The organism is Streptomyces sp. NPDC020597 (genome assembly GCF_044335095.1).
Lineage (GTDB): Bacteria > Actinomycetota > Actinomycetes > Streptomycetales > Streptomycetaceae > Streptomyces.
In genome coordinates, this window is the sequence record NZ_JBIRUL010000003.1 from 1 (window position 1) to 55,297 (window position 55,297).

A 55,297-nucleotide genomic window follows, 5' to 3' on the forward strand; every position below is an offset into this window, starting at 1 on the left:
AAACGCCCGGTTACATTCCGAACCCGGAAGCTAAGCCTCACAGCGCCGATGGTACTGCAGGGGGGACCCTGTGGGAGAGTAGGACACCGCCGAACAATCATTGCGAAAACCCCCGTGCCATTCGGCACGGGGGTTTTCTGCGTTCAGGGCCGAAAAGGAATTTCCGAGTCGGAGCCCAGGCGCTACTGTGCTTTGCATGTACACGTATACGGTTCGGGTGGTGCGGCCGGAAGAGTGGGCTTCGGTCAAGGCGTTGCGGCTGCTCGCGCTCGAGGATCCGGCGGCGCCGCTCGCCTTTCTGGAGACGTACGAGACGGCCGCGGCCCGGCCGGACTCGTTCTGGCAGGAGCGGGCCGCCGGGGCGGCCGAGGGATCCCTCGCGGCTCGGCAGTACGTAGCCGAGGCGGAGGACGGGCAGTGGGCGGGTACGGTCACCCTGCTCGTGGAGGAGGCGGGCAGCGTCGACTGGGCCGGCGACCCCGTCGAGCGATCGCAGGGGCATGTCGTCGGGGTGTTCGTGCGGAAGGAGTGGCGGGGAAGCGGCATGACGCGGGCGCTCCTCGACGCCGCCGCGGACTGGGCCTGGGAGCTGGGGCTGGAGCGGGTGCGCCTGATCGTGCACGAGCGGAACCTGCGGGCGCAGGGGGCGTATCGCAAGGCCGGGTTCGTGCCGACCGGGCGAACCGTGCTGTTGGGCGAGGACTCGCAGGAGAACGAGTACGAGTTCGCCCTCGAGCGTCCCGTGGGATCAGACCGGTAGCTCGTGGTGCGGCCAGCGGGCCCTGGCCTGTTCGCGGGAGCGGAGCAGCGCCAAGGTGGGCAGGCCCCGGTCCGGGCCGGCGGCCAGGAGCTCCGGAAGCTGGGGGATCGGGGCCACGGCCGCCACGTCGTCGAGGACGAGGGTCAGTGGTGGGTCGAGGCGACCGGAGGATGACCGTTCGGCCATGCGCCGGCCGCGCTCGACCACGCTGGAGACGAGGGCCGTCAGGAGCGGCATCGCGCCGGGGCTGGTCCTGGGGTCCTCGAGAGATTCACCGAGCACATAAAGAGTGCCCCCTTCGTCCACGAAGGAATCCAAGGCGAGGGCATCAGTTCGGTTGGGAGTACACGCCTCACGGATGTTCACCGTGGAGAGCGCGGAGAGGGCACGGGCCGTCAGTTCCTGGGCGATGTCCCGGCGTTCGGGATGGGCGGTCAGAGCGGCTTCGAGCTCGCCTGCCGCACCCGGAGCGGCCTTGGGGCTGGTGCGCAGGGTGCGGACCGCTTCCTGGACGCCGGCCCCCTGGGACCAGCGGTGGACGTGGCGGACCGTGCGGCCGTCGACGGCGGCGGCGTGAAGATAACTGCGGAGCAGAATCTCGGCCGTCTCGGCCACCGCCTGGTCCAGCCGGGCCGTGGGGCGCACGGGCGTGAGGAGCGCCGCCGCGCGGGAGCCGGCGGTCGTCCGGTCCTCGCAGCCGGCGATGGGGGACCAGTGGAGGCGGGCCGGGGTGTCGCAGTGGTGCGCCGGGTCGTAGAGGTGGACCGGGCCCAGCTTGGCCCGGCCGTCCTTGGTGTCCTGCCAGAGTGCGGGGTCGGACGTGAGGACGAGGGCCGGACCCGCCGCGTCCCGGACGGCCTGGGAGGCGAGCGCGAACCGGGTGGCGGGGGGCGCGTAGTGGACCGTCCCGCCCTCGGAGCGGGAGGTCTCCCAGGCGTGGGGCGGCGCGGCGACGGCGACCGCGTCGGGCTGCCGCGGCCCGTCCGGGTGTGACGGAGACGGGGGTAGGGGCGGGGAGGACGGGGGTGCTGTCACGGCCTGCCGGTCCGCGGGCGGGGCGGCCGGGGAGACGGATGGACTCTGTGGGGCCGGGTCGGTCGCTGTCGCCTCCGTTCGCGGGGTGGGCACCTCGTGGTGCTGGGGCTCCGGAAGGTGCACAGGGGCCGACCGGTCCGCCCTTCGGTGTGCGCGCACCGCCCGCCAGCGGGCCAGCGTGCCCATGACGAACACCGTGAGGACGAGCAGGATCATCAGCTGGCCGATGAGCAGGCCCCAGAAGAGGCCGTAGCCGGAGAACCCCGTGGGGTCCGCGTCGGGCCAGGCCCCGGGGACGTCGTGGGGCTGGGCGATGAGGTGCCGCATGGCGAGTGGGGTGCGGGTGAAGGTGACCCCGGACGGCCAGGAACCGTGGGCGAGGAGGGCCGAGAGTCCGGTGGCCGTCCAGACGAGGAGCGTCATGCCGAGCAGGAAGGCCAGTATGCCGACGAGCAGGCCGTCGGGAACGCCTCCCTGCCCGGAGCCCCGGCCCGAGCCGTGGCTGTCGTGGCGATGCTCGTCACCCGGTCTCATGGCCATCCCGCCCCCTACGCCACCGTCGACTCGGAGGAGCCGTCCAGGTCGGCGATGTGCTGTTCCATGAAGGTCGCCGCCCGTCGTTCCTGTTCCAGCTCGGCGGCGAGCAGCGCGTCGTCGTCGGCGATGCGGTCGGCGGAGGACTCCGTCATCGCGCGGTCGGTGAAGACCAGCGGGCGTTCCGTCTCGGTGACCAGGTGTTTGACGACCTGGACGTTGCCGTTGACGTCCCACACGGCGATGCCCGGGGTGAGGGTCGGGATGATCTCCACGGCCCAGCGGGGCAGGCCCAGCACTCGGCCGGTCGCTCTCGCCTCGTCCGTCTTCTGGGCGTAGATCGTCCTGGTGGAGGCCATCTTGAGGATGGCGGAGGCCTCTTTCGCCGCCGCTCCGTCCACCACGTCGGACAGGTGGTGGACGACGGCGACGAAGGACAGGCCGAGTCGGCGGCCGAACTTCAGCAGCCGCTGGAAGAGCTGGGCCACGAAGGGGCTGCTGATGATGTGCCAGGCCTCCTCGACCAGGAAGATGCGCTTCTTCCGGTCGGGGCGGATCCAGGTGTGCTCCAGCCAGACCCCGACGATCGCCATCAGGATCGGCATGGCGATCGAGTTGCGGTCGATGTGGGACAGGTCGAACACGATCAGCGGGGCGTCCAGGTCGATGCCGACGGTCGTCGGGCCGTCGAACATGCCGCGCAGGTCGCCGTCGACCAGGCGGTCCAGGACCAGGGCGACGTCCAGGCCCCAGGCCCGTACGTCGTCTATGGCGACGTTCATCGCCTCCGCGGACTCCGGTTCGGGGTGGCGCAGCTGCTCGACGATGTCGGTGAGGACCGGCTGGCGGTCGACGATCGTCTCGTTGACGTAGGCGTGGGCGACCTTGAGGGCGAAGCCGGAGCGCTCGTCGAGGCCGTGGCCCATCGCCACCTCGATGATCGTGCGCAGCAGCGCGAGCTGGCCCGTCGTGGTGATCGACGGGTCCAGCGGGTTGAGGCGGATCCCCATGTCCAGGGCGGCCATCGGGTCCAGGCGGATGGGGGTTATTCCCAGCGCCTGCGCGATGAGGTTCCATTCGCCGACGCCGTCCTCGCCCTGGGCGTCCAGGACGACGACCTGCCGGTCGCGGAAGCGGAGCTGGCGCAGGACATAGGTCTTCTCCAGGGCCGACTTGCCGTTGCCGGACTCGCCGAGGACGAGCCAGTGCGGGGCGGGCAGCTGCTGGCCGTACAGCTGGAAGGGGTCGTAGATGTAGCCCTTCCCGGAGTAGACCTCGCGGCCGATGATGACGCCGGAGTCGCCGAGGCCGGGCGCTGCCGTGGGGAGGTAGACCGCCTGGGCCTGGCCGGTGGAGGTGCGGACCGGAAGGCGGGTCGTCTCCACCTTGCCGAACAGGAAGGACGTGAAGGCGTCGGTGAGGACGGACATCGGGTCCCGCATGTGAAGCCCCTACCTTCGGATTCCGGTGGCGAACGGGAGGGTGTTCACGAACGCACGGTGGTGCTCCCGGTCGCACCACTCCAGCTTCAGGTACGACTTGCCGGCCGACGCCCTGATCGTCCGCTTGTCGCGGGCGAGGGCCTCGGGGTTGCGGGAGGAGACCGTGATGTAGCCGACCAGGTTCACGCCGGCCGCGCCGGACGCCAGGTCCTCGCCGCGCTGGTCGAGACGGGAGTGCGCGGCGACGTCGCGCGGGTCGACGGTCCGGTTCATCTTGGCGGCGCGGCTGGCCTCCGCCTCGTCGTTCGTCTTCTCCGTGAGCATGCGCTCGATGGCGACCTCGGTGGGTTCGAGGTCCATCGTGACGGCGACGGTGCGGATGACGTCCGGGGTGTGGACCAGCAGGGGGGCCAGGAAGTTGACGCCGACCGGGGTCATCGGCCACTCCTTCACCCAGGCCGTGGCGTGGCACCAGGGGGCGCGGGTGGACGACTCGCGGGTCTTGGCCTGGAGGTACGTCGGCTCCATGGCGTCCAGCTCGGCGGGCCAGGCGTTGCGCCTGGTCATCGCCTGGATGTGGTCGATGGGGTGGTCCGGGTCGTACATGGAGTGGACGAGGGAGGACAGCCGGCCCTGGCCGAGCGGCTGGCGGACGCGGATGTCCGCCTCCTGGAGGCGTGAGCAGATGTCCGTGAGCTCGCGGGCCATGACGACGGCGAGGCCGGCGTCGCGGTCCAGCTTGCGGCCCGACCGGGGGTGGGCGGCGCGGGCCATGGCGTGGGCCTCGGCGGCCAGTTCGCGGGTGTAGTGCATGCACGCGACGAGGTAGGCGCGGTGCTGCTCGCTGCTGGTGGACACCATGGACTGGAGCTGGTCGTAGGAGCGGGCCAGCCAGTCGGGGGACTTCTCGTCCCCGCGGACGGCGACGTCCTTGGCGTGGGCGTCGGGGTCGGCGGGCAGGGTGCGGGCGAGTATCTGCAGCCGGGTGACGAAGCCGTCGCCGTTGGCCACGTGCTTGAGCAGGGTGCCGAAGCGGTCGACGAGGGCCTCCTGGTCCTCGCTGTCGCGCAGGCCGACGCCCGGGCCCTCGATCTCGATGGCGGCGGTCACCGTGCGCCGGTCCGCGTGCAGGAGGACGGCGATCTCGTCGGGGCCGAAGGGTGCGGCCAGCCAGCTGATGCGGCCGATGCCCGGCGGGGGGCCGACCTCGATCTCCCGGCCGTCCAGGCGGGTGCCGGCCTCCGAGGCCGTGGAGCGGTAGGCGGTGCCCCGGCGGAGGGTGCGCTTGTAGCTGCGGTTGATCTCGAACCACTTGTAGAAGGTGCGGTGCTTGTACGGCACGTACACCGCGGCCAGCGCGAGCATGGGGAAGCCGCTCAGCAGGACGATCCGCAGGGCGAGGACGGGGACGAGGAGGCCGCACATCATGCCGAGGAACGCGCCGATGACGATGAGCGCGATCTCGCCGGTCTCGCGGTTGCGGCCGACGATCGCGTTCGGCCGGGCGCGGCCGATCAGATATGTACGGCGGGGCGTGATCGCGTGGGACACGTGGGAATCGGTCGTCAACGCCCTTCACCTCCCGTGCGGTTGTTGCTGCTGTTTCGGGTGTTGCCGGCGTGCGGGGTGTTGACGGGGCTGCTCGCGCGGGGTGCGGGTGCGGCGGAGGGGACAGATCCGCCGCCCCCGCTCGAGGTGCGCGAGCTGTGCGCGGCGACCCCGCCGGACACCGGGTTGGAGGGGCGGCCGCCGGCGGCCCCGGACGAGCCGCCGCTGTCCGCGCGGGTGCTGTGGGTCTTGATGCCCTGGGCGACCAGGTTGGCCGGCGAGCTGATGACGGCGGCCGCCTTGCCCTCGGCTCCCTGCATGATGCGGTTGTTGCGGCCGTTCGCGATCTCGTCGCCGAAGCCGGGGACGAAGCGGTAGATCATCGCGCTGGCGAAGATGGCGAGCAGGATGATGGAGAGGCCGGAGACGACGGCGGAGAAGGAGTCCGGGCCGTCGCCGGAGGACAGCGCTCCGGCCAGGCCGAGCACTATCACGATGACCGGTTTGACGAGGATGACGGCGATCATGATGCCGGCCCAGCGGCGGACGTGGCTCCACAGGTTCTTGTCGACCAGGCCCGCGTAGACGACCGTGCCGAGCAGCGCGCCGACGTACAGCAGGGCGGCCCGGATGACGAGTTCCAGCCACAGCACTCCGGCCGCGAGGATCGACACGAGGGACACGACGATCAGCATGATCGGCCCGCCGCCGATGTTCTCGCCCTTGGCGAGGGCGCCGGAGAAGGTGCCGAAGAACGTGTCGGTCTGGTTGCCGGTCGTCTTGGCGAGAACGTCCGTGATGCCGTCCGTGGCGGAGACGACGGTGTAGAGGACGAGGGGGGTGAAGGCGGAGGCCAGGACGGTCAGCCAGAGGAACCCGACGGCCTCGCCGATGGCGGTGGTCAGGGGCACTCCGCGCACCGCCCGCTTGGCGACGGCCAGCAGCCACAGCAGGAGCGTCAGGACGGTCGAGGCGGCGAACACGACGGCGTACTGCTTGAGGAACCGCTCGTTGGTGAAGTCGACGTTCGCCGTGTCCTTCACGGCCGCGCTGAGCTTGTCGATGGTCCAGGAGGCGGCGTCGGCGCAGCCCTTGGCGAGAGAGGAGAGCGGGTCGAGGGTGTCGGAGACGCCGGGGTTGGTGGTGGACGAGGGGTTCTCGCCCTTCTCGCAGTAGTCCCGGGCGGGGCCTCGGATGAGCTCGCTGCAGGCGCTGCTCGCGGAGGTCGAGGGAGTGGGGGTCGGCGACGGGGCGGCGACGGCACGTGTGGCCAACAGCACGGTTGTGGCCTGAAGGGCGGCCAGAGCAGCCGTCACCTTGAGGGAGAGGTGCTTAGCGCGCATACGTGAACCCTCCGAACTCCTCGACGGCCTTCGTCATGTCGTCGGCGGTGGAGGCCTGCTGGTCGCGCCCGACGGGAACGGGACCGTCCTTCTGCTGGAAGTCGGTGATCTTCCAGTCATTGTCGACCCACGAGAGCTGGTAGGTGGTGGTGAACCAACTCTCGGAGACGGGGTTGGTCGAGGCCGCGCCCGAGAGGCCGAAGAGCGACGTGTACCAGACCTCGACGGTCGCCTTGCTGGTCGTGGCGGCGGTGGCCTTGGTGCCGACGGGAATGACCCGTGAGACGAAGGTCTGGCCGTCGGGGGCGGTGCCGTCCTTGGCGAGTCCGATGTTGCTCAGGAACTTCTCGCTCGTGTAGGCGGTGTCCAGAGCGGCCTGTTTGGCTGCGGCGGCATCGGGTGTGTAGACGGTGTCGACGATCTCGTGCCGGAGATCGGTGACGAACATGTCCGCCGACCCCAGCGCCACGGCGTAGTTGGCCGCGGCGCTCTGAGCGCCCTGGGCGCTGTGTGCGTACCCGATCGGGATGCCGCCCGTCTTCGAGCGGACCGGCTTCGTGCCGGTGGGGGCCGTGCTGGTGGCGTTCGGCTTGCCGCCGCCCGTCGAAGGGGACGACGTGGAAGAGGAATCGTCTCCTCCACGGTTCGCGAAGGCGATCGCCGCGATCAGTACGACGACGACCCCGACCACCGTCACCATGCCGCGCGACGGGCCGCGGGCTCCTCTGCGGGCTCCGCCGTAGAGGTCGTCCTCCGGCAGTCGCAGGCGTGTTCCGCCGTAGCGGTGGCCCTCGTCGGTGCGTGCGGGTTCGCCGTAGTCGTGTTCGTCGCCGGGAGTCATGCCGGGTACGCCCCCTCGTTGCCGTACCGGAACGCATAGCAGTACGACGGTAGCCGTGCTGGTTCCCGCGCGGGCGCGGTGTGGTGACTCGACATCAGGGACATCAGGGAAACGCAACCTCAGCCGGTGGGCACGACAGGTGGGTGGGGACGGGGGGCCGGGCGTGCCCGGACGGGACTGGGGGTGGTGCGGTGGCCGCAGCTACACGGCCATGCCGTACACGATCGTGAACAGTGTCCCCAGGGAACCGATGATGAAGACGCCTGTCAGACCGGCGATGATGAGGCCCTTGCCCTGTTCCGCGCTGAAGGTGTCCCGCAGGGCCGTAGCGCCGATGCGCTGTTTGGCCGCGCCCCAGATGGCGATGCCGAGGCAGAGGAGGATGGCGACCGCCATCACGACCTCGATCATCACCTTGGCCTCGTTGCCCAGGCTGCCGAAGGGCCCCCAGTCGGGAGCGATCCCGCCGATGATGGTGTTGATGTCGCCCTTGTCGGCCGCGAACAGCATGTAAGTCACCGCCCCTGGTGGGTAGTTCCGCCGCCCTCTGCCGGTGTGCAGAGGTCACGTCTCATTCTCGCCGACAAAGTCGCCGTCGTATGTCGACTTGGCGTCATTGTCGGGCCGGATTCGTACGAATAGCTCGTATGGTCACTCTGTGTATCACGGCAGGTCACGCCGGGCAACGAGGCCGGAGCGGAACCTGTGGTGTGGTTCCGTCGTTAGCCCACTTCACGGCCCTGTGCGGTTTCTGACGGCCGGTCGGGTGAGCCTACGTTTCGATGTTCTCACGAGGAAGGGCGAACGGGCCGCGGCTGGGTGCCGCGGCCCGTTCGCCCTTCGCCACGGGTGGCCCCCACGGCCCACTGTGGCTGATCGGTGTGACGGAAGGTCAGGTCACGAGGTCAGGTCATCCGGTGAAGGCGGCCGTCCCCTCGGGCGTGCCGAGGCCGGTGGGGCCGTCGTAGCCGGAGCGGGCGGTGCAGAGGTAGGAGGCGCCGGTGGAGCAGGTGCCGTTGCTGCCGCTGGTGACGTCGTTCAGGGCGGAGGAGCCGGCGGCCGCGTAGGGGTACGAGGCCGGGTAGTCGCTGCCGGCGGGGGTGCCGGCGAGGGCGTAGACGGCGGCGATGATGGGTGAGGAGGCGCTGGTGCCGCCGAAGGTGTACCAGCCTGCGGTGACGCCGTAGGAGTCGTAGACGGAGACGCCGGTCGCCGGGTCGGCCACGGCCGAGACGTCGGAGATCGTGCGCTTGGCGCAGCCGGTGTCGGTCTGCCAGGTCGGCTTGGCGTCGTAGGCGGAGCAGCCCGATCCGGTGCCCTCGGTGGAGCTGGTGTTCCAGACCTTCTCGGTCCAGCCGCGGGAGTTCGAGGACGTGGACAGGGCGGTGCCGCCGACGGACGTCACGTACCTGGAGGCGGCCGGGTACTCGGCCCCGTAGCCCTCGTCGCCCGCGCTGACGGTGATGGCGACGCCGGCGTGCTTGAAGTACGAGGTGTCGTACGAGGTGTCCGAGGAGGACTCGGAGCCGCCGTAGCTGTTGGACACGAACTTCGCGCCCAGCGTGACGGCCTCGTTCACGGCCTTGCCGAGGTTGGTCATGGAGGCGGAGGTCGCCTCGACGAGCAGGATCTTGCAGTTCGGGCAGACCGCGCTGGCCATGTCGAGGTCGAGGGACTCCTCCTCGGCCCAGCCGCTGTCGGCGGAGGGCAGCGAGGTCGTCGAGCCGGTCTGGCTCACCTTCTTGAAGCAGCCGCTCGCCACCGTGCAGGCGGGGAGGCCGTAGTAGGAGCGGTACTTGGCGAGGTCGGCGGCTGCGTTCGGGTCGTCGTACGCGTCGACGATGGCGATGGTCTCGCCGGAGCCGTTGCTGGAGGCGGCGTCGGCCAGTCCGTAGGCGTCCTGGAGGTCGGACGGCCCGTAGCCGGTGGGGGACGCGGCGGCCGCCTTCGGGGTGACGGCGGCGGTCCGGCCGGTGTCGGCGGCGCGTTCCTTCTGGAAGGCGGTGGTGCCGCCGGTGACGCGGAAGGAGTTGCAGGTCAGATCACCCTTGTGCTTGGGGGTGGCACAGGGGGTCGCCGCCCAGGTGACCTTCGAGGGCGTCGTCTTGGCGGTGGTGGCGGTGGTGGTGGCGGGTGCCGCGCTCGCCTGGGCCGCGGTGCCGAGTCCGGCGAGCACGAGGGCGGCGGCGCCGAGGATCGAGGCGCCGGTGCGGCGCCGTCGGCCGGATCTGGCGGGGGAGGCGGGGGAAGTCGTCGTACGCAACGGACAGCTCCTGATGACGGGGTGACAGGGGCGGTGCGGGTGGGGGTGATGCGTGCCACCGGTGCGTGGTCCCCGGAGGCGGGCGGCGGCCCACGACGACTGTTCCTTTGTTGAGTACGCGACAACAAGACACCCGGCGGAATACTGACTTCCGCCTTACTGAAGGGGGTTGTGTGATTGCTGACCGATGGCGGGGGGATGGTGCGGCGATGGCCGCCACTTGACCTGGGGGCCGTCAGCGGGCGGTCGAGCCGAGGGGCGGGGGAGGCGGGCGGAGGCGGCGTGGGGTGTAGGAGGGCGGGGGCCGGGTACCGGACATCGGTGCCTCGGGGCCCGGGCCTCGGGGCCGGGGCGAGGTCGGGAAGGTAAGGACCGGGAGGTTGTGTGAGCCCGGTGCGGGTAGCGTCGGAAGTGCCGTCTGTCGCTTCTCTCACCTTGGTGGGACACAGTGGATCCGATGAACCGAAACGCACTGCTCGGTGCGGTCGTGCTGCTGGCCGTCACCTCCGCCTCAGAGGCGGCCGCCGACGGGGGGCCCGGACCCCTCGGGGTGACGGCCGTCGCCGCGGCGACGACGCAGTCCGCGAAGGTGGGCGCACTGCTCGCCGCGGACGACGCGGACGCCGGCAGGCTGGCCGGCGCGCACGTCTGCACGGCGTCCGTGGTGCACAGCCCGCACCGTGATCTCGTCGTCACGGCCGCGCACTGCCTGATCGACGCGGGTGACGTGGCCTTCGTGCCCGGATACCGGGACGGCGAGGCCCCCTACGGGGTCTGGAAGGTCGCAAAGGTCTTCCTGCCCGACGGGTGGACGCAGGGGCGGGACGAGGACAGCGACGTGGCCTTCGCCGCGCTCGAGGAGCAGGACGGCGCGGGCGTCGAGGACGTGGTCGGCGGCAACCGGTTCGCCCCGGGCACCACCACCGGGGCCACGCCCGTGACCGTCACGGGGTACCCGAATGCCGGTGAGGCCCCGATACGGTGCGTGAACAGGCCCACCGCCCACACCGCCACCCAGCAGCGCATAGCCTGCCCCGGCTTCTCCGGGGGGACCAGCGGCAGCCCGTGGGTGAACGGCTACGGCGAGGTCGTCGGCATACTGGGCGGCCACGAGCAGGGCGGATCCACGGACGACGTCTCGTACAGCGTGGTCCTCGGACCGGAGGCCGCGGAGCTGTACCGGGAGGCGGCCTCCGATTCCTAGGGGGTCCTACGCGACGGGGTGCACGAGCTGGGTGGTCAGCTCGTAGCGGGCGCCGACGACGGCCAGCTCGCCGGCGGCGATCTTCGCGGCCAGGTCGGGCTCGGCGGCGAGATGCGAGCGGACGGCCCGTATGTTGGCGTCGATGGTCGAGTCGACGCGGGCGTCGCCGGTCTTGGTGCGGTCGATGGCCGGGGATATCCGGTCCGCCAGATACTGGATGTGGGCGGGCAGCCGCTCACCGGTCAGATCCGCCTGCACCGCGGCCTTCACCGCGCCGCACGACTGGTGCCCGAGCACCACGACCAGCGGTATCCCCAGTTCCAGCACCCCGTAGGCGACGCTGCCTAGCACGGCCTCGTCGAGGACCTCGCCCGCGCTGCGGACGGTCATCAGGTCGCCGAGGCCCTGATCGAACACCAGCTCGGGCGGCACGCGCGAGTCGATGCAGCCGAGGACCACGGCGAAGGGGTGTTGCCCGGCCGTCAGATTCGCCCGGACGGCGGGCGTCTCGTCCGGGTGGCGCTCGCAGTAGGTGCGCCAGCGCCGGTTGCCCGCGGCGAGTTCCCGCAGCGCCCCGTCGGCGGTGGTGGGCCGCGGCGCGGTACCGCGCGAAGCGGTCGCACGGGCGGCGGCGGAGGAGGCCGGGGCCGCCGCGAGGGCGAGGCCGCTCAGGGTCGCCGTGCCGGCGAGGCCGCGCAGCAGCGCGCGGCGGGCGGTGCCGGCCGGAGGGCGCTCGGCGGAGCGGTGGGGGGTGTCTTCAGGGTTCACGGGGTGGAACGTATGTCCGAGCCCGAAGGTGATCGCGCATGTTGCCGAATCATGGTCCTGCGTGACGATCAGGGGGGCGAACGCTGGGCGATGCTTGACGCCGGCCCGGGCCGCCCTTTACCCGAACGGACGCCGGCTCGCCCGGGTGCGCGGGGCATCGGCGCGGGCGGGTGGGCCGTGGGCCGTGTCCATGGCCAACTGGGCCATGTGGCATGGTCGGTTCGGTGGACGTACTGAAGGCTCAGGACCCCGCGCGGATAGGCGCGCACACGCTGCTCGCGAGGCTCGGCGCAGGTGGCATGGGGCAGGTCTACCTCGGGCGCTCGCCCGGCGGACGGCTCGTGGCGATCAAGGTCATCCGGGACGAGATCGTCGACCATCCGGAAGCGCTGGCCCGGTTCCGGCGCGAGGTCGAGACGGTGCGGGCGGTCCGCAGCGCGTACACCGCCAACCTCATCGACGCCTCGCTGGACACGGCGCCTTATTGGCTGGCGACGGAGTATGTGCCGGGGCCGACGTTGAGCAAGGCTGTGGCGGCCCGAGGGCCGCTGCCGGTGGAGACGTGCCGGGGGTTGCTCGCGGCGCTGGCCGAGGGGCTTGCAGCCGTGCACGCGCAGCGGGTCACCCACCGGGACCTCAAGCCGCAGAACGTCATCCTGGCCGCTCAGGGCCCGCAGCTCATCGACTTCGGCATCGCCCGCAGCGCAGCGCAGACGGCGCTCACCGAGGCGGGGTTCGCCCCGGGCACGCCTGGCTACACCGCTCCCGAGGTGCTGCTGCGCAACGAGGTGGGACCCGCCGCGGACGTCTTCGCGCTCGGCGCGACGCTCGCCTACGCGGCCACCGGCCGACCGCCGTTCGGCCCCGGGGAGTCCGCCGGGGTGAGCTATCGCACCGTCCACGACCCCGTGGATCTCCAAGGCGTGGAAGCGGGGCTGGCCGCGCTCATCGGTTCGTGTGTGGCCAAGGAGCCGGCGGGCCGGCCCGGTCTGGGAGAGCTGATCGCGTGGTGCGGGGTGCGGTCGGCACTCGTCGAGGACCCGTTCTACGCGGGGCTCGGGGAGCTGGCGGAGATGGTGCCGTCCACTCCTGCCGACTCGTTCGCCACCCCCGCCGCATCACCCGGGCCGGTGCCCCCTCCCGCGCACCCGCCCCTCAGCCCGCACGATCTGCCGACGGCTCCGCCTGCGTACGGCTACGGGTACACCCCCACTCAGCAGGCCCGTCCTGCCCCTGGTGCCGGGCGGCGGAGGAAGCCGTGGCTGATCGCGGGAGCGACGGGGCTGGCCGTGGCGGCGGGGGCGGTCGCGGCGCTCACCCTGCTCCCGAGCAGGGGGGACGGCGCGAACAAGGAGGCTGACGGGGCGTCAGGCGTCGGAGCCACTTCGGTGGCGCCCACGACTGCGGGCGGCGACGAGTCGAAGCTGCAGCCGCCGGCCTATGTCGAGCAGACGAACCCCTCCCGCGACCTCTGGAAGGCTGATCCGCAGTCACAGGACGGGCAGGGAACGTGCAATCTGCCCGTGGAGGAGCGCAGCGAGCACTTCCAGGCGTCGGTCGCCGATGCGGACTCCGACGCTCCCTACACCTCGGGGAAGGGTCGGATCGGATTGCGGCTCACGTCCGCCGTCTCGACGCCCTACTACGTGACGGTGGCCGTGAAGTCCCCCCATGCGATCGACTCGGACACGGGCAAGCCCTTCGAAGGGGGACTGCAGGACAACCTGGACCTCGGATACACGAGCAGGCCCGTCGCGCTGGGAACCGAATGGGTGTACCTGACCTACCCGGACGACTTCCGGCAGATCGTGCGGGGCAAGAAGGCCGGCGACGCGATCCCTGTCGCGAACGACCCCGGTGACTGGACCGTGTTGTTCCTCCATGTCCGCGAGCCGCGGAAGTACGTCACCATCGACTGCCGCGGGTTCGTCTCGAAGTAGCGCACACGACACGGACAGGTTCGGAAAAGACCCGTAAACAGGGTTGCGGTGGGGGAGGGTTGAAGCGTGCGAAAAGTTTGGGTGGTCGGCGGAGCCGCGGTCGGGCTCGGGCTGAGCTTTGTGATGCTCCTCGTCATAGGGGTGTACGTCGTCGCAGGCAACCTCGTCAACGGCGTCGGCGCCGGGAGCGTCGGGCTCGCCAAGGGCGCCGTGCCGTCGGCCTATCAGACGCTCGTTCAGAAGTGGGGCAACCTCTGCCCGGCCCTCAACCCCGCCCTGCTGGCAGCCCAGCTGTACCAGGAGAGCGGTTGGGATCCGGACATCGTCAGCCATGCCGACGCCCGCGGCATCGCACAGTTCATCCCCAGCACCTGGGCCACGCACGGCGTCGACGGCGACGGCGACGGGGATCGCGACATCTGGGATCCGAATGACGCGATTCCATCGGCGGCCTCCTACGACTGCGACCTCGCCAAGTACGTCCGGCGAGTACCCGGGGACACCACGAACAACATGCTCGCCGCCTACAACGCGGGCCCTGACCGTGTCATCCGGGCGGGGGGCGTTCCCGCCATCCGCGAGACGCAGAACTACGTCAAGACGATTCGCACGCTCGAGAAGTCCTTTGCCGCTCCCGTTGCCCGGGTGGATCCCAGCAAGCAGGCTGCCGGGGCCATCTACTTTGCGCAGAAGAAGCTCGGCACGCCCTATCTGTGGGGTGGGAACGGCACCGCTGACCAGGGAGGACGGTTCGACTGCTCGGGGCTGACGAAGGCCGCCTACGAGAGCGTCGGGATCACCCTGCCCCGGGTCGCCAACGATCAGTACAACGCCGGGCCGCATCCGAAGCGGAGCGAGCTGCTGCCGGGGGACCTGGTGTTCTTCTCCACCGACCTCGGCAACTCGCGGGCCATCCACCACGTGGGGATCTACGTCGGCGGCGGGTACATGATCGACGCGCCCTACACCGGCGCCGTCATCCGCTTCGACCCCATCGACACCGCTGAGTACTTCGGTGCCACCCGGGTCACCGAAGATGGCGCGAAAGCGCTCCCGACGAGGGTGTGAGGAGGGCCGGAACCCCGGCTCTGAGCTGCGCGGATCTGTCTCTCTTCGATAACGTCTGAGTGATCATTCAGTGGAGAGTGGAACGTATCAACCGGGGCCGTGCGTTCCTGTTGAAGCGGGCGCATGCGAGGCGCGCCGAGCAGAACACGATGAAGGGGCCGCAGCACCATGGCTGGACTCGCCGAATCCGGGTCGAACCCCGACGTCGACCTGCTCTACGACATCAACGGGCTGGCCAAGGACGCCCCGCACTGGTTCGACCGCATCGTCGAATTCGTCGGTGAGTACGGGCTGTTGCTCGTCATGGTCCTGCTGATCGTGGGGTGCTGGTGGGGAGTGCGCCGCCGGCCGGGCGGAGCCGAGGAGGCCGCCTCCTCCGTGGCCGCGCTGGTGTGGGCGCCGCTCGCCGCCGCCGTCGCCGTGCTGGTGAACGTGCCGATAAGAGGGTTCGTCGAGCGGCCGCGGCCCTTCCGCGATCACCAGGGTCTCGAGGTGCTCGTCTCCGGCAAGACCGACTACTCGTTCGTGAGCGACCACGCCACGCTCACCATGGCCATGGCCGTGGGACTCTTCGTCGCCAACCGGAAGTTCGGGCTCGTCGGGATAGGGGTCGCCCTGCTCGAGGGGTTCTGCCGGGTCTACATGGGCGTGCACTACCCGACCGACGTGATCGGCGGGTTCGCGCTCGGCACCGCCGTGGCGCTGCTGCTGTCGCCGGTCGCCTCCATGCTGCTCACCCCGGTGCTGAGGGCTGTCGACCGGTCGCCCCGGATGGGCTGGCTGGTGCGCAGCCGGTCGGCCCGGGCGGGCGACCGGGAGGGGTTCGGCCGCGGCGCCCGGCACGAGGTCGCCGCGGAGGAGCGGGACCTCGCCGCCTGACGCCGTGTGCGTCGCCCCGGGCCTCAGAGGGCCTGGGGGTAGGTGAAGAAGCCGTTGGGGTCGTAGTGCTGCTTCAGCCGGGTCAGGCGGGGGAGCGCGTCGCCGTAGTAGGCCTTGCGCCAGTTCGTCAGGGTCGGGTCCGCGTAGTTCTGGTAGGCCGCGCCCGAGGCGTACGGGGCCATCGCCCGGTGGGCGGTGTTCAGCCAGGACTGCGCCGCCGTCCCCGCGGTGCCGGCCCGCCAGGACGCGATGTACTGGGCCAGCATGCGTGAGCGGCGGTGGACGAACGCGGTGGCCATCGGCGAGACCCGGTTGACCGCGCCGCCCAGCGCCGTGAGGGCGATGCTGCCCGAGCCGCCCTGCACTGACGTGATCTGCTTCAGCAGCGTCTGGATGCCCGCCGCCGAGAGCGAGACGTCGAAGAAGTCCGAGCGGGCCGCGTACGTCTCCCGGCCCAGCGCGCCCTGCGGGGAGCGGCCCGGCGTGGAGCCCGGCAGGTGGCACTGGGCGTCCGAGGCGAAGGACGAGCAGCCGGCGTAGATCTCCATCGCCGCCTCGTAGGTGCGCCGCCGCAGGGACACGTTCGTCGCGGGGGCGCCCACCCGGTCGGCGAGGCGGTCGACGGCGTTCTCGAGCTGGCCGTACGTGCCGATGCAGAACGCGGCGACGGAGATGGTGGGGGTGCCGCCGGGGGCGTTCGCCACGTGGAGGGAGGACCAGATCTCGTCGGGCTGGGCCGGGCCCCACTCCTGCCACGCCTTCACCACCGCGGCCGCCTTCGACCAGGGCCAGGTGAGGTATCCGGTCACCGCCTGGGGCGCGGGGTGGGTCTTGAACTCCAGCTCGGTGACGACGCCGAAGTTGCCGTTGCCCGCTCCGCGCAGGGCCCAGAAGAGGGCCGTGTTCCTCGTCGCGTCGGCGGTGAGCTGCTTGCCGTCCGCGGTGATGATCGTGGCGCGGGTGAGGCTGTCGCAGGTCAGGCCGTAGGCGCGGGAGACCACGCCGTGGCCGCCGCCCAGCACGAGGCCGGAGACGCCGACCGTCGGGCAGGAGCCCGCGGGGATCGTCACGCCCTTCGCCGTGAGGGCCCGGTAGACGTCGATCAGTTTGGAGCCCGCGCCGACCACGGCCGAACCGCCGCTCGCCCGGACCCGGTTCAGCTTGGAGACGTCGATGACCAGCCGGCCGTCGCCGGAGGACCAGCCGCCGTAGGAGTGGCCGCCGTTGCGGATCGCGGCCTTGATCCGGTGGGCGCGGGCGTAGGCCATGACCGTACGGATGTCGTCGGCGTGGGCGACGTAGGCCACCGCCGCCGGCTTGAGGCCGTCGAAGCGGGTGTTGTAGAGCTGGCGGGCCGCCGCCCAGGAGGCGTCGCCGGGGCGGACCAGCGTGCCGTCCAGGCCGCGGGCGAGGGCGGCCCAGTTGGCGGGGGCGGAGACGCTGGTGGTCGTGAGGGTCGTCCCGGCGGACCTGTCGCCGCCGGCGGTTTGGGGGGCGGCGCTCGCGCTGCCGTTGTTCGCCCTGCACGCGGTCACTGCCGCCGCGACCGCGGCCGTGCCGCCCGCGATGAACGTACGCCGTTCCATGATTCGTGCGCCTTCCGTCGGCCGCTGTCGGCTTCACAGAGCGAGACGGGGCCATGAGACCACAGGTTCCGCAGGCCGCCGGCGGTGACGGAACGGTGACGTCCGGCGGGTGGCCTTCCCGTCCGGAGGGCGGGGTCGGGGCAGGACCGGCCGAGCCGGCGGCCGGTCAGCCGTGGGCGTGGGTCTCCGCGTCCGACCTGGCCATGCTTCTCGCTCTGCGGGCCGGGCCGCGCCAGCCGCAGATGCAGCGGGCGAGGCAGAAACGGCCCTGTTCGACGGTCGTGGTGCGGTGTTCCCCGTCGGTGCGGGGCGAGGGCGAGCCGTCCTGCTGCGTCACATGGACAACGTTACCCAGCCGCGCGGCGGTCCGTCTTCGGTCCGGCCCGCGTGACGGCGGGCACCCGGCCGTCGTTAAGCGGAGCGACGGGGGGTCCGAGACGGACGTACCGGCTGGGGGTAGGCCATGGCGGAGCGGGGTCGGAGGAAGGCGGGCCGGGCGGTCCTGGCCGGGATCGTGGCCGGTGTCTGCGGCTGCGCCGCGGGGTGTTCCGCCGGCGGGGCCGCCGGCGAGGACGGGCGGGCCGCCGATCCCGTGCAGACGCTGCACCGGGCCGCGGACGCCCTCGTCGCGGCGGGTACGTCGAAGGCCCGTACGTCGATGGAGATGGCCACCGGCGGGACCCTGGTGACCATCCGCGGCCAGGGCGTCTACGACTACCGCAGGCAGCTCGGGCAGTTGAAGGTGCTGCTGCCGCAGGACCCCGCGGGGACCGTCGAGCACCGGCCGATCACCGAACTCCTCGCCCCCGGGGCCCTGTTCATGAAGAACCGGGGTGCCGGGGTGCCGGACGACAAGTGGGTGCGGGTGGCGACGGCGACCCTGTCCGACGGGAACCTGGTGACCGGCGGGGCCACCGACCCGTTCGCCGCGGCCGAGGTGCTGCGCGGGACGCGCACCGCGACGTACGTGGGGCGGACCGAGGTGGCCGGGACCGCGGTGCGGCACTACCGGGGCACCGCCGACCTGACGGCGGCCGCCGAGGACGCGTCGGTGGGCGGCCGGGAGGCGTTGCGGGCGGCGGCGAGGGGGTTCGCCACGGCTCGGGTGCCGTTCGACGTCTACCTCGACGACGAGGGGCGGATCCGCAAGATCCGGCACCGGTTCAGCTTCGTGAACGGACAGCGGAAGGAGGCCGTCGCCGTCGCCTCGACGACCCTGCTGTACGACTTCGGCGCTCCCGTCCAGGTGCGGCTGCCGGCCGCGCACGACATCTACGCCGGGCGGATCGCGGAGTAGCCGGCTCCGCCCGGACGAAGTGTTTTCGGCCACAGGGCGGTCGTAAGGACTAGCCCGTCCGTGCCATGCGCGCCGTGTGGACCGCTCCCTACTCTAGGAAGCCGGTGACGGCAGAGACGAGGTGATGCGCGTGGCTCCGGGCGGCGGCGGCACGGCAGTTCAGGACCTCGTGGCCCTCGCCGAGATCGAACTGTGCGGGGAGCTGATCATCGCGGCCTCGGCCGCCGGGGAGGAACGGCTCAGTCTGGAGAGCATCGACGAGGTGCTGCGGGTGGGCGAGGAGCGGGCCGGGAGGCAGGGCGGCTCGGGCTCAGGTGCGCAGTAGCCGGGCGATCGCCCTCGTCGCCTCTTCCACCTTCTCGTCGATCTCGTCGCCGCCCTTGAGGGCCGCGTCGGCGACGCAGTGCCGCAGGTGTTCCTCCAGGAGCTGCAGGGCGAAGGACTGCAGTGCCTTGGTGGAGGCGGACACCTGGGTGAGTATGTCGATGCAGTAGGTGTCCTCGTCCACCATGCGCTGCAGGCCGCGGATCTGGCCCTCGATGCGGCGCAGGCGCTTGAGGTGTTCGGCCTTCTGCTCGTGGTAGCCGTGGACGACTCCGGCCGGGTGCTCCGCCTGTTCCGGGTGTTCCGGGGCGGCGTGGGTGTGCGGGTCGGGGGCCCCGAGGGCTTCCGCGTCGGCCTCGGTGGTCGTCATCGTGCCCTCCAGCGGTCCGGCTCCAGACATATACCCCTACTGGGTATATCGTACCGAACTTCGGCGGGAGCGGGGTCCGGGCCGGGACGGTCCGGTCGCCCCCCTGCCGGGCGCTCCGGTCGATGGGCGACACTGGGGGGCGGCCCCATTAGCCGTGGCCGGATGATGCGCCTAGCATCAGCCTGACCGAAACCGATGCATCTTGAGGACCCCAACGTGCGCTTTCGTCTGACCCCCAGGGAGACGAGCTTCTACGACATGTTCGCCGCATCCGCGGACAACATCGTCACGGGCTCGAAACTCCTGATGGAACTGCTCGGGGCGGACCCCGCCGGCCGGGCCGAGATCGCAGAGCGCATGCGGGCCGCGGAACACGCAGGCGACGACGCGACGCACGCGATCTTCCACCAGCTGAACTCCTCGTTCATCACGCCGTTCGACCGCGAGGACATCTACAACCTCGCGTCCTCCCTCGACGACATCATGGACTTCATGGAGGAGGCCGTCGACCTGGTCGTCCTCTACAACGTCGAGGAACTGCCCAAGGGCGTCGAGCAGCAGATCGAGGTGCTGGCGCGGGCGGCCGAGCTGACGGCCGAGGCCATGCCGAACCTGCGGACCATGGAGAACCTCACCGAGTACTGGATCGAGGTCAACCGGCTCGAGAACCAGGCCGACCAGATCCACCGCAAGCTGCTCGCGCATCTCTTCAACGGCAAGTACGAGGCCATCGAGGTGCTCAAGCTGAAGCAGATCGTGGATGTGCTGGAGGAGGCCGCCGACGCCTTCGAGCACGTGGCCAACACGGTGGAGACCATCGCGGTCAAGGAGTCCTGAGCCCTTCATGGACACCTTCGCTCTGATCGTGACCATCGGCGTCGCGCTCGGATTCACCTACACCAACGGTTTTCACGACTCCGCGAACGCTATTGCCACGTCCGTTTCGACCCGGGCGCTGACGCCTCGGGCGGCACTGGCCATGGCCGCGGTGATGAACCTCGCCGGCGCGTTCCTCGGCAGCGGTGTCGCGCACACCGTCAGCAAGGGTCTGATCGAGACCCCCTCCGGTTCCACGGGCATGGCGATCCTGTTCTCCGCGCTGGTCGGGGCGATCGTGTGGAACCTCGTCACCTGGTACTTCGGGCTGCCCTCGTCCTCGTCCCACGCGCTGTTCGGCGGGATGGTGGGCGCCGCGCTGGCGGGCGGCACGGCCGTCATCTGGTCCGGGGTGCTCGACAAGGTCGTCATTCCGATGTTCCTCTCGCCGGTGGTGGGACTCGTCGCCGGCTACCTGGTGATGACCGCCATCCTGTGGATGTTCCGGCGGGCCAATCCGCACAAGGCCAAGCGGGGTTTCCGCATAGCCCAGACGGTGTCCGCGGCCGCCATGGCGCTGGGCCACGGTCTGCAGGACGCGCAGAAGACGATGGGCATCGTGGTGATGGCGCTCGTCATCGGCGACGTCCAGAGCGCGGACGCCCCGATCCCGGTGTGGGTCAAGATCGCCTGTGCGGTGATGCTGTCGCTCGGGACGTACGCGGGCGGCTGGCGCATCATGCGCACGCTCGGGCGGAAGATCATCGAGCTGGACCCGCCGCAGGGCTTCGCCGCGGAGACGACCGGGGCGTCGATCATGTTCACCACGGCGTTCCTGTTCAAGGCGCCGATCTCCACCACGCATGTGATCACCTCGGCGATCATGGGCGTGGGGGCGACGAAGCGGATCAACGCCGTGCGCTGGGGAGTCGCCAAGAACATCGTGCTGGGCTGGTTCATCACGATGCCGGCGGCGGCGATCGTCGCCGCGTGCGCCTTCTGGCTCGTGGACCTGGCTTTCCTGTAGGCGCTGTCGCGTTGTCCGCACGGCAGGGAAAGGGCCCGCCCCCGGGAGCAGGGGCGGGCCCTTTCGTGTGCCTCGCGGTGGCACCGCCATGCAGCACCGCGAGGGGTCCGGTCAGCCGAAGCGGCCCGAGATGTAGTCCTCGGTGGCCTGCACCGACGGGTTGGAGAAGATGCGCTCGGTGTCGTCCAGCTCGATCAGCTTGCCGGGCTGGCCGACCGCGGCCAGGTTGAAGAAGGCCGTGCGGTCGGAGACGCGCGCCGCCTGCTGCATGTTGTGCGTCACGATGACGATCGTGAAGCGTTCCTTCAGCTCGCCGATCAGGTCCTCGATGGCGAGCGTCGAGATGGGGTCGAGGGCCGAGCAGGGCTCGTCCATCAGCAGGACCTTCGGCTCCACCGCGATGGCGCGGGCGATGCACAGACGCTGCTGCTGGCCGCCCGACAGGCCCGAGCCCGGCTTGTTCAGGCGGTCCTTGACCTCGTTCCACAGGTTGGCGCCCTGAAGGGACTTCTCGACGATGTCGGCCAGTTCGCTCTTCCTGTACGAGCCGTTCAGCCGCAGGCCGGCCGCCACGTTGTCGAAGATCGACATGGTGGGGAACGGGTTCGGGCGCTGGAAGACCATGCCGACCTCGCGGCGGACCGCGACCGGGTCCACGCCCGCGCCGTACAGGTCCTCGTCGTCCAGCAGCACCTTGCCCTCGACCCGGCCGCCCGACGTCACCTCGTGCATGCGGTTCAGCGTGCGCAGGAACGTGGACTTGCCGCAGCCGGAGGGGCCGATGAAGGCGGTCACCGAGCGCGGCTCCACGGTCATCGAGATGTCGTCGATCGCCTTGTGGGATCCGTAGTAGGCGGTCAGCCCGCTGACGTCGATTCGCTTGGCCATGTCTTCCACTTCACTTCCGGTCGTATGGATCAGTCGCTGTATGGCCGCTTCAGCGACCCGGCAACGCGGCGGCAGCCGCGCGGTGTCAGCGTGGGGCCTTCCAGCGGGCGATGCCGCGGGCCACCAGGTTGAGGATCATCACGAAGGCGATCAGCGTGAGCGACGCCGCCCAGGCGCGGTCGTAGGCCGCGGTCGAACCCGCGCTCTGCGCGTACTGCTGGTAGATGTACAGCGGCAGTGACGCCTGCGCGCCCTCGAAGGGGTTGGCGTTGATGAACGGGTTGCCGAAGACCAGCAGCAGCACGGGGGCCGTCTCGCCCGCGATACGCGCGATCGCCAGCATCACGCCCGTGATGATGCCTCCGATGGACGTCGGGACGACCACCTTGAGGATCGTGCGCCACTTGGGGACGCCCAGGGCCAGCGAGGCCTCGCGCAGCTCGTTCGGGACGAGCTTCAGCATCTCCTCCGTCGAGCGCACGACCACCGGCATCATCAGGATCGCCAGGGCGAGGGAGCCCGCGAAGCCGAAGGGCTGCAGGTCGAGCATCAGCATCAGGCTGAGGATGAACAGGCCCGCCACGATGGAGGGGATGCCGGTCATGACGTCGACGAAGAACGTGACCGCCTTCGCGAGGCCGCCCCGGCCGTACTCGACCAGGTAGATCGCGGTCAGGATGCCGACGGGGGCGCCGATCGCCGTGGCGAGGCCCACCTGCTCCAGGCTGCCGAGGATCGCGTGGTAGATGCCGCCGCCGGGCTCGCTGTCCGCGACGACGCCCATCGAGTGGGTCAGGAAGTAGACGTCCAGGACCTTCACGCCGCGCGCGATCGTCGTCCACAGGAGGGAGACCAGCGGGACCACGGCCAGCAGGAACGCCACCCAGACCAGGCTCGTCGCCACCCGGTCCTTCGCCTGGCGGCGGCCCTCCACCTTCGCGGCGACGCCGTAGGTCGCGAGGACGAAGAGGAGGCCGGCGATCAGGCCCCACTGGACCTTGCTGTCCAGGCCGCCGACGACGCCGACGCCGACGGCGAGGACGAGGGATCCCCCGGCGATGGCCCAGGGCGACCACTTCGGCAGGCTCGCGCCGCGGAGCGTGCCCGGGGACTTGTCGGCTACTGCGCTTGCGTGGCTCATGCGTTGGCCCCCGAGTACTCCTTGCGGCGGGCGATGATCATGCGCGCCGCGCCGTTGACCAGCAGGGTGATGACGAACAGGACCAGGCCGGAGGCGATGAGCGCGTCACGGCCGAACTCCGTCGCCTCGTTGAACTTGCTGGCGATGTTCTGGGCGAAGGTGCCGCCGCCGGGGTTCAGCAGGCTGGCGTGGATGTCGAAGTCGGGGGAGAGGACCGTGGCCACGGCCATCGTCTCGCCGAGCGCGCGGCCGAGGCCGAGCATCGAGGCCGAGATGACTCCGGAGCGGCCGAAGGGGATCACCGCCATGCGGATGACCTCCCAGCGGGTGGCGCCCAGCGCCAGGGCCGCCTCCTCGTGCATCTGCGGGACCTGGCGGAAGACCTCGCGGCTGACGTTGGTGATGACCGGAAGGATCATCACGGCCAGCAGGATGCCCACCGTGAGCATCGAGCGCGGGGCCCCCTGGTCCCAGGAGAAGACTCCGGTCCAGCCCAGGTAGTGGTCCAGCCAGCCGAACAGGCCGTCCATGTGCGGCACGAGGACCAGCGCGCCCCAGAGGCCGTACACGATGGACGGGACGGCGGCGAGCAGGTCGATCACGTACGCGACGGGGCCGCTCATGCGGCGCGGGGCGTAGTGCGTGATGAACAGGGCGATCGCGACGGCGATCGGGACCGCGATGACCATCGCGATGACCGACGAGACCACCGTGCCGAACGCGAGGACCGCGATGCCGAACTTCGGCGGCAGGAGGCTGGTGTTCCACTCGAACGCCGTCAGGAAGTTGGCCTCGTCCTTGCTGATGGCGAGGCTCGCGCGGTAGGCGAGGAACACCGCGATCGCGGCCATGATCGCCAGCAGGAAGATGCCCGAACCGCGCGAGAGGGCCAGGAAGATCCTGTCCCCGGGCCGGGTCGCGCCGCGGGCCGCGCGCTTCTCCTCGGTCGTCGCGGGGGGCGGGCCCGCGGAGTTCGCGGAGAGGGCCGGCGAGTCCTGCGCGGCCGTGGGGCGTGGAGTGTCTTCGGTGTTCGACTTCTGCGTTTCTATGTCCATGGGGGTCTCCGGTCTGCGGAGCCGCCTGCTGGTGTGGGCGGCTCGGGTGGGGCCGGATCGCGGGCGGCGGCCCCTGGCGGCGGTGCACCGGACGGGTGCGGTCCGGACCGGGTCGCCCCCGGCGCCGGACCGCACCGCTCAGATCAGCTCAGGCCCTCGATGGTGGTGCGGACCTTGGCGATGATGGCGTCGGGGATCGGCGCGTAGTCGATGCCCGAGAGGATGCCCTGACCGTCCTGGCTGGCGATGTAGCGCAGGAACGCCTTGGTGGCGGGCAGGGTGTCGGCCTTGTTGCCCTTGTCGCAGGCGATCTCGTACGTCACCAGGGTGAGCGGGTAGGCGCCGTCGGCCTTGGTGTTGTAGTCCAGCTTCAGCGACAGGTCGCTGCCGGTGCCGACGACCTGCGCGGCGGCGACGGCCTTGGTGGCGCCGTCCGAGGAGGGCTTGACCGGGGCCGCGGCGCCGGTGTTGACGGCGACGGTGCCGAGGCCGTCCTTGGCGTAGGACAGCTCCATGTAGCCGATCGCGCCGTTGGTCTGCTTGACGCCCTGCGCGACACCAGAGGAGCCGGCCGCGGCCTGGCCGCCCTTGGCCTGCCAGGCCTTGCCGCCGGAGTACTTCCAGTCGTTCGGGGCGGCGGCGATCAGGTACTTGGTGAAGTTGTCCGTGGTGCCGGACTCGTCGGAGCGGTGGTACGGCTGGATCTTCAGGTCGGGAAGCTTCGCGCCGGGGTTCAGCTTGGCGATCGCGGCGTCGTTCCAGTTGGTGATCTTGCCGTCGAAGATCTTGGCGATCGTGGAGGCGTCGAGGACCAGGTTGTCCACGCCGGAGACGTTGTAGGCGACGGCGATCGGGCCGGCCACCATCGGCAGGTCGATGCCCTGGCCGCCCTTGCAGACGGACTTGGAGGCGGCGACGGCGTCGGGCTTCAGCGCGGAGTCCGAACCGGCGAAGGCGACCTGGCCCTGGGTGAACGCGGTGACGCCCGCGCCGGAGCCGGAGCCCTTGTAGTTGACCTGGACGCCGGAGCAGGCCTGAGTGAAGTTCTTCACCCAGGCGTCGATCGCGTTCTTCTGCGCGGAGGAGCCGTCGGCGAGCAGCTGGCCCTTGGCGTCGTCGCACTTGATCGAACCGGCGGCCGCGGTCGCGGAGGACTTGCCGCCGTCGGCCTTGGTGCCGGTGTCGTCGGAGCCGCACGCCGTGAGGGCCAGGGCGCCGGAGACGGCGAGAGCACCGAGGGAGAGAGCCCGCCGGTTCATGCGCTGAAGCTTCACTTGAGGAAGGTCCTTCCAGGAGCCGCCGTCCTGAATCCGGCGGCGTGCGGTGGGTGCGAAGTCTGTTTGGTGCGGACGCGTCCCGTTGGTCGCGTGCCGCACCGGGTAAGGCTGAAATTAGGCAGATCAGGTGAAGGCGCTCACGGACGGGAGTGAACGGGGGGTGAACCCCTGGGGACGGTGCGGTGAGGTCACGGAAAGCTCACGCCGAGGACACGGAGCGGTACCGGCGCGGGGTGGGGCGGGAGCGGGGCGTGGGCTGTCCAAACCTCGCGAATCAGCCGTCGGCCGTCGGCCCCCGCACCCTTATGCCAGGTGCAGGACCTGCAGCAGCGCGTCCACGAGGGTGCGGTCCCTCGGCTGGGTGAGCCGCAGGCGGGCGGCGGGCGGCGGCAGCCAGAGGAGACGGTCGACCTCGTCGTTCGGGGTGAAGGCCCCGGAGACGGCCTCCGCCGCCCAGTAGCGGACCCGCTTCGGGCGGCCGTTCGCCTCGTAGTCCACGGTCGGCAGGGGCGCACCGGGGTCGGCCCGGTGGCCGGTCTCCTCCTCGACCTCGCGCAAAGCGCCCGCGAGCGGGTCCTCGTCGCGTTTCAGCTTGCCTTTCGGGTGCGACCAGTCGTCGTACTTGGGGCGATGGACGAGACACACCTCCAGACCGTCGTCCGTCGGCGCGCGACGCCACAGCACGCAGCCGGCCGCCTGGACGGTGGTGGCGTCGAGGGCGTCGAAGGCGTCGAGGGCGTCGGGGGCTTCGTCGGGGTTCCTCGCCGTGCTCACCGGTACTCACCGCCTGTCGGGTAGGGGTGCGTGGTCTGGTCGGTCAGGTCGTCGTGACGGGTGGTCGCTGCCAGCAGCGCTGGAACGCGTACCGTGCCGCCTCCACCTCGTGCCGCTGGTCCGCGTGCAGCACGCCGAGCGCGTACGCCGTCGCGGGCGCGATCCGGGGCGTCCTGGCCGCCTGCGCCGCGGCGGCTGCCGCCTCCGCGGCGTCCCGGTGCCGGTCCAGGGCGGCGCCGGCGGTCACCAGGCGGACGTCGTCCTGTGGAGCGTCCGGGCCTTCCAGGACCTCGCACGCGTACCGGTGCAGACGCAGCAGGAGGCGGACGTGGTGCCAGGGCGCGTCCTGCGGGTGCGGGGCCTCGTCCGCGGAGAGGCCGTGCATCAGGGCCTCCGCGTTGTAGGGGCTGCCCGCGGTGACCAGCGGCAGCGCGGCGACGGCGTCGGCGAGGCGCTGCTCGGCGGCGGCGGCGAAGGGGCGCAGGTCGGCGGCGGAGGCGGCCGGGGTGAGGGGGACCTCGCTGGCGAGGACGGCGGCCCTGTCCGCCACGGCGTGGAAGCGGGAGGAGCCGAGGGCCTGGAGGGCGGTCGAGTGGGCGCGGGTGCGGGCGAGGGTGAGCTGACGGTCCAGAAGGGCGCCGGCCTTCGCCGCACCGACGGTGAGGTGGCCGCGGTCGGGGGCCGCGGCGGCCGACGCGGGCGTGTGGTGCGCGGCGGCGGGACGGGCGGCGGCGCGGGGAGCCGTGCCGGGACGGGAGGCGGTGTCGGCGGCGTCGGCGAGCGAGGCGGTCGCGCTGCGGGAGGCGGTCGCGCTGCGGGCGCCGGCGCCGGCCGGGACGGCGGTGAGGGTCCCGGCCTGCGCGCCTCCCGCACCGCGCGCGGTCCGGGCGCCGGTCGCGGTCCGGGCGTCGGTCGCGCCGGCCGTGGGAGGAGGGGGGTCGGGCAGGGCGGGGGCCACGGGTGCGGCCGGGGTGCCCGGTGTGCCCGGGGCGGCCGGCGCCGGCGCGCCCGGCGTGACGTCGGGACCGGCGATGACCGCGCCGCCGGAGCCGGTGCCGGTACCCGTGCCGGTGCCGGTGCCCGTGCCGGTGCCGGCACCGCCCGTGCCCGCCGCCCGGTGAGCGTTGCGCACCGGTGCGGACGACGCGGGCGGCGGCACCAGCACCGCCGAGGGCTGCGGGGCCGCGCCGGACAGGCGGTTCAGGGCGAGCAGCAGGCGCTCCAGGCGGGCGCCGTAGGCGTGCTCCAGGGCCAACGTGGCGGACAGCCAGGACAGTTCGGACCGGAGCGCCTCCGACCATTCGGCGTCGAGGAGGGGGCGGAAGGTGCGCAGACTGCCGCTGATGCGGCGGGCCGAACGGCGCAGGGCGCGCGCCGCGTCGTCCCGTTCCTCCGCGCCGCTCGCCGGGGAGTGCGACGTGCCGTGCGACGCCGCGCTCCCCGCCTCGCGGTGCTGGCGCAGCGCGCGGAGGAACTCCGTGGCCTGGGCCCGCAGGTAGCCGTCGAGGGCGTCCCCGGTGGTGACGGGCCCGGCCGCGCAGGCCGTCAGATCATGGTGTCGCTGTGCCACGCCGGCGCCTCCGGGCGTCTATGAGCATCTCCTGGACGTTGCGCAGGGGGCCGCCTTCCGCGTCGGTCGCGTGCCGGGTCCACTCGCCGTCGGGACCGAGGTGCCAGGACGCGGTGGCGTCGGACATGCCCGTCTCCAGGAACCGGTTCAAAGTCGCCCGGTGCGCGGGGTCGGTGACCCTGACCAGGGCCTCGATACGGCGGTCGAGGTTGCGGTGCATCATGTCGGCGCTGCCGATCCACACCTCGGGCTCCCCGCCGTTGCCGAAGCCGAAGACGCGGGAGTGCTCGAGGAAGCGGCCGAGGATGGAGCGGACCCGGATGTTGTCCGACAGGCCCGGCACGCCCGGGCGCACCGCGCAGATGCCGCGCACCCAGACGTCGACCGGCACGCCCGCCTGCGACGCCCGGTAGAGGGAGTCGATGAGCGCTTCGTCGACGATGGAGTTGACCTTGATGCGCACGTGCGCGGGCCGTCCGGCGCGGTGGTGCTGGATCTCCTTGTCGACCCGGGAGATCAGTCCGTCGCGCAACGACTTGGGGGCGACGAGCAGGCGGCGGTACGTCTCGCGGCGGGAGTAGCCGGACAGCCGGTTGAAGAGGTCGGAGAGGTCCGCGCCGACCTGCGGGTCGGCGGTGAGCAGGCCGAGGTCCTCGTAGAGCCGGGCCGTCTTCGGGTGGTAGTTGCCCGTGCCGACGTGGCAGTAGCGCCGCAGCGTCTCGCCCTCCTGGCGGACCACCAGCGACAGCTTGCAGTGGGTCTTCAGGCCGACGAGGCCGTAGACGACATGGCAGCCTGCCTCCTCCAGCTTGCGCGCCCACTTGATGTTGGCGTGCTCGTCGAAGCGGGCCTTGATCTCGACCAGGACGAGGACCTGCTTGCCGGACTCGGCGGCCTCGATGAGCGCGTCGACTATCGGGGAGTCGCCCGAGGTCCGGTACAGGGTCTGCTTGATGGCGAGGACCTCCGGGTCCGCCGCCGCCTGCTCCAGGAACGCCTGCACGGACGTCGAGAAGGAGTCGTACGGGTGGTGCAGCAGGACGTCCCGGCTGCGCAGGGCCGCGAAGATGTCCGGCGGGGACGCGGACTCGACCTCGGCGAGGTCGCGGTGGGTGCCGGCGATGAACTTCTTGTACTTCAGCTCGGACCGGTCGAGGCCGCTGATGCGGAAGAGACCCGTGAGGTCGAGCGGGCCCGGCAGCGGGTAGACCTCGGCCTCGCTGATCTTCAGCTCGCGCACCAGCAGGTCGAGCACCTCGCGGTCGATGGACTCCTCGACCTCCAGGCGCACCGGCGGCCCGAAGCGGCGTCGCATGAGCTCCTTCTCCAGGGCCTGGAGCAGGTTCTCGGCGTCGTCCTCCTCGACCTCGAGGTCCTCGTTGCGGGTGAGCCGGAAGGCGTGGTGCTCCAGCACCTCCATGCCCGGGAACAGTTCCTCGAGGTGGGCGCCGATGACGTCCTCGATGGGGACGTACCGGCCCGGCGAGCTCTCCAGGAAGCGGGACAGCAGTGGCGGCACCTTGACGCGCGCGAAGTGCTTGTGGCCGCTGACCGGGTTGCGCACGACGACCGCGAGGTTGAGCGAGAGACCCGAGATGTACGGGAAGGGGTGCGCGGGGTCCACGGCGAGGGGTGTGAGGACCGGGAAGATCTGGTGCCGGAAGAGGGTGAAGAGGCGGGCCTGCTCCTTCTCCGTCAGCTCGTTCCAGCGGACCAGGTGGATGCCCTCCTCCGCGAGGGCGGGGGCGATGTCCTCGTGGTAGGTCGCGGCGTGCCGGGCCATGAGCTCACGCGAGCGGGCCCAGATCATCTCCAGCACCTCGCGGGGCTGGAGGCCGGAGGCGGAGCGGGTGGCGACGCCGGTCGCGATGCGGCGCTTCAGTCCGGCCACCCGGACCATGAAGAACTCGTCCAGGTTGCTGGCGAAGATGGCCAGGAAGTTCGCCCGCTCGAGCAGGGGCGTGTCGGGGTCCTCGGCGAGTTCCAGGACCCGTTCGTTGAACGCGAGCCAGCTGCGCTCCCGGTCGAGGAATCGACCTTGCGGCAGCTGAGGGCCGTCGTACGGGGCCTCCTCGTAGGTGTCGAGGTCGGCGTCGATGTCGGGCTCCAGATCGGAGACGACGGCAGCCACGGTGTGCGGGCGGTGCGCGGCTATGGAGCCCACGGAGGGCTGCGCGTGCTGGACCTCGGCCTGGGTGTCTGACTGGCTCATGGACCCATTCTTCCGCGCGAACAGCGAGACAGGCGCGTCGGAATGTGCGGGTGGGATCGCGGCGGAGCCTCCGTGGGGCTGATTTCCCTCGGGAGGCGGCGAAGGCTCGGGCACGGCGGGCTTCATTCGCAGAGCGTTGCAAGGTCGTCTTAACCGACGGTTACGGCGACATGGCGTGCGGGATATCGGGGGGCGGCCCGCGAGAGTCGAAAGCGTTCGAATGATGTTCGAACGAGTGGGTGGTGAACGGGAGAACGGGAGTGGGGCGTGGTGCACGGAAAATCGTGCGTCGGAACGTGAACCGATCGGCGGGGCCGATCCGATGAGGTGTTGTGAGCGAGACGAGAAGCGACGGGGAGCTGCTGCGGGCCATCGCGGCGGACCGGGACCGTCCTGCCTTCGAGGAGCTGTACCGGCGGTACGCGCCCTGGCTGACCGCGCGCATGCGCGGCCGCTGCGCCGACGCGGGGATAGTCGACGACGTCGTCCAGGAGACGTTCCTCGCGGTGTGGCGCGGCACCGCCCGCCATCGCGAGGAGGGCTTCTCCGGCGACGCCGCCGGCTGGCTGTGGCGCATCGCCGCACGCCGGCTGGTCGACGCCGTGCGCGGCGACGGGGCGCGCGGCAGGCTGCGCCAGGCGCTGTCCCGGCTGCGTCACCGGGACGAGGCCTCGGCGGAGGAACGCGTGCTCGCGGGGGTGGAGCACGGGGACCTCGCCGGGGCCCTCACCCGCCTCTCGCCGGAGCTGAGGGCCGTCCTGCAGGCGACCGTCATCGACGGGCTCACCACCCGGGAGGCGGCCGTTCTGCTCGGCATCCCGCCCGGCACCGTCAAGACGCGGGCCCTGCGCGCCCGCAAGCACCTGCGGGAGGCGCTGGCATGAGGCGGTACGTCCGCGGAAGAGACCCGCGCGCCCGCGTGGGCGACGCACGGCAGCCGAGGGAGGCACGGGCATGACGTGGCACGTGGCAGAAGAGGATCTGCGCGCCTACGCGCAGGGCGAGCTTTCCCCGCCGCTGCTGTGGTCGGCCGACGCCCATCTGACCGGATGCGCCGAGTGCCGGGCCCGGCTGGCGGAGGCCGCCGACCCGGTCGCGCTGGACGCCGCATGGGCACGACTGGACGCCGAGCTGGACGCGCCGCGGCCCAGCCTGCTCGAGCGGATGCTGGTGCGGCTCGGCGTGGCCGACCACACCGCGCGGCTGCTCGCGGCGACCCCGGTGCTGCGCGGCTCCTGGCTGCTGTCGGTGCTGTTCCTGCTCGTCATGACGGTGCTGGCGGTGCGCCTCGCGGACCAGCCCGCACTGTTCCTGGCGCTGGCCCCGCTCCTCCCGCTCGCCGGGGTCGCGCTGTCGTACGGACCGTCCCTCGACCCGACCTACGAGATGGCCGTCGTCGCCCCGACACACGGCTTCCGGCTGCTCATGATCCGTACGGTCGCGGTGCTCACGGCGGGCCTGGCGTGCAACGGCCTGGCCACGCTGGCGCTGCCGGGATACGGGCTGCTGGCCCTGGCGTGGCTGCTGCCCGCGTTCGCCCTCACCGCGACCGGCCTCGCGCTGACCGCCCGGCTGGGGCCGGTTCTCGGGCCCTCCCTGGTCGGCGTGGCCTGGGTGACGGTGCTGGCGGTGGCCGGCGTCCGGACGCCGCCGCACGACACGCTCGCCCCGTTCACCGCGGCGGGCCAGGGCGCCGCGGCCACGGTGGCGGTCCTCGCCGGTCTGCTGCTGCACCGGGCCCGCGACCGCTTCGACACCCGTCCCCTCGGCGGCTTCCCGGCCGACGGCGCCGGATGACCCGGCCCCCGTCCCGCCGAGCCCGCCCCCGACCTCCCACCGGATCTCCAGGAGACCCCGCATGACCACCACGCCCACCCCGGGCCCCGCCTTCGGGCCCGCCACCGTGACGGCCGTCGACCTGTCCCTGCGCTTCGGGGGGACCCGCGCCCTGGACGGCGTCTCGCTGCGGCTGGGCCGTGGCGTCACCGGACTGCTCGGGCCCAACGGGGCGGGGAAGACGACCCTGTTGCGGGTGCTGGCGACGGCGGTGCCGCCGGACGGCGGGCGGTTCACCGCCCTCGGCCACGACCCCGGCACCGCGTCCGGCCGCCTCGCCCTGCGCCGCACGCTCGGCTATCTGCCCCAGAACCCCGGCTTCCACCCGGACTTCACGGCCTTCGACTTCGTCGACTACGTGGCGATCCTGAAGGAGCTCACCGACCGCGCCGCCCGGCTCCGCGAGGTGCGCCGCGTGCTGGACGCCGTCGATCTCTCCGACGTGCGCGGCAGGCGTCTCAAGCGGCTCTCCGGAGGCATGCGGCAGCGCGTCGCCCTGGCCGCCGCACTCCTCGGCGAACCCGGCTTCCTCGTGCTGGACGAACCGACCGTCGGTCTCGACCCCGAACAGCGCATGCGCTTTCGCGAGCTGATCGCCCAGGCCGGAGAGGGCCGCACCGTCCTGCTGTCCACCCATCAGACCGAGGACGTGGCGATGCTCTGCCACCGGGTGATCGTCCTGGCCGGCGGGCGGGTCCGTTTCGAGGGCACCCCGGCCGAGCTGACCGCCCTTGCCGCCGGCCGGGTCTGGAGCGGCGCCCGCCGCGACCCGGGCGCGCTGGCCGGCTGGCGCACCGGCGCCGGCACGTTCCGCAACGTCGGCGAACCACCCGAGGGGGCCGACCTCGTCGAACCCACCCTCGAGGACGGCTACCTGCTCGTCCTCGACGGCGAGAGCGCGGAGGCGACGGCATGAGCGCCACGACCGCGACGCTGGACGACCCCGGCCGTACGCTCGCCGAGCCGCCGCGCGAGGCCCGCCGCACCCGGGCCGTCCTCGGCCTCGCGCGCTTCGAGGCCCGAGAACTGCTCTTCCAGGTCCCAGTGCTGGTGTTCTTCGCCCTGTACGTCGGCCTCGTCGCCCTGCGGCTGATGAGCAGGGACGGCATGGACGCCTACCCGGTCCTCAACGTGGTCGACCGGCGCAGCCAGGGGGCGCCGCTGCTGTTCGCGGTCGCCCTGCTCGTCTGCGTCAACGCGGCCGCGCTGCGCTCGCGCAAGCACGGCACGGTGCAGCAGTTCGGCGTCCTGGCCATGGAGCCGTGGCGGCGTGTCCTCGCGCATCTGCTGTCCGTGGTGCCGTACGCGGCGCTCACCGCGCTCGTCGTCGCGGTCGAGTTCGGATGGGAGGCGCACAAGCCCGGCGCCATCGGGCAGGGTTCGCTCGGAGAGCTCGCCGTCGGCCCGCTGACCGTGCTGTTCGCCGGCGTCGTCGGGGTGCTGCTGGCCCGGCTGCTGCCCTCGTCGTTCGTCCCGCTGCTGTTCGTCATCGCCTTCTACGTCGTCGCGCTCCTCGCCTCGGCGATCGGCGCCGAGGGCAGGCCGGCGGGCTGGCTCTCGCCGGTCGTCTTCCTCGCCGAGACGGGCGGCGATCCGGTTCCCTCCGATCTGCTGGGCCGCCCCGCCGGCTGGCACGCGCTGTACGTGACCGCGCTGTGCGTCCTGCTGGCCTGCGCGGCGCTGCTGCAGTCCGGCGGCCGCACCCGGGCCGTCAAGGCGGCGACGGCACTCGCGCTGGCGGCTGTGGTGACCGCCGCGATCGGCCAGTCCTCGCAGGACACGGCGGCCCTGGCCGCGGCGCGCAGGACGGCCTCCGACGCCCCGCAGAAGGTCCAGTCGTGCGCGACCGTCGAGGGCTCGCGGTACTGCGCGTTCGCCGAGTGGAGCGGGGTGCGGTCCGAGTGGGCCGGCGTCGTCGAGCGGGTCCGCTCGCTCGCGGGGGGCGAAGCGGCGACCGCCTCCCTGACGGTCCGCCAGCACATCGACGCCCGGGACGGAGTGGAGGTCGACGCCGCCCTCACGCCCTCCACCGTGCCCGGCCAGGTCACGATCGGCACCCGCTGGGGCGGCAACCGCGTCCCGGAGTTCGCCGTCGGCGTCGCCACCGTCCTGGTGGCGGGCACCGAGGCGGCGACGGAGAAGGAGATGTGCCGCGACGCCCGTCCGGTCACGATCATGTGGCTGGTCCTGGGCGCCGACCCGACGCCGTCGGACACCTTCCGGCGTGTGCGTCTGAGCGACAGCACGGAGGGCTCGGGCCTGGTCCTCGCGCCGACGAACGGACTGAGCATGACGGCGGCGCAGTCGACGGTGGTCCGCGAACTCCTGGCGCGTCCGCGCGCCGAGGTGACCGCCCGGGTCAAGGCCCACTGGGCGGAACTGACGTCCACGGCGACGTCCCCGGCCGAGGCGGCGAGGCTGCTGGGCGTCGCGGCGCCGCAGGAGACGGAGGGGCAGTCGTGCGAGGAGTGACGATGCGCGCCCTGGCGGTGCCGGTGTGGCGCAGCCTCCCCTGGCGGGCGCTGATCGCGGCGGGCGGGCTGGGCCTGCTGCTGGCGAGCACCGCACGCCTGCCCGACCGGGCGCCGGATCCCGAACTGGGCCGGCTGGTGCTGCGCCTCACGGCGCTCACCGGCGCCCTCGGCCTGGCCTTCCTGCTGGACGACCCGGCCCGGCGCACGACCGCGGCGACGCCGGTGGGCCGGGCCTCCCGGGCCGCCCTGCGCCTGGCGCTGGCCGCTCCCGTCGCGGCCCTGTGGTGGACGGCGGCCGTGCTCCTGGTGCCGGCCCCGACCCGCCCGGACCTGCCCCCAGCCACCGTCGAAGCCGCGGCGACGGCGTGCGCGGCGCTCGCCCTGGCCACCCTCGCCGTCCGTTTCACACAGGCGGCGGAGGTGGGCAGGTCGGCGGCAGTCCGGCTGGGAGCGGCCGCCGGGGTGGCGCTCCTGGTCCCCGACCGCTGGGGTCTGCTGGGCACACCGGCCGACCCCTGGTGGCAGGCGACGCAGCTCCGATGGGCGGCCGTGCTGGCGCTGGCCCTGACGCTGTGCGCGACGGGAACCCGGGAGCCGCTCCGGCGACGGTCCCGAAGACCGGTCCGGCGGCCCGCACCCACCGGCTGAGACGGGACCGGACCGGCACCGAAGCGGCGCCCCGGGGTGGCGGACACCGGGTGCGGACATGCAGGGCGCGTCCCGCTCGGTCTTCGCCCGCGAGCCGGGGAAGGGGTCACGTCTCGGTGCGGTACATCAGGTCCGTCTCATGGGTGAGGAAGCCCAGTCGCTCGTAGACCGACACCGCCGCCTTGTTGTCGGCGTCGACGTACAGCATCGCGGTCGGCAGACCCTGTGCGGCGAGATGCCGCAGGCCGATCGTGGTGAGGGCCTTGCCGAGGCCGCCGCCCTGCGCGCCGGGGGCCACACCGAGGACGTACACCTCGCCGAGCTGCTCCTGGGCGTGGACCTTCGTCCAGTGGAACCCGACGAGCGTGTCGCCGCGGAAGGCGAGGAAGAACCCGGCCGGGTCGAACCAGGGCTCGGCCCGGCGGTCGTCGAGGTCGCGTTGGGTGAGGGAGCCCTGCTCGGGATGGTGGGCGAAGGAGGCGGCGTTGACGGCGAGCCAGGCGGAGTCGTCCCGTCCGGGCACGAAGGCACGGACCGTCACGCCGGCGGGCAGCACCGGGTCGGGCAGCTCCAGGTCGGTCAACGACCGCCGCATCTGACGCAGTTCGCGGAACAGGGTGAGGCCGAGGACCTGGGCGAGGTGGCGGGCCGCGGAGTGGCCGCCGTGGGCCCACACCCGAAGCCGCTTGCCGGAGGCGGCGAGCAGGGCGGAGCCGAGCGCGCGCCCGTGGCCGTGGCCGCGGTGCGAGGGGTGCACGACCAGTTCGGCGGCGGGGGCCTCGACGGGGTCGGTGTCCTCCAGCTGGGCGTAGCCGACGAGTTCGTCCCCGACCGTCAGGAGGAGGTGGGAGACACCCTCGCGAGGTCCTCCGCGCAGCTGCAGCCGTCCCTGTTCGGACACCGCCTGCTGGCCGTCCGACCGGGCGGCCTCGGCGAGCAGGGCGAGGACTGCCTCGGTCTGTCCGGGGGAGAGCGCGGAGTGGGTCTCGATGGATCGGGAGCCGGGGAGCCGTGCGGTGTCGTCGCTGGTCATGCGTCGAGGGTAAAGGGCGGTTGCCGCAAACCGGGGGCAAAGGACAGGGCAAGGGGAAACCAGGTTGTAACCACGAACCCCCTGTCGCGCTACGCGCGTTGACCTTAGGCTGCGCCGGACGGGAGCCACCGCATTCCAGCCGATCCACAGGGGGGCGCATGCCAGCCACTTCCCAGCCGCAGCCGAGCGACAGACGCGGCCGCCGCCGTACGTACCGTCTTGTCGCGGCCTCCGCCGTTCTCGCCACCGCGGGCGCCCTCGCCGCCGCGCTTCCGGCGGACGCTCACGAGGGCAAGCACTCCAAGCCGCGGCCCAGCCGCTACCAGGACGTGCAGCTGCTGTCCTTCAACGACCTGCACGGCAACCTCGAGCCCCCGTCCGGTTCCTCCGGCCGCGTCACCGAGCTGCAGGCGGACGGCACGACGAAGACGATCGACGCGGGCGGCGTGGAGTACCTGGCCACGCATCTGCGCGAGGCCCGCAAGGGCAACGCGTACTCGATCACCGCGGCCGGCGGCGACATGGTCGGCGCCTCCCCGCTGATCTCGGGCCTCTTCCACGACGAGCCCACCATCGAGGCGCTGAACAAGCTCGACCTGGACGTCACGTCCGTCGGCAACCACGAGTTCGACGAGGGCGCCAAGGAGCTGGGCCGGCTGCAGAACGGCGGCTGCCACCCGACGGACGGCTGCTACAACGGCAAGAAGTTCCGGGGCGCCGACTTCCCCTACCTCGCGGCGAACGTCCTGAACGAGAAGTCCGGCAGGCCGATCCTGAAGCCGTACTGGGTGTGGAAGAAGAAGGACGTCAAGATCGGCTTCATCGGCGTGACGCTGGAGGACACTCCGGGCGTGGTGGCCGCCGAGGGCGTCAAGGGCCTCAGGTTCAAGGACGAGGTCGAGACGATCAACAAGTACGCCAGGGTGCTGCAGAAGCAGGGCGTGAAGTCGATCGTGGCGCTGATCCACGAGGGCGGTCTGCCCGCCTCGGGTTCCTACAACTACAACTGTGACTCGCCGGGCGCGGGCGCCGGGATCTCCGGCCCGATCGTCGACATCGCGAAGAACGTCACGCCGGCGGTGGACGCGCTGGTGACGGGCCACACGCACGCGGCCTACGCCTGCACGATCCCGGACCCGTCGGGCAAGCCGCGCACGGTCACCTCGGCCGCGTCCTTCGGCCGTCTGTACACGGACACCACGCTGACGTACGACCGCTACACGGGCGACATCGCGCGCACGGCGGTCAAGTCGGCGAACCACGTGGTCACCCGGACCGTCGCCAAGGCGCCCGACATGACCGAGCTGATCAGCCGGTGGAACACCCTGGCGGCGCCGATCGGCAACCGCGCGATCGGTTACATCTCCGCGGACGTCCCCAGCACGGGCACCGAGTCCCCGATGGGCGACCTCATCGCGGACGCCCAGCTCTGGTACGGCAGGAAGCTCGACGCGGACACGGACCTCGCGCTGATGAACCCGGGCGGCGTGCGGGCCGGCCTCACCTACGCCGCCAAGGGCGCGGAGGGCGACGGCGTGGTCACCTACGCCGAGGGCTTCACCGTGCAGCCGTTCTCCAACACCGTGAACCTGCAGAGCTTCACCGGCGCCCAGCTGATCCAGGTGCTCAAGGAGCAGGTGAGCGGCACGAACACGAGCGCGCCGAAGATCCTGCAGCCGTCCGCCAACCTGACGTACACGCTGGACCTGACGAAGAGCGGCGCGGACCGCGTCGTCGCGGACTCCGTGAAGGTGAACGGGGCGGCGGTCGACCCGGCCGCGACCTACCGCGTCGCGACGAACAGCTTCCTCGCGGGCGGCGGCGACGGCTTCCCGACGCTGGGCCAGGGCACGAACGACCTGGTCGGCGCCGACGACCTGTCGGCCCTCGAGCAGTACCTGCTCGCCAACTCCTCGGCGGCGGGCCCGATCGCGCCGCCGGCGACGAACCGGATCACGATCGTGAAGTAGCGTCCGGCTCTCCTTCACACGGAGCTCTCCTGACAAGAGGCGGCCGCGTCACCGACGCGGCCGCCTCTTCGGCGTACGGGGGCGGGTCGCCCGTATCGCGGGGACGGTTCAGGGCGCGGGGGTCCAGCCGGCGAGCCAGTCAGCGACCTCCTGGCCGGCGGCCTGGGCGTCCGTCAGATGGGGGCGTTCCGAGCTCGCGGCGCCCGCGCCGGGACCCTTGTTCCGGTACTCGGCGAACCGGTCGTCCTTCCAGTGGAAGCCGCTCATGTCGGTCCAGGGCGCGGTCCTGATCGCGGCGCTCAGCGTGCTGTCGCGGACGGTGGTCTGCGGGTCGAGGCTCGCGTCACCGCCTGCGTGCCAGGGGCGGCCGAGGTAGAAGGTGCGGTCGGAGACGTCCCCGCCGATCGTGGTGGCGGAGATCAGGATGCCCTTGCGCCCGGCGGCCGTGCTGGGGGCGGTGACATAGCCGGCCGAGGTGCCGTTGAAACGCTTCTTCAGCGTGATGACGGACTTGTCGATCACGGCGGTGGCGCGGCCGAAGATGAAGTCGACGTTGCCGACGACGTAGGAGTTCGTCATGTAGACGCGGCCCAGCCTGTCCTTGGACGCGGTGTCCAGCAGCAGGGTGTCCTGGTCGCCGCTGACGATGATGCCGTCCAGGAAGACCTTGTCGGAGGCGGTGCGCAGGGCGACCGCCTGGCCGGCGATGTCCTGGTGGGCGCCCTCGTCGAAGTCGTTGGAGATGGTCAGGTTGCGGGCCTGGAAGTCGTCCGCCTCGACGGCGACGGTCGCGCTGCCGCCGGTGCCGTACGTGCCTCCGCCGGGTTTGGGGGTGCCCGAGGCGTTGTTGTAGACGATCGTGGTGTCCTTGCGGCTGCCGCCGGTGCCCTGGATGGTGACGTGCGGCTTGTTGCTCGGCACCTTCACCAGCTCGCGGTACGTGCCCGGCTTGACGGCTATCACCACCCGCGAGGGGTTGTTCGCCGGTACGGCGTTCACGGCGGCCTGCACGGTCGTGTACTGCCCGCTGCCGTCCTTGGCGACGGTGAGCGTCGTGGCGGCGGCGGCCGCCTTCGTGGCGGCGGTCGCGGCCGACGCCGTGTGCTGCGCGGCGCTGCCGAACGCGCCGAGATCCGTGCCGTAGGCGAGAGCGCAGGCCGCGGTCAGGGTGAGGGGGACGCCCAGCGCGAGGGCCTTGCTGCGCTTGCGGTGCCGACGCCTGGGTGTGCCGCTGAAATCGCTCATGTGCGGGATTCCGTTCCGTGGAGGGGGACCACCCGTGGGGGGTTCGGGACGTGGCATGGTCGCCGCACGGAACGGAAAGGTTGCCGGGGGGCCTCAGGACATCGCCGACACGTCTCCCGGCGTCTCCGGTGGAGGGACCGGCGCGCCCGGCATCCGCACCGTCGCCACCGTGCCACCGCCGTCGGCCCGTTCCAACGTGACCTGACCGCCCGCCTCCTCCACGGTGCGGGCCACGATCGACAGACCGAGACCGGAGCCGGGCAGGGCCCGCGCGCCGGGGGAGCGCCAGAAGCGGTCGAAGACGTGCGGGAGTTCGTCGGCCGGGATGCCGGGGCCGTGATCGCGCACGGTCAGCGTGCCGTCGACGAGACGGACGTCGATCGTTCCTCCCTCGGGGCTGAACTTCACCGCGTTGTCCAGGATGTTGACCACCGCCCGCTCCAGCGCGGCCGGCTCCGCCCGGGTGTACCAGGACTCCAGCGACGCGGTGATGGTCAGCTCCGGCCCGCGCAGCCGGGCCCGGCGCAGCGCCGACTCCACGGTGTCCTCGAACGACACCACCTGCACGCGCTCGCCGCGCTGCCCCTCCGCACGGGAGAGTTCCTGGAGGTCGCCGATGAGCGACGCCAGCTCGGTCATCTGCGCCTTCACGGAGGCCAGCAGCGCCTTGCGGTCCGCCTCGGGGATCGGACGGCCCGTCTCCTCGCTGCGGGTCAGGAGCTCGATGTTGGTGCGCAGCGAGGTCAGCGGGGTGCGCAGCTCGTGCCCGGCGTCCGCGATCAGCTGCTGCTGCAGCTCCCGGGAGTCGGCGAGGGAGGCGGTCATCGAGTTGAAGGAGCGGGAGAGCCGGGCGATCTCGTCGTCGGTCTCGTCCTCCACGGGGATCCGGATGCTCAGGTCCTCCGTCCTGGCCACGTGCTCGACGGCCTCGGTGAGCTTGTCGACGGGCCGCAGCCCGGCCCGGGCGACGGCGAGACCGGCGGCGCCGGCGCCGACGACCCCGACACCGGAGACGAGGAGGAGGATGAGAGCGAGGTCGTTGAGGGTCTTCTCGGTGCTCTTGAGGGGGGCCGCGATGAGCAGGGCCGTGTCCGGGTACTGCTGCGGCGGGGCGCCCATCCCCTGGCTGACCATCAGAGGGACGGTCAGCACGCGGACGGAGTTGCCGTCGGAGTCGGTTCCGTCGCGGTACGTGCCCTGATCGCTCGCCGCGTTCTCGATGACGTCCGTGTCCGCGCCGGCGACCGCCACGACGCCCGTCGAGGTCGCGGACACGCAGGCGGTGCCGTCCTTCTTGACGAGCTGAAGGTAGTACGAGCCGTGGGTGCGCAGGCCCGACAAGCCCGTGTCGACGGGCCTCTGCGGGCAGCTGCTGAGCAGACCCTGCACGGCGCTCCACGGCTGCGCCTGCTGCGCCATCTTGCTGAGGTCCCCGTCGACCTGGTCGTACAGCTTCCCCTGCACGATGAACCAGCAGGTCACCGAGACCGCCGCCACGGCGAACGCCACGGCGGCGGCGACCAGCATCGACAGCCGGGCCCGGATGGGCAGGGTCCGCAGCCGCCGGACGACCCTGTTCACTCGGCCCCGCCCTGCCGCAGCACGTACCCGACCCCTCGCACGGTGTGCACGAGGCGCGGCTCACCGCCCGCCTCGGTCTTGCGGCGCAGGTACATCACGTACACGTCCAGCGAGTTGGAGGACGGCTCGAAGTCGAAGCCCCAGACCGCCTTCAGGATCTGCTCGCGGGTGAGGACCTGGCGCGGGTGCGCCAGGAACATCTCCAGCAGCGTGAACTCCGTGCGGGTCAGTTCGACCGGGCGTCCGCCCCGCGTCACCTCCCGCGTCGCGAGGTTCATGCGCAGGTCGGCGAAGGTGAGGGAGTCGTCCTCCTGGACCGCGCCCGCGCCGGACGCCGCCGCGTAGGAGCTGCGCCGCAGCAGGGCCCGGACCCGGGCGAAGAGCTCGTCGAGTTCGAACGGCTTGACGAGGTAGTCGTCGGCGCCGGCGTCGAGCCCGGTGACGCGGTCGCCGACCGTGTCACGGGCCGTCAGCATCAGGATGGGGGTGGTGTCGCCCGCGCCCCGGATGCGGCGGGCCGCCGTCAGGCCGTCCATGCGCGGCATCTGGATGTCCAGGACGACCAGGTCGGGCCGGTAGAGCGTCGCCTTCTCCAGCGCGTCCACGCCGTCCACGGCGACCTGGGTGTCGTAGCCCTCGAAGGCGAGGCTGCGCTGGAGGGCCTCGCGGACCGCCGGCTCGTCGTCGACGATCAGGATGCGCTGGGTGTCACGGTCACGGTCGCCTTCGGCGGGGCTCATGGGCGTGGATTCCTCGGGTGCGGTGGGAGGGCGGGAGGCCGGGCGTGCTCGACGTGGTGAGCGTCCTCAGCCTCGCACGGTTCCCGGCGGGGGCGTACGGAGCGGGCGGGGTGTGATCAGCCGCGCATCGCCGCGAGCCGCTTCAGCGGGACCTTGCGCACGTGCGGCCGGCCGGCCGGGGCGCGCAGGCCGGTGAGCTGGGGGGCCAGCTCCGGCGGCCGGGTCGCCGCGGCCGGCGCGTGCAGCTCGCACGCCACGTCGAGGGCCAGGCCGAGGTCGGCCGCACCGCAGCCGGTCACCGTGTGCGAAACCTGCTTGATCATGACGTGCTCCCTGACTCGGTCGGAGGGTGGTCAGCTGTCGGAGCCGCCCGCCCGCAGCGTGGCGAGGTCGGACTTGACGGTGTTGATCGGGATGGCGAATCCGAGGCCGACGCTGCCGGCGTCGGAGGAGGACGAGTCGGCCGCGGCGGAGTACATCGCGGAGTTGATGCCGATGATGTCGCCCGCGGCGTTGATGAGGGCGCCGCCGGAGTTGCCGGGGTTGAGGGAGGCGTCCGTCTGGAGCGCCTTGTACGTGGTGGTGGACTGGCCGGTGTCGCCGTTGAACTGCCGGCCGCCGAACTGGAACGGCCAGTTGCCCTCCCCGCCGCCCTGCTGCTGACCCTGGTTCTCGTCGGTGGAGACGGTCACGTCGCGGTCGAGCGCGGAGACGATGCCGCTGGTGACGGTGCCGGTCAGGCCCTCGGGGGAGCCGATCGCCACGACCGTGTCACCGACCTTGACCCCGTCGGAGTCGCCGAGGGTCGCCGCCTTCAGGCCGGAGGCGTTCTCCAGCTTGATGAGCGCGAGGTCCTTCTTGCTGTCCGTGCCGACGACCTTGGCGGTGTACGACTTGCCGTCGCTGGTGGTCACCTTGATCGAGTTCGCGCCGGAGACGACGTGGTTGTTCGTGACGACCTCGCCGCCGCTGGTGATGATCACGCCGGAGCCGGTGGACGTCCCGTTGCCGAGCGTGGCGCTGACCTCGACGACGCTCGGGCTGACCGCCGCCGCGATGGTGGCCACGTCGCCCGTCTTGCTGGAGGGCACCACGCTGGTGGTGGTGGACGTGGCGACCACCTGGTCCTTGCCGGTCAGCTCCTGTATGCCGTAGGCGGTGCCGCCCCCGATGGCGGCCGCGACGATCGCCACCGCGGCGAGCAGTGCGAACGGACCGCGGTTGCGCCTCTTCCTGGCGTGCGGAGCGGGCTCGGCGGCCGGGGGAGCGAGGAGAGCGGTTCCGCCGCCGCCGTGGCCGTCGCCGCTGTGGCCGTCGCCGGCCGGGGCCGTCGGGGCCTGCCATCCGGCGGCGGGGCCGACCGCGGGCTGCTGTGCGGTCTGCTGCTGCGGCGCCGGCTGCTGTGCGCTCTGCAGCGGGTCATGGGCGGCGGGCCGGTAGGCGGGCGGGGGCGGCCACTCCGGGTTCACCGGGGAGGCGGCCGCCGGCGACGGGACCGCCGGGGAGGAGGCGTGCTGCCGGGCGCCCTCGTACGGGGCCTGGTACGGGTTCTCGTACTCGCTGCTGCGGCGGATGCTCTCGGTCATGGAACAAAGCTTGTCGCTCGACCATGAGAGCTTCCTGAGTGCTCCCTGAGAAGCCCGGCAGAACCTCGTCTGCCCGGTATAAAGCCGGACGCGGCGGTTGCGCGGGGTCTCTCAGACAGGCCTCATGAAGGCCGTCCGGGCACGTGCGCGCCCTGCGCGCCCGAGGGCCGCGGGGCTACTCGCAGCCGCAGGACCGCCGCGCCACCAGACGGGAGGGGAACACCTTCAGTCGCTCGCGCCGGGACCCCGCGACCCGCAGACCGTCGTCCAGGACGAGGTCGACGGCGGCCCGGGCCATCGCCGAGCGGTCCGAGGCGATCGTCGTCATGGGCGGGTCGGCCAGGGCCGCTTCCTTGATGTCGTCGAAGCCGATGACCGCCAGCTCGCCGGGGACGTCGATGCGCAGTTCGCGCGCCGCGCGCAGCAGGCCGATCGCCTGGTCGTCGGTGGAGCAGAACACGGCCGGCGGCCGGTCCGGGCCCGCCAGCAGCTCCAGGGAGACGCGGTAGGCGTCGTAGCGGTTGTAGGGGGCCTCGAAGAGCCGGCCCTCCGTGCTGATCCCGGCCTCGTCCATCGCGCGCCGCCAGCCCTCGACGTGGTCGGAGACCGGGTCGCCGACGGAGGGGGTCTCCGCGGTGCCGCCGACGCAGGCGACGTAAGGGTGACCGTGCTCCAGGAGGTGGCGTACGGCGAGCTGGGCGCCGCCGAGGTCGTCGGTGACGACGGCGACGTCGTCGATGGCCTCGGGACGTTCGTGCAGCAGCACCACGCGCGCGTCCCAGGCGTCGATCTCGGCGGCCGCCTGGTCGTTCAGCGCGTGGCTGACGAGGATGAGGCCGGAGACCCGCATCCCGAGGAACGCCCGCAGATAGTGGACCTCGCGCTCGGCGACGTAGTCGGTGTTGCCGACCAGCACCATTTTCCCGCGCTCGGAGGCGGCCTGCTCGACCGCGTGCGCCATCTCGCCGAAGAAGGGCTGACGGGCGTCAGGGATGATCAGGCCTATGAGGTCGGTGCGTCGGGACGCCATCGCCTGGGCGACCCGGTCCGGCCGGTACCCCAGTTCCTTGATGGCGGCGAGGACACGCTCGCGCGTGGCCGGGGCGACCGGCCGGGGTCCGTTGTTGATGACGTAACTGACGACGGCGGTCGAAGTCCCCGCCAGCCGCGCCACATCATCCCGAGTCACCTTTGCCACGCGCGGAGTCTACGCGGATGGACCGGCTCTGGGCAGGGCGCGAAGAACCTTCCGCTTGCGGAAGCAACGCCCTGTCCGAGCAGGTGCGGGGCCTACTGGCGGGTACTACGCCTCCGCCGAGACCTCGGCGGCGTCCAGGGTGGACGCGTTGTCCGACTCGCCCGTCTTTGCCTGGTCCGGCCGGTCCGTCTTCGCCTTGGTCTCGTCCGTGGAGCGTTCCCCCTTCTCGGGGGTAACGAATCGGTAACCGACGTTCCGGACGGTTCCGATCAGCGACTCGTGCTCCGGACCCAGCTTGGCCCGCAGCCGCCGTACGTGGACGTCGACCGTGCGGGTGCCGCCGAAGTAGTCGTAGCCCCAGACCTCCTGGAGCAGCTGTGCGCGCGTGAACACCCGGCCCGGGTGCTGGGCCAGATACTTCAGCAGCTCGAACTCCTTGAAGGTGAGGTCCAGGACCCGCCCCTTCAGCTTCGCGCTGTAGGTCGCCTCGTCGACCGACAGGTCGCCGTTGCGGATCTCCATCGGGGAGTCGTCGTTGACGATCTGCTGGCGGCCCATGGCCAGCCGCAGCCGCGCCTCGACCTCGGCCGGTCCGGCGGTGTCCAGGAGCACGTCGTCGATGCCCCAGTCGGCGGTGACCGCGGCGAGGCCGCCCTCGGTCACCACGAGGACGAGCGGACAGCCGGGCCCGGTGGAGCGCAGCAGCTGGCACAGGCTGCGGACCTGCGGCAGGTCTCTACGTCCGTCCACGAGGATGACGTCGGCGCCCGGGGTGTCGACGAGCGCGGGGCCTTCCGCCGGGGCCACGCGCACGTTGTGCAGCAGCAGGCCGAGGGCCGGCAGCACTTCCGTCGAGGGCTGGAGAGCGTTGGTCAGGAGCAGCAGAGAACTCATATGTCTGGTTCCTCCTCGGTCCCTGCGTGGGGCCCCTCCCACGCTTGGGGCGGTGGGGGAGTTCTTGCGGCACTGCGGTCGGCACGGCGCTGCCTGCACGGCACTGCGTTCCCGGTACCCGTACACCCGCGTTCACCTGGTGTTTCCCGCCCGGTGGCCGTTCGTATACAGCGTGTCCGAAAGCACAAAAGGACCCGGGGGCTGCGCTGCCCGAGTCCTCTGTCCAGCAGAATAGCCCACATGAGCAGCGGTCCGGCAGGTCATGTGGTGCGTTCCACCGTTCGTCCGAATTGCGAGACGGGCACCTCCGCACCATTGCGGACGTTTCTGCCCACCGCCGACGGGGTTTCCGTCGACTTCGTATACGAACCGGGTGCGGCCGTATACGACGCCGGCCAGTCATCCGCGCGTCACCCGGTGTTCGTCGTCGCACACGGGTTCACCGGCGACGTGGACCGGCCGCACGTCCGCCGGGTGGCGTCCGTCCTCGCCCGGCACGGGGCCGTCGCCCTGTTCTCCTTCCGCGGGCACGGCCGTTCCGGCGGGCATTCCACCGTGGGCGACCGCGAAGTCCTCGACCTGGCCGCCGCGGTGGACCGGGCCCGCTCGCTCGGGCACGCGCGCGTGGTCGCCGTCGGCTTCTCCATGGGGGGATCCGTCGTCCTGCGGCACGCGGCGCTGTACCCGGGGGCGGTCGACGCGGTGGTCTCGGTGAGCGCCCCCGCCCGCTGGTACTACCGCGGCACGGCTCCCATGCGCCGGCTGCACTGGATGGTGACCCGCCCCGAGGGCCGCCTCGTCGGGCGCTACGGCTTCCGCACCCGCATCCACCGCCGCGACTGGGACCCGGTTCCGCTGTCCCCGGCGGAGGCGGTTGCGCGGATCGCCCCGACGCCGCTGCTGATCGTGCACGGCGACCGGGACGGTTACTTCCCGCTCGACCACCCCCGGATGCTGGCGGAGGCCGCCGCCGGACACGCCGAACTCTGGCTGGAGCACGGCATGGGCCACGCCGAGCACGCGGCCGGCGAAGACCTGCTGAACCGCATCGGGGACTGGGCGGTCGCCCGGGCGGGCTAGCCTGACCGTGTACACAGCCGATCGATTGAGGAACCCATGCCCCAGGTCACGGTGCGCTACTGGGCCGCCGCGAAGGCCGCGGCCGGCATCGCCGAGGAGCCGCAGGAAGCGGCCACGCTCGCCGAGGCGCTCGACTCCGTGCGCGAGCGACACCCCGGAGAACTCGTGCGTGTCCTGCAGCGATGCTCGTTCCTCGTCGACGGTGACCCCGTGGGCACCCGCGAACATGAGACGGTACGGCTGGCCGACGGCGGCACGGTCGAGGTGCTCCCGCCGTTCGCAGGAGGGTGAGATGACCGACCAGCCGTACGACCATCAGGGTTACCCGGGCCACCAGGGACATCAGGGACATCAGGGCCAAGAGGGCTACCAGGCCCAGGGCCCCGAGGGCTACCAGGCCCAGGGCCCCGAGGGCTACCGGAGCCATGACGGCCACCAGGCGCACCAGCAGCACCAAGGGCACCAGCAGCACCAAGGGCAGCCGCATCACGACCCGTACGCCCACCAGGCGCAGCAGCAGCCGTGGCCGGGGCGGCAGCAGGGGTACGACGACCCTCAGGCGCACCTCCAGTACACGCAGCAGTGGCAGGGGCAGACCTGGGAGACGAGCGTCCAGCCGCCGGTCACCGCCGCCGACCCCGCCCCGGCCGCCGACCCGGCCGGAACCGCGTACCTGCCGCCGCAGACGGGCGGCGCCCCGGCCTACGGGAGCCCGCAGGCCGGCTACGGGGATCCGGCGGCCGCCGTGCCACCGGCTCACGAGCACCGCGCGGCGGACGGGACGGACGGCAGGCACGCCGCCGTCGCCCACCAGCCGACGGGCGGCACCGGCTCGGGCTACGGCCCCGCCACGATGGCCGGCAACGCCCGGGTCACCGACGCCCAGCGGGCCCGGCTGGAGGGCCGCTCGCCGATCATCGAGCCCGGCATACAGCCCGCCGCGCTCACCGCGCTGCTCGGTCTGCTGCTCTCCGGCACGGCGGCGATCGGCTCGTACGCCCTGCTCGTCCCTCTCGTCGTCCTCCAGGCCGTGACGGCCGCGGGCTGGTTCCGGCTGAACGGCATGTGGCCCGCCCGGCAGGGCATCGCCCTCGCCTTCCTCGGCGCGCTGGTCTCCGACGTGGTGCTCCTCGCCGCCGGCCGGGAGCACGCTCCCGCCGCCATCCTCGGCACCCTGGGCGTCTGGGTCCTGCTCTGCCTCGTCCTCCAGCTGCGCTCGCACGCCGACCCCGACGAGCGCATGTACGGGCTGATGGCGACCGTCACCTCCAGCGCGCTGGCCGTCCTCGCCGCCGGCCACCTCGGCGCCGATCCGGACGCGGTCTCGGTCGGCGCGGCCGCGGTGGCGGTGGCCGTCGTCGCCCGGGCGCTGCCGCTGCCGACTCCGGCCTCCGTCGTGGTGTCCCTGCTCGCCGCGGCGGGCGCGGGCATCGCGGTCGGCGGGATGACCGGGCTGGGCGCCGGGGGCGCGCTGCTCGGCGCGGGCGCGGCGGTCTGCGCGCTCGTCGGCCACCGGGTCGCGAGCTACGACTACCCCTCCCGTTTCGTGCACTTCACGGCGGGCGTGGCCCTGCCGCTGGCCGCGGCGGCGCCCGCGGTGTACGTGCTGGGGCGGGCGCTGGCATAGGACGTCGCGTCAGGAGGTAAGAGCGGTAAGGGTCTGTCACAGGTGATCGACAATCCGGCGGCGGGCCTTTCCCCAAGGGTTACCTTGAACCGTTGTCAATGAACTGTTCAGGTCGTCCGGTGGGGGAATATCCGTCATGCGCGCACTCCGCATACTTCTGGTCGTCGTGGTGGTCCTGGGCGGCCTGTTCGTGCTCGCGGACCGTCTCGCCGTGAACTTCGCCGAGGGCGAGGTGGCCGACAAGCTCAAGGCGCACGAGGGCCTCGCCGCCTCCCCGGACGTGTCCATCAAGGGCTTCCCGTTCCTCACCCAGGTCGTCGGCGGCTCGCTCGACGACGTCGAGGTGGGCATCAAGGACTACCAGGCGGCGACCGGCACCAGCGGTCGGACGATCCGCATCGGAGACCTCCGGGCGGACATGAAGGGCGTCGAGTTCTCCGGCGACTACAGCTCCGCGACCGCCGCGAGCGCCACCGGCACCGCCTCCATCACCTACGCCGAGCTGCTGAAGACGGCCAAGGCCGAGCCGACCGAGGTGGTACGGGGCGTCACCGCCAACGTCGTCGGTCTCTCGGACGGCGGCAACGGCAAGATCAAGGTCGCCGTCGAGGCCACCGTCCTCGGGACCAAGCTGCCGCGGCCCGTGTACGTCCTGAGCACGGTCACCGTCCAGGGCGACACCGTCCGCGTGCACGCCGACTCCCTGCCGAGCTTCGGCGGGGTGCGGGCGGCCGAGAACGAGGTGCGCTCGATCACCGACTTCCAGCAGAAGATCGACGACCTGCCCGGCGGCATCAAGCTCGACAAGGTCCAGGCGGGCAGGGACGGCGTCGAGATCTCGGTGAAGGGTTCGAACGTCAGGCTGGCCGGGTAGGGCAGGACACCGACGGGCGGACCGCCGAAGGCCGCGCCGTCGATGGACGGCAGATGTCCGACAGGCGAGACGTGAACGTCCGCGCGGTAGATGCGACGACGGACGCAAGCGCCCGGAACCCGTGTCCCCACGGTCCGGGCGCTTCTTCGTTCCCAGCATGCGGACGATCGCGTCTCACTATGCGGAGCGCTGGTGACATGGCCGCCTCTCCGTCCCTACGATCGACAGCATGATGCAGCGACAGGCGGATCTCACGAAGCGGCGGGCAGTAGACCTGTGCCGCGTCGCCGCCATGCTCTGTCGCCCCTTCTGAGCGGAAGCGCCGCCGGCCTTCCGCGTCTCCCCGCCCTCTTCCGAGGGCATCCGTGCGCCGGCCGCCGGCGAGTCCCGGTCGCGCACCCCTCTTTCTTGCACACCCCCGCCGTAACTGCCCCGGAGGAGAACGAGCATGAGCCGCAGCGACGTCCTGGTCGACGCCGATTGGGTCGAGGCCAACCTCGACAACGCCGACATCGCCATCGTCGAGGTCGACGAGGACACGTCCGCGTACGAGAAGAACCACATCAGGAACGCGATCCGGATCGACTGGACCCAGGACCTGCAGGACCCGGTCCGCCGTGACTTCGTCGACCAGGAGGGCTTCGAGAAGCTCCTGTCCGCGAAGGGCATCGCCAACGACACGCTGGTGATCCTCTACGGCGGCAACAACAACTGGTTCGCCTCCTACGCCTACTGGTACTTCAAGCTGTACGGCCACGAGAACGTCAAGCTCCTCGACGGCGGCCGCAAGAAGTGGGAGCTGGACGCCCGCGAGCTGGTCGAAGAGGTGCCCGAGCGCGCGACGACCGACTACAAGGCCAAGCCGCAGAACACGGCGATCCGCGCCTACCGCGACGACGTCGTGGCGGCCATCGGCGTCCAGAACCTGGTCGACGTCCGCTCGCCCGACGAGTTCAGCGGCAAGCTGCTCGCTCCCGCCCACCTTCCGCAGGAGCAGTCGCAGCGTCCGGGCCACGTCCCGTCCGCCCGCAACATCCCGTGGTCGAAGAACGCCAACGACGACGGCACCTTCAAGTCGGACGACGAGCTCAAGGAGCTCTACGCCGACGAGCAGGTCGACCTGGCCAAGGACACCATCGCGTACTGCCGCATCGGCGAGCGCTCGGCCCTGACCTGGTTCGTGCTGCACGAGCTGCTGGGCGTGGAGAACGTCAAGAACTACGACGGTTCCTGGACCGAGTACGGCTCCCTGGTCGGCGTCCCGATCGAGCTCGGCGCCAACAAGTAATCCCACCCGACCGACCTTCTGGTCAGACCCCTCTGGAGAAACACATGTGTGGAGCGAAGGCCGGCGGCCCGGACGCCTCGACGATCAAGCCCGGTGAGACCACGATCCAGGGTCAGGTGACCCGGGACGGCGAGCCGGTGACGGGCTACGTCCGTCTGCTGGACTCGACCGGCGAGTTCACCGCGGAGGTCCCGACCTCCGCCACCGGACAGTTCCGCTTCTACGCGGCCGAAGGCACCTGGACCGTCCGCGCTCTCGTGCCCGGCGGCACCGCCGACCGCACCGTGGTCGCCCAGCAGGGCGGTCTCGCCGAGGTCGCGATCGCGGTCTGAGCACGACGCGGGGGCCGTGTCCCACGGGTTGACGCCCGGGACACGGCCCTTCGCCGTGTCCCGGCCTACCCTGGACATATGTTGGCCCGCCGGCGGCACGTCTACTTCGCGATGATGGGCACCTGCATCACGCTGTTCGTCCTGGCGTGGGCGGTCGTGCGCATCTGGTCGACGCCCGCGGCCGTCGTGATGTGCCTGGTCGCGATGGTCATCCCGCCGGTCGCGGCGATGGTCGCCAACCGCCGCGGCCCCGACGACCGCTGGTGGGACGACCCCTCGGGCGATCCCAAGTCCGACGAGTGGTGGGACGAGCTCGACGGCAAGAGACGCCGCCCGTAGAACGCCCCGGACACCCTGCCCCCGCACACCCTGCCCCGGGTCCCTGGTACGACGACCCCGGTACGGGTCTCTCCTGGTGCACGACCTAGTACACGAGTGCCTGCGTGTCCTCGCCCAGCGCCTCCTGGACGAACACCTGCGCCCCCGCGATCCGGACGCCGTCGATGACGTCCTTCTCCGTGATGTCCCGGCGGGCTGCACACTGGGTGCACAGGGTGAGACGGCCGCCGGCCAGGACGGCGTCGAGGAGACCGGGCAGCGGCGCCGCGTGCGGGAGCTCGAACTCCGCTGCCCGGCCGGGCAGCGCGAACCAGGCGGACTCCCCGGTCAGCCACAGGGAGACCTCGACGCCGCTGGCCACGGCGACCGCGGCGACCGTGAACGCCTGAGAGCACCGCTCGGGCGCGTCGGCCCCTGCCGTCACCTTGATCACGAGCTTTTTCGCCATACCCGAATCGTAATCAGGTTCCTTACAACCGCCGATGTTGACCATGGGTCTCCTGTGAAGCGCGTTACCGAAAGCGCTTCACACATGGGGGGATGTCATGGAAGATCCGGAAAGGGCGGATGAGGCAGGCCCGTCCGGCCCGCGCCCCGGCACCCGGCCCCGGGGCCGTACCACACTGATGCTCGCCGGAGCCGCCCTGCTGGGGGTGGTCGCCGGAGCATGCGTCGGGTACGTGATCCAGGCCGACCGTGCGCCCACCGCGCTGCCGCCGCTCTCACAGCCCGTCGTGGGACAGGCCGGGGGCCGGGTCGAGCCGCTGTCGGCGGCGCAGGACCGTCGGGTCAAGACCGACGGCGACCTGCGCAAGCTGCTCATCACGCGGCCCAGGGGGGCGAAGGACAAGGGGACCGAGACGGAGAGGGACGGCTGGGCGGACCTGTTCACCTACGCGAGCGGCTACACGAAGCCGTCTGTCGCGTTCGACGACCTCCTCGACGACGAGTTCCGCCGTGCGGCCGCGGTCTCGTGGCGGATGGGCGAGACGTACAGCGCCGAGATCAACCTCGTGCAGTTCCGTCAGACGGAAGCGCTGGAGGCGTCCGAGTGGGCCAAGAACGGCCGTTACTGGGCCGAGAAGGTGCACGACACCCGTGACTGGCCCATCCCCGGCACCGGCAACGGCGTCGCCTATGTGCACGACACACCCGAACGCAAGCCCGGCTACCTCCCGCTGTACTCGGCCGAGGCGTACGCCTGGCGGGGAGACGTCTGCATGGAGATCCGCGTCTACGACAGCAAGCCGATATCCAAGGAAATGATCATGGACCTGGCCGAGCGGCAGGTGGGAAAGCTGTGAGCGAGACCACCGCGGCCGAAAGCGGCGACAACATCACCGCGGCCGAAGCGGAAGCCGAAGCCGTTTCCGTCACCGACAAGCCCGCCGCGGGGAAGCCCGGCGCCGGCCGCGCCCGCCGGGTCGCCGCCGTAGCCGGGTCCGTGCTGCTGGCCTGCGCGGTCGTCGGCGGAGTCGGCTGCACCGTCGTGAAGGTCCAGGACGCCGACCGCGACCCCGGCAGCCCCGCCTGGAAGTTCCCCACCCTGTCCGCCGAGAGAGACGGCGGGAAGAAGGGCGGCGCGGCCGGGTCGGGACTGAGAGCCCTGATGCTGCCGTTCGACGACGGCTTCCAACCCGGCCCCGATCTCGACGAGTTCGGACAGGACACCGAGTTCAGCGGCGCGCAGGCCACCGCCCTGCGCAAGGAGTCGTTCAGGGAACTGCCCAGCGCCTCACGCCGAAAGCTGGAGAAGATGGTCGACAAGGAGCGCATCAAGGGCATGGCGAGGCGCAGTTACGTCGCCCCCGGACAGGACTACAACTCCCAGGCGGTCACCTTCGAGGTCACCCTGTCGAGGCAGGAGAACCCGACCGCCGTGCGCCGGTCGGCGTCGGCCTTCAACGGCTTCGTCGCCGCCATGGACCTCTTCCGCAAGGGGCCGAAGATCGACGGCCACCCTGACGCGCGCTGCTTCCTGAGCCCCAAGGGCAAGACCAAGGACCTGGGCGTGGCGCTGTGCACCGCCGCCGTGGGAGACGTGCTGGTCAGCGTCACATCGGCCGCACCCGAACCGCTCGACGGCACGTTCGTCGCCAAGTTCTTCGCCAAGCAACTCGACCGTATCGACGACCCGGGACAGGCCGTATGACCACCGAGCACCCCCGCCTGAAGCCGCCACCGGCTCCGGAGCTGCCGGAGCCGGCCCCCGAGCCTGCCCCGGAACCGCTTACGGAACCGACGCCTGCCCCGGAACCGCTTACGGAACCGACGCCTGCCCCGGAGCCGCGGCCGGAGTCACAGCCGGAGTCACAGCCGGAGCCGGCACACGCCTCCGGAGCGTCCCCCGAAACCGTTTCCGACGCAGCTCCCGAAACCGTTTCCGCCCCCCTCCCGGACGCAGCTCCCGCCCCCCTCCCGGACGTAGCTTCCGACGCCCTCCCCGGCCCGCAGGACCCGCCCGCCCCGAAGGACCGCCGTGTCCTGCGGGCCGTCCTGCGCTGGACCGCCGTCGTCACGGTCTTCGCCGCGCTCGGGGCGGGGACGGCGTACGGGATCGCCCGCATGGAGCGCACGGAACTGCCCGGGCTCGCCACCACGTCGGACGGCCGCTGGGCATACCCGGACATCGCCGGACCGCCGCTGCCCTCCGGCAGCCCGAGCCCGTTCGACACCAGGAACGGGGCCTCAGCCCACTACGCGGACCTGCGGGCGCTGCTTCTTCCCGCGCCCGAGGGCTCGACGGAGGACAAGGCCCTGCGCGGCGCCGACGGCTGGCTGGCCACCAAGGACTTCCTGCCGGTGTTCGAGGCGAAGGAGGACCGCACCGCCGTCGGACAGCTGCTCACCGACAACGGCCTGCGGCACATCGCGGCCCGGGGCTGGACCACCCCGGACGGCACCCGCACCGGTGTCTACCTGCTGCAGTTCGACACGGGAGTGGTCGCCGACGGCGTGTACACGGCGCTCACCACGTTCACCGGCCCCGTGCACGCGGCCCGCGGCGCGGCCGAGACGGAGTTCGACGACGGCTACCCCATCGCCGCCGACGTCCCCAACGTCGAGCGTCATGTCTACGACGAGGCGAAGCCGTACGGCGCGGAGCAGCTGCGGCAGGCCTATCTGCGCGCCGGCGACGTCCTCGCGCTGGTGCTGCAGTCCCGCAAGGGCGCCGCGGCGGCCGTTCCGTTCCAGCAGACCGTGGCCCTGCAGAGTCAGCTGCTGAGCTGACGCCCGTGGAGGGCGTACCTCACAGGGAGGGCGGGGTCCCGGCCGCGTAAGCTGGGGCCCGGCCCTGTCGTACGCGTCGCGAGTCGTCCGTACCCGAAGCACGCTCATCCGAGGAGCACCCGTGGAGATCTTCTTCGAAGCCCTGCTGGTCCTGGTCTGCGTCGGCGTTCTCGCCTTCGCCGGTCTGACCGTGAAGAAGCTGTACCAGGGCCAGCGCTGAGACCGACCACCTCCAGGAACTGCCACTCATGATCGAGATTCCGTCCGACCTCCACAAGGACCTCGTCCCCCTCGCCTTCCTGCTCGGCAGCTGGGCGGGCGCGGGCGTGCACGACTTCCCGGGATCGCAGAAGTGCAACTTCGGGCAGGAGGTCACCTTCGCCCACGACGGCCGTGACTTCCTGGAGTACCACTCGCACACCTGGGTGCTGGACAACGACGGCAACAAGGTCCGTCCGCTGGAGTCCGAGTCCGGCTTCTGGCGCATCGACGCCGACCGCAAGGTCGAGGTGACGATGGTCCGCGACGACGGCGTGGTCGAGATCTGGTACGGCGAGCTCGCCGACAAGAAGCCGCAGATCGACCTCGTCACCGACGCGGTGGCCCGCACGGCGGCCTCCGGCCCGTACACCGGCGGCAAGCGTCTGTACGGGTACGTCAAGAGCGACCTCATGTGGGTCGGCGAGAAGCAGACCCCCGAGGTCGAGCTGCGCCCCTACATGTCGGCCCACCTGAAGAAGGTCGTCACCCCGGAGGACGTCGAACGCTGGGCGAAGGCCCTCCCCGACGACATGCCGGACGACGGGATCGCCTTCTTCAAGTAGACCCGGACGGACCTAGACTCTTCTGTGTGGTGAGCACTGAAAGCACTGACTGGAAGAGCGACCTGCGGCAGCGCGGATACCGCCTGACGCCGCAGCGCCAGCTTGTCCTGGAGGCCGTGGACACCCTGGAGCACGCGACCCCCGACGCCATCCTCGTGGAAGTGAGGAAGACGGCGTCGGGGGTCAACATTTCCACGGTGTACCGGACCCTGGAGCTCCTAGAGGAGCTGGGGCTGGTCAGTCACGCGCACCTGGGGCACGGGGCGCCGACGTACCACCTCGCCGAGCGGCACCATCACATCCACCTGGTCTGCCGGGACTGCGACAACCTCATCGAGGCGGACGTGCAGGTCGCCGCCGAGTTCACGGCCAAGCTGCGGCAGAGCTTCGGCTTCGAGACGGACATGAAGCACTTCGCGATCTTCGGCCGCTGCGAGGACTGCACGCTCAAGGGTTCGACCGTCAAGGGTTCCCCTAACGGGTCGTAGGCTTGGCGGCATGAAGAGCCCTCTGCTGTCCCTGCCCGGCGCCGTCC

General features: G+C 71.6%; 55 protein-coding genes, 1 rRNA gene and 2 pseudogenes (1 of these 58 cut by a window edge). 30 read left to right on the top strand and 28 right to left on the bottom strand.

Annotated elements, in window-relative coordinates; translation table 11 throughout:
- Positions 1–95 (top strand): 5S ribosomal RNA (gene rrf, locus ACH4ZA_RS06090); the annotation flags it as partial.
- Between the two features lie 101 nt (positions 96–196).
- Positions 197–760, top strand: a complete 564-nt coding sequence (locus ACH4ZA_RS06095) for a GNAT family N-acetyltransferase (protein WP_398428266.1) — start codon at positions 197–199, stop codon at positions 758–760.
- On the opposite strand, the gene ACH4ZA_RS06100 is transcribed toward ACH4ZA_RS06095, so the two are convergent.
- The 7 genes from ACH4ZA_RS06100 to ACH4ZA_RS06130 form a co-directional block, all read right to left on the bottom strand.
- Positions 749–2,329, bottom strand: a complete 1,581-nt coding sequence (locus ACH4ZA_RS06100; RefSeq protein ID WP_398428554.1) for a type IV secretory system conjugative DNA transfer family protein — start codon at positions 2,327–2,329, stop codon at positions 749–751. The two genes, ACH4ZA_RS06095 and ACH4ZA_RS06100, sit on opposite strands and share 12 nt — an antisense overlap.
- Positions 2,330–2,343: 14 nt before the next feature.
- The gene (locus tag ACH4ZA_RS06105; RefSeq protein ID WP_319281568.1) at positions 2,344–3,771 is read right to left on the bottom strand and encodes an ATP-binding protein; all 1,428 of its coding nucleotides are present in this window, start codon (positions 3,769–3,771) and stop codon (positions 2,344–2,346) included.
- A gap of 9 nt (positions 3,772–3,780) precedes the next feature.
- On the bottom strand, positions 3,781–5,340 hold the full coding sequence (locus ACH4ZA_RS06110) for an SCO6880 family protein (RefSeq protein WP_319281565.1): 1,560 nt from the start codon (positions 5,338–5,340) through the stop codon (positions 3,781–3,783).
- Positions 5,337–6,662 (bottom strand): hypothetical protein, encoded by a 1,326-nt coding sequence (locus ACH4ZA_RS06115; RefSeq protein WP_398428267.1) that lies wholly within the window; start codon positions 6,660–6,662, stop codon positions 5,337–5,339. The genes ACH4ZA_RS06110 and ACH4ZA_RS06115 overlap by 4 nt, the downstream gene beginning before the upstream one ends.
- On the bottom strand, positions 6,652–7,503 hold the full coding sequence (locus ACH4ZA_RS06120) for a hypothetical protein (protein ID WP_398428268.1): 852 nt from the start codon (positions 7,501–7,503) through the stop codon (positions 6,652–6,654). The genes ACH4ZA_RS06115 and ACH4ZA_RS06120 overlap by 11 nt, the downstream gene beginning before the upstream one ends.
- Positions 7,504–7,704: 201 nt before the next feature.
- Complete coding sequence (locus ACH4ZA_RS06125; protein ID WP_003991275.1) at positions 7,705–8,013, bottom strand: hypothetical protein; 309 nt, start codon at positions 8,011–8,013, stop codon at positions 7,705–7,707.
- Between the two features lie 400 nt (positions 8,014–8,413).
- A complete protein-coding gene (locus ACH4ZA_RS06130; RefSeq protein ID WP_319281558.1) occupies positions 8,414–9,766 on the bottom strand; it encodes a S53 family peptidase in 1,353 nt (450 codons plus the stop codon).
- A gap of 457 nt (positions 9,767–10,223) precedes the next feature.
- Here ACH4ZA_RS06130 and ACH4ZA_RS06135 point away from each other — a divergent pair, with 457 nt between their 5' ends.
- Complete coding sequence (locus tag ACH4ZA_RS06135) at positions 10,224–10,970, top strand: trypsin-like serine peptidase (RefSeq protein WP_398428270.1); 747 nt, start codon at positions 10,224–10,226, stop codon at positions 10,968–10,970.
- Positions 10,971–10,976: 6 nt separating this feature from the next.
- On the opposite strand, the gene ACH4ZA_RS06140 is transcribed toward ACH4ZA_RS06135, so the two are convergent.
- Positions 10,977–11,738 (bottom strand): carbonic anhydrase, encoded by a 762-nt coding sequence (locus tag ACH4ZA_RS06140; protein ID WP_398428271.1) that lies wholly within the window; start codon positions 11,736–11,738, stop codon positions 10,977–10,979.
- Positions 11,739–11,962: 224 nt separating this feature from the next.
- Between ACH4ZA_RS06140 and ACH4ZA_RS06145 the strand changes: the two genes are divergently transcribed.
- From ACH4ZA_RS06145 to ACH4ZA_RS06155, 3 genes are all read left to right on the top strand, one after another.
- On the top strand, positions 11,963–13,678 hold the full coding sequence (locus ACH4ZA_RS06145) for a serine/threonine-protein kinase (RefSeq protein ID WP_398428273.1): 1,716 nt from the start codon (positions 11,963–11,965) through the stop codon (positions 13,676–13,678).
- Positions 13,679–13,801: 123 nt separating this feature from the next.
- Positions 13,802–14,746 (top strand): bifunctional lytic transglycosylase/C40 family peptidase, encoded by a 945-nt coding sequence (locus ACH4ZA_RS06150; RefSeq protein WP_319281572.1) that lies wholly within the window; start codon positions 13,802–13,804, stop codon positions 14,744–14,746.
- Positions 14,747–14,914: 168 nt separating this feature from the next.
- Positions 14,915–15,625, top strand: a complete 711-nt coding sequence (locus tag ACH4ZA_RS06155; protein ID WP_319281549.1) for a phosphatase PAP2 family protein — start codon at positions 14,915–14,917, stop codon at positions 15,623–15,625.
- A gap of 23 nt (positions 15,626–15,648) precedes the next feature.
- On the opposite strand, the gene ACH4ZA_RS06160 is transcribed toward ACH4ZA_RS06155, so the two are convergent.
- Together ACH4ZA_RS06160 and ACH4ZA_RS06165 are read right to left on the bottom strand one after the other, a co-directional pair.
- Positions 15,649–17,211 (bottom strand): FAD-binding oxidoreductase, encoded by a 1,563-nt coding sequence (locus tag ACH4ZA_RS06160; protein WP_398428275.1) that lies wholly within the window; start codon positions 17,209–17,211, stop codon positions 15,649–15,651.
- A gap of 166 nt (positions 17,212–17,377) precedes the next feature.
- Positions 17,378–17,548, bottom strand: coding sequence for a hypothetical protein (locus tag ACH4ZA_RS06165; protein WP_319281544.1), 171 nt, complete (start codon positions 17,546–17,548; stop codon positions 17,378–17,380).
- 126 nt (positions 17,549–17,674) lie between these two features.
- Between ACH4ZA_RS06165 and ACH4ZA_RS06170 the strand changes: the two genes are divergently transcribed.
- Positions 17,675–18,508 carry a hypothetical protein gene (locus ACH4ZA_RS06170; RefSeq protein ID WP_319281541.1) on the top strand — a complete coding sequence of 278 codons (834 nt, stop codon included), beginning with the start codon at positions 17,675–17,677 and terminating at the stop codon, positions 18,506–18,508.
- Between the two features lie 124 nt (positions 18,509–18,632).
- Positions 18,633–18,833, top strand: a complete 201-nt coding sequence (locus ACH4ZA_RS06175) for a hypothetical protein (protein WP_319281538.1) — start codon at positions 18,633–18,635, stop codon at positions 18,831–18,833.
- Here ACH4ZA_RS06175 and ACH4ZA_RS06180 read toward each other — a convergent pair.
- Positions 18,819–19,202, bottom strand: coding sequence for a metal-sensitive transcriptional regulator (locus ACH4ZA_RS06180; RefSeq protein ID WP_319281535.1), 384 nt, complete (start codon positions 19,200–19,202; stop codon positions 18,819–18,821). The two genes, ACH4ZA_RS06175 and ACH4ZA_RS06180, sit on opposite strands and share 15 nt — an antisense overlap.
- Positions 19,203–19,418: 216 nt before the next feature.
- On the opposite strand from ACH4ZA_RS06180, the gene ACH4ZA_RS06185 reads away from it, so the two are divergent.
- Positions 19,419–20,039, top strand: coding sequence for a DUF47 domain-containing protein (locus ACH4ZA_RS06185; protein WP_057579445.1), 621 nt, complete (start codon positions 19,419–19,421; stop codon positions 20,037–20,039).
- A gap of 7 nt (positions 20,040–20,046) precedes the next feature.
- Positions 20,047–21,045, top strand: a complete 999-nt coding sequence (locus ACH4ZA_RS06190; protein ID WP_319281533.1) for an inorganic phosphate transporter — start codon at positions 20,047–20,049, stop codon at positions 21,043–21,045.
- A gap of 111 nt (positions 21,046–21,156) precedes the next feature.
- Here the strand turns inward: ACH4ZA_RS06190 and pstB are convergent, their stop codons facing one another.
- The 8 genes and pseudogenes from pstB to ACH4ZA_RS06230 all read right to left on the bottom strand — a co-directional run bounded on the left by pstB (position 21,157) and on the right by ACH4ZA_RS06230 (position 29,962).
- A complete protein-coding gene (gene pstB, locus ACH4ZA_RS06195) occupies positions 21,157–21,933 on the bottom strand; it encodes a phosphate ABC transporter ATP-binding protein PstB (RefSeq protein ID WP_398428277.1) in 777 nt (258 codons plus the stop codon).
- An 85-nt stretch (positions 21,934–22,018) separates the two neighbouring features.
- Complete coding sequence (pstA, locus tag ACH4ZA_RS06200) at positions 22,019–23,074, bottom strand: phosphate ABC transporter permease PstA (protein WP_319281529.1); 1,056 nt, start codon at positions 23,072–23,074, stop codon at positions 22,019–22,021.
- A complete protein-coding gene (gene pstC / locus ACH4ZA_RS06205; protein WP_319281527.1) occupies positions 23,071–24,129 on the bottom strand; it encodes a phosphate ABC transporter permease subunit PstC in 1,059 nt (352 codons plus the stop codon). Before pstC ends, pstA begins: the two co-directional genes overlap by 4 nt.
- Before the next feature lie 143 nt (positions 24,130–24,272).
- Positions 24,273–25,403 (bottom strand): phosphate ABC transporter substrate-binding protein PstS, encoded by a 1,131-nt coding sequence (gene pstS, locus ACH4ZA_RS06210; protein ID WP_319281525.1) that lies wholly within the window; start codon positions 25,401–25,403, stop codon positions 24,273–24,275.
- Between the two features lie 306 nt (positions 25,404–25,709).
- Positions 25,710–26,180 (bottom strand): NUDIX hydrolase, encoded by a 471-nt coding sequence (locus ACH4ZA_RS06215; RefSeq protein WP_398428279.1) that lies wholly within the window; start codon positions 26,178–26,180, stop codon positions 25,710–25,712.
- Between the two features lie 43 nt (positions 26,181–26,223).
- Positions 26,224–27,345 (bottom strand): hypothetical protein, encoded by a 1,122-nt coding sequence (locus ACH4ZA_RS06220; protein ID WP_398428555.1) that lies wholly within the window; start codon positions 27,343–27,345, stop codon positions 26,224–26,226.
- Between the two features lie 36 nt (positions 27,346–27,381).
- Positions 27,382–27,750 (bottom strand): annotated as a pseudogene (locus ACH4ZA_RS06225) (CHAD domain-containing protein); the annotation flags it as partial.
- Positions 27,731–29,962, bottom strand: coding sequence for an RNA degradosome polyphosphate kinase (locus tag ACH4ZA_RS06230; protein ID WP_319277890.1), 2,232 nt, complete (start codon positions 29,960–29,962; stop codon positions 27,731–27,733). The gene ACH4ZA_RS06230 and the pseudogene ACH4ZA_RS06225, both read right to left, overlap by 20 nt.
- Before the next feature lie 332 nt (positions 29,963–30,294).
- Here ACH4ZA_RS06230 and ACH4ZA_RS06235 point away from each other — a divergent pair, with 332 nt between their 5' ends.
- From ACH4ZA_RS06235 to ACH4ZA_RS06255, 5 genes are all read left to right on the top strand, one after another.
- Positions 30,295–30,846 (top strand): RNA polymerase sigma factor, encoded by a 552-nt coding sequence (locus ACH4ZA_RS06235; RefSeq protein ID WP_319277893.1) that lies wholly within the window; start codon positions 30,295–30,297, stop codon positions 30,844–30,846.
- A 70-nt stretch (positions 30,847–30,916) separates the two neighbouring features.
- Positions 30,917–31,759, top strand: a complete 843-nt coding sequence (locus tag ACH4ZA_RS06240; protein WP_398428280.1) for a zf-HC2 domain-containing protein — start codon at positions 30,917–30,919, stop codon at positions 31,757–31,759.
- Positions 31,760–31,820: 61 nt separating this feature from the next.
- Positions 31,821–32,714: an ABC transporter ATP-binding protein gene (locus ACH4ZA_RS06245; RefSeq protein WP_398428282.1), complete on the top strand. Its 894-nt coding sequence runs from the start codon at positions 31,821–31,823 to the stop codon at positions 32,712–32,714.
- Complete coding sequence (locus ACH4ZA_RS06250; protein ID WP_398428283.1) at positions 32,711–34,270, top strand: ABC transporter permease; 1,560 nt, start codon at positions 32,711–32,713, stop codon at positions 34,268–34,270. Before ACH4ZA_RS06245 ends, ACH4ZA_RS06250 begins: the two co-directional genes overlap by 4 nt.
- A 2-nt stretch (positions 34,271–34,272) precedes the next feature.
- Positions 34,273–34,920 carry an ABC transporter gene (locus tag ACH4ZA_RS06255; protein WP_398428284.1) on the top strand — a complete coding sequence of 216 codons (648 nt, stop codon included), beginning with the start codon at positions 34,273–34,275 and terminating at the stop codon, positions 34,918–34,920.
- Positions 34,921–35,026: 106 nt separating this feature from the next.
- On the opposite strand, the gene mshD is transcribed toward ACH4ZA_RS06255, so the two are convergent.
- Positions 35,027–35,953, bottom strand: a complete 927-nt coding sequence (gene mshD, locus ACH4ZA_RS06260; protein WP_319277908.1) for a mycothiol synthase — start codon at positions 35,951–35,953, stop codon at positions 35,027–35,029.
- A 158-nt stretch (positions 35,954–36,111) separates the two neighbouring features.
- On the opposite strand from mshD, the gene ACH4ZA_RS06265 reads away from it, so the two are divergent.
- Complete coding sequence (locus tag ACH4ZA_RS06265; RefSeq protein WP_398428285.1) at positions 36,112–37,923, top strand: bifunctional metallophosphatase/5'-nucleotidase; 1,812 nt, start codon at positions 36,112–36,114, stop codon at positions 37,921–37,923.
- Between the two features lie 108 nt (positions 37,924–38,031).
- Here the strand turns inward: ACH4ZA_RS06265 and ACH4ZA_RS06270 are convergent.
- From ACH4ZA_RS06270 to ACH4ZA_RS06300, 7 genes and pseudogenes are all read right to left on the bottom strand, one after another.
- A pseudogene (locus ACH4ZA_RS06270) lies at positions 38,032–39,012 on the bottom strand (pectinesterase family protein); the annotation flags it as partial.
- Between the two features lie 249 nt (positions 39,013–39,261).
- Complete coding sequence (locus ACH4ZA_RS06275) at positions 39,262–40,749, bottom strand: HAMP domain-containing sensor histidine kinase (RefSeq protein ID WP_319277914.1); 1,488 nt, start codon at positions 40,747–40,749, stop codon at positions 39,262–39,264.
- On the bottom strand, positions 40,746–41,489 hold the full coding sequence (locus ACH4ZA_RS06280; RefSeq protein ID WP_319277917.1) for a response regulator transcription factor: 744 nt from the start codon (positions 41,487–41,489) through the stop codon (positions 40,746–40,748). Before ACH4ZA_RS06280 ends, ACH4ZA_RS06275 begins: the two co-directional genes overlap by 4 nt.
- A gap of 116 nt (positions 41,490–41,605) precedes the next feature.
- The gene (locus tag ACH4ZA_RS06285; protein WP_319277919.1) at positions 41,606–41,812 is read right to left on the bottom strand and encodes a hypothetical protein; all 207 of its coding nucleotides are present in this window, start codon (positions 41,810–41,812) and stop codon (positions 41,606–41,608) included.
- Positions 41,813–41,842: 30 nt separating this feature from the next.
- Complete coding sequence (locus ACH4ZA_RS06290; protein WP_398428287.1) at positions 41,843–43,075, bottom strand: S1C family serine protease; 1,233 nt, start codon at positions 43,073–43,075, stop codon at positions 41,843–41,845.
- Between the two features lie 175 nt (positions 43,076–43,250).
- Complete coding sequence (locus tag ACH4ZA_RS06295; RefSeq protein WP_319277925.1) at positions 43,251–44,273, bottom strand: LacI family DNA-binding transcriptional regulator; 1,023 nt, start codon at positions 44,271–44,273, stop codon at positions 43,251–43,253.
- 105 nt (positions 44,274–44,378) lie between these two features.
- Positions 44,379–45,167 carry a response regulator transcription factor gene (locus ACH4ZA_RS06300; protein WP_319277928.1) on the bottom strand — a complete coding sequence of 263 codons (789 nt, stop codon included), beginning with the start codon at positions 45,165–45,167 and terminating at the stop codon, positions 44,379–44,381.
- 240 nt (positions 45,168–45,407) lie between these two features.
- Between ACH4ZA_RS06300 and ACH4ZA_RS06305 the strand changes: the two genes are divergently transcribed.
- From ACH4ZA_RS06305 to ACH4ZA_RS06340, 8 genes are all read left to right on the top strand, one after another.
- Entirely contained in the window at positions 45,408–46,247 is an 840-nt protein-coding gene (locus tag ACH4ZA_RS06305; RefSeq protein WP_398428289.1) for an alpha/beta hydrolase, read from the top strand.
- 36 nt (positions 46,248–46,283) lie between these two features.
- Complete coding sequence (locus ACH4ZA_RS06310) at positions 46,284–46,538, top strand: MoaD/ThiS family protein (RefSeq protein ID WP_319277934.1); 255 nt, start codon at positions 46,284–46,286, stop codon at positions 46,536–46,538.
- A gap of 1 nt (position 46,539) precedes the next feature.
- Positions 46,540–47,874, top strand: a complete 1,335-nt coding sequence (locus ACH4ZA_RS06315) for a hypothetical protein (RefSeq protein ID WP_398428290.1) — start codon at positions 46,540–46,542, stop codon at positions 47,872–47,874.
- Between the two features lie 136 nt (positions 47,875–48,010).
- The gene (locus tag ACH4ZA_RS06320) at positions 48,011–48,748 is read left to right on the top strand and encodes a DUF2993 domain-containing protein (protein WP_319277939.1); all 738 of its coding nucleotides are present in this window, start codon (positions 48,011–48,013) and stop codon (positions 48,746–48,748) included.
- A 232-nt stretch (positions 48,749–48,980) separates the two neighbouring features.
- Positions 48,981–49,061: an Ms5788A family Cys-rich leader peptide gene (locus tag ACH4ZA_RS06325; protein WP_351335063.1), complete on the top strand. Its 81-nt coding sequence runs from the start codon at positions 48,981–48,983 to the stop codon at positions 49,059–49,061.
- Between the two features lie 135 nt (positions 49,062–49,196).
- Positions 49,197–50,036: a sulfurtransferase gene (locus ACH4ZA_RS06330; protein WP_107443282.1), complete on the top strand. Its 840-nt coding sequence runs from the start codon at positions 49,197–49,199 to the stop codon at positions 50,034–50,036.
- 44 nt (positions 50,037–50,080) lie between these two features.
- Positions 50,081–50,368 (top strand): DUF1416 domain-containing protein, encoded by a 288-nt coding sequence (locus ACH4ZA_RS06335; protein WP_004986406.1) that lies wholly within the window; start codon positions 50,081–50,083, stop codon positions 50,366–50,368.
- A gap of 78 nt (positions 50,369–50,446) precedes the next feature.
- On the top strand, positions 50,447–50,707 hold the full coding sequence (locus tag ACH4ZA_RS06340; protein WP_319277941.1) for a DUF3099 domain-containing protein: 261 nt from the start codon (positions 50,447–50,449) through the stop codon (positions 50,705–50,707).
- A gap of 85 nt (positions 50,708–50,792) precedes the next feature.
- Here ACH4ZA_RS06340 and ACH4ZA_RS06345 read toward each other — a convergent pair whose 3' ends face one another.
- Positions 50,793–51,155 carry a DsrE family protein gene (locus ACH4ZA_RS06345; RefSeq protein ID WP_319277943.1) on the bottom strand — a complete coding sequence of 121 codons (363 nt, stop codon included), beginning with the start codon at positions 51,153–51,155 and terminating at the stop codon, positions 50,793–50,795.
- 97 nt (positions 51,156–51,252) lie between these two features.
- Here ACH4ZA_RS06345 and ACH4ZA_RS06350 point away from each other — a divergent pair, with 97 nt between their 5' ends.
- The 6 genes from ACH4ZA_RS06350 to ACH4ZA_RS06375 all read left to right on the top strand — a co-directional run.
- Positions 51,253–52,011 (top strand): hypothetical protein, encoded by a 759-nt coding sequence (locus ACH4ZA_RS06350; RefSeq protein ID WP_398428293.1) that lies wholly within the window; start codon positions 51,253–51,255, stop codon positions 52,009–52,011.
- The gene (locus ACH4ZA_RS06355; RefSeq protein WP_319277949.1) at positions 52,008–52,859 is read left to right on the top strand and encodes a hypothetical protein; all 852 of its coding nucleotides are present in this window, start codon (positions 52,008–52,010) and stop codon (positions 52,857–52,859) included. The genes ACH4ZA_RS06350 and ACH4ZA_RS06355 overlap by 4 nt, the downstream gene beginning before the upstream one ends.
- Before the next feature lie 332 nt (positions 52,860–53,191).
- Positions 53,192–53,938: a hypothetical protein gene (locus ACH4ZA_RS06360; RefSeq protein ID WP_398428557.1), complete on the top strand. Its 747-nt coding sequence runs from the start codon at positions 53,192–53,194 to the stop codon at positions 53,936–53,938.
- A gap of 248 nt (positions 53,939–54,186) precedes the next feature.
- Positions 54,187–54,762 (top strand): FABP family protein, encoded by a 576-nt coding sequence (locus ACH4ZA_RS06365; protein WP_057579256.1) that lies wholly within the window; start codon positions 54,187–54,189, stop codon positions 54,760–54,762.
- A gap of 26 nt (positions 54,763–54,788) precedes the next feature.
- Complete coding sequence (locus ACH4ZA_RS06370) at positions 54,789–55,250, top strand: transcriptional repressor (protein WP_319277953.1); 462 nt, start codon at positions 54,789–54,791, stop codon at positions 55,248–55,250.
- A gap of 10 nt (positions 55,251–55,260) precedes the next feature.
- Positions 55,261–55,297 carry the beginning of a folate-binding protein gene (locus ACH4ZA_RS06375; RefSeq protein WP_319277954.1) on the top strand. 929 nt of this gene lie beyond the right edge of the window, so the window shows 37 of its 966 coding nt (coding positions 1–37); its start codon is at positions 55,261–55,263; the stop codon falls past the right edge of the window.

Bases quoted from the DNA above. Each gene is read 5' to 3' on its own strand.
- ACH4ZA_RS06160 (WP_398428275.1), bottom strand. From the start codon at position 17,211: ATGGAACGGCGTACGTTCATCGCGGGCGGCACGGCCGCGGTCGCGGCG.
- ACH4ZA_RS06250 (WP_398428283.1), top strand. From the start codon at position 32,711: ATGAGCGCCACGACCGCGACGCTGGACGACCCCGGCCGTACGCTCGCC.
- ACH4ZA_RS06135 (WP_398428270.1), top strand. From the start codon at position 10,224: ATGAACCGAAACGCACTGCTCGGTGCGGTCGTGCTGCTGGCCGTCACC.
- ACH4ZA_RS06350 (WP_398428293.1), top strand. From the start codon at position 51,253: ATGGAAGATCCGGAAAGGGCGGATGAGGCAGGCCCGTCCGGCCCGCGC.
- ACH4ZA_RS06345 (WP_319277943.1), bottom strand. From the start codon at position 51,155: ATGGCGAAAAAGCTCGTGATCAAGGTGACGGCAGGGGCCGACGCGCCC.
- ACH4ZA_RS06265 (WP_398428285.1), top strand. From the start codon at position 36,112: ATGCCAGCCACTTCCCAGCCGCAGCCGAGCGACAGACGCGGCCGCCGC.
- ACH4ZA_RS06315 (WP_398428290.1), top strand. From the start codon at position 46,540: ATGACCGACCAGCCGTACGACCATCAGGGTTACCCGGGCCACCAGGGA.
- ACH4ZA_RS06335 (WP_004986406.1), top strand. From the start codon at position 50,081: ATGTGTGGAGCGAAGGCCGGCGGCCCGGACGCCTCGACGATCAAGCCC.
- ACH4ZA_RS06320 (WP_319277939.1), top strand. From the start codon at position 48,011: ATGCGCGCACTCCGCATACTTCTGGTCGTCGTGGTGGTCCTGGGCGGC.
- ACH4ZA_RS06245 (WP_398428282.1), top strand. From the start codon at position 31,821: ATGACCACCACGCCCACCCCGGGCCCCGCCTTCGGGCCCGCCACCGTG.
- pstA (WP_319281529.1), bottom strand. From the start codon at position 23,074: ATGAGCCACGCAAGCGCAGTAGCCGACAAGTCCCCGGGCACGCTCCGC.
- ACH4ZA_RS06285 (WP_319277919.1), bottom strand. From the start codon at position 41,812: ATGATCAAGCAGGTTTCGCACACGGTGACCGGCTGCGGTGCGGCCGAC.
- ACH4ZA_RS06255 (WP_398428284.1), top strand. From the start codon at position 34,273: ATGCGCGCCCTGGCGGTGCCGGTGTGGCGCAGCCTCCCCTGGCGGGCG.
- ACH4ZA_RS06240 (WP_398428280.1), top strand. From the start codon at position 30,917: ATGACGTGGCACGTGGCAGAAGAGGATCTGCGCGCCTACGCGCAGGGC.
- ACH4ZA_RS06280 (WP_319277917.1), bottom strand. From the start codon at position 41,489: ATGAGCCCCGCCGAAGGCGACCGTGACCGTGACACCCAGCGCATCCTG.
- ACH4ZA_RS06115 (WP_398428267.1), bottom strand. From the start codon at position 6,662: ATGCGCGCTAAGCACCTCTCCCTCAAGGTGACGGCTGCTCTGGCCGCC.
- ACH4ZA_RS06230 (WP_319277890.1), bottom strand. From the start codon at position 29,962: ATGAGCCAGTCAGACACCCAGGCCGAGGTCCAGCACGCGCAGCCCTCC.
- pstC (WP_319281527.1), bottom strand. From the start codon at position 24,129: ATGGACATAGAAACGCAGAAGTCGAACACCGAAGACACTCCACGCCCC.
- ACH4ZA_RS06095 (WP_398428266.1), top strand. From the start codon at position 197: ATGTACACGTATACGGTTCGGGTGGTGCGGCCGGAAGAGTGGGCTTCG.
- ACH4ZA_RS06340 (WP_319277941.1), top strand. From the start codon at position 50,447: ATGTTGGCCCGCCGGCGGCACGTCTACTTCGCGATGATGGGCACCTGC.
- ACH4ZA_RS06105 (WP_319281568.1), bottom strand. From the start codon at position 3,771: ATGCGGGACCCGATGTCCGTCCTCACCGACGCCTTCACGTCCTTCCTG.
- ACH4ZA_RS06365 (WP_057579256.1), top strand. From the start codon at position 54,187: ATGATCGAGATTCCGTCCGACCTCCACAAGGACCTCGTCCCCCTCGCC.
- ACH4ZA_RS06125 (WP_003991275.1), bottom strand. From the start codon at position 8,013: ATGCTGTTCGCGGCCGACAAGGGCGACATCAACACCATCATCGGCGGG.
- ACH4ZA_RS06190 (WP_319281533.1), top strand. From the start codon at position 20,047: ATGGACACCTTCGCTCTGATCGTGACCATCGGCGTCGCGCTCGGATTC.
- ACH4ZA_RS06330 (WP_107443282.1), top strand. From the start codon at position 49,197: ATGAGCCGCAGCGACGTCCTGGTCGACGCCGATTGGGTCGAGGCCAAC.
- pstB (WP_398428277.1), bottom strand. From the start codon at position 21,933: ATGGCCAAGCGAATCGACGTCAGCGGGCTGACCGCCTACTACGGATCC.
- ACH4ZA_RS06120 (WP_398428268.1), bottom strand. From the start codon at position 7,503: ATGACTCCCGGCGACGAACACGACTACGGCGAACCCGCACGCACCGAC.
- ACH4ZA_RS06180 (WP_319281535.1), bottom strand. From the start codon at position 19,202: ATGACGACCACCGAGGCCGACGCGGAAGCCCTCGGGGCCCCCGACCCG.
- ACH4ZA_RS06325 (WP_351335063.1), top strand. From the start codon at position 48,981: ATGCAGCGACAGGCGGATCTCACGAAGCGGCGGGCAGTAGACCTGTGC.
- ACH4ZA_RS06170 (WP_319281541.1), top strand. From the start codon at position 17,675: ATGGCGGAGCGGGGTCGGAGGAAGGCGGGCCGGGCGGTCCTGGCCGGG.
- ACH4ZA_RS06100 (WP_398428554.1), bottom strand. From the start codon at position 2,329: ATGAGACCGGGTGACGAGCATCGCCACGACAGCCACGGCTCGGGCCGG.
- mshD (WP_319277908.1), bottom strand. From the start codon at position 35,953: ATGACCAGCGACGACACCGCACGGCTCCCCGGCTCCCGATCCATCGAG.
- ACH4ZA_RS06305 (WP_398428289.1), top strand. From the start codon at position 45,408: ATGAGCAGCGGTCCGGCAGGTCATGTGGTGCGTTCCACCGTTCGTCCG.
- ACH4ZA_RS06155 (WP_319281549.1), top strand. From the start codon at position 14,915: ATGGCTGGACTCGCCGAATCCGGGTCGAACCCCGACGTCGACCTGCTC.
- ACH4ZA_RS06310 (WP_319277934.1), top strand. From the start codon at position 46,284: ATGCCCCAGGTCACGGTGCGCTACTGGGCCGCCGCGAAGGCCGCGGCC.
- ACH4ZA_RS06290 (WP_398428287.1), bottom strand. From the start codon at position 43,075: ATGACCGAGAGCATCCGCCGCAGCAGCGAGTACGAGAACCCGTACCAG.
- ACH4ZA_RS06150 (WP_319281572.1), top strand. From the start codon at position 13,802: ATGCTCCTCGTCATAGGGGTGTACGTCGTCGCAGGCAACCTCGTCAAC.
- ACH4ZA_RS06175 (WP_319281538.1), top strand. From the start codon at position 18,633: ATGCGCGTGGCTCCGGGCGGCGGCGGCACGGCAGTTCAGGACCTCGTG.
- ACH4ZA_RS06300 (WP_319277928.1), bottom strand. From the start codon at position 45,167: ATGAGTTCTCTGCTGCTCCTGACCAACGCTCTCCAGCCCTCGACGGAA.